The sequence below is a fragment of the Leuconostoc sp. JNUCC 76 genome (assembly GCF_053667755.1).
Window position 1 is genome coordinate 1,801,578 of sequence record NZ_CM132206.1, and the last position, 57,671, is coordinate 1,859,248.

Consider the following 57,671-nt stretch of genomic DNA (forward strand, 5'->3'; position numbering starts at 1 on the left):
GTCTCTCAACTCGGCTATGCATCATTGTCTTGGTAGGCCTTTACCCCACCAACTAACTAATGCACCGCGGATCCATCTCTAGGTGACGCCGAAGCGCCTTTTAACTTTATGTCATGCGACACTAAGTTTTATTCGGTATTAGCATCTGTTTCCAAATGTTATCCCCAGCCTTGAGGCAGGTTGTCCACGTGTTACTCACCCGTTCGCCACTCACTTGAAAGGTGCAAGCACCTTTCGCTGTGCGTTCGACTTGCATGTATTAGGCACGCCGCCAGCGTTCATCCTGAGCCAGGATCAAACTCTCAATTTGAAAATTTGAAGATTGCTCTTCGATTAAACTGACTATCTTTCGCTATATCTCTATAACGTAATCCGTTTATTGTTTGTTACGAATTGACTTCGCAAATTTGTTTTTGTTACTTTACGTAACAGCCACAGATTCGTTTGTTCAAAGTTTTGTTCAGTTTTCAATGTGCTACTCGTTGTCGCTGAGACAACTATATTATCTTACCACGCTCGTTTAGCTTTGTCAACTACTTCTTTTAAGAAGTTTTTCTCGACTTCACTACCTTCGCGCTGTTGCTTCGTATGAAACAACTCCTATAACTATACTCGCTTTATTAAAAAAGTCAACCCTTTTTTCAATTTTCTTCAAAACTGACAAACAATGTGGTTTTTAAGGTTTTTAAGAGCTCATGAATCTTATTGGCTGGCATAAATTTAAGTTTAAAATTTAATTCTTGTTCAATCTTCTCAGTATCTTTTACTTCAAAGGAATAAATCGATAATAAATCACCGTCAATTTCCACGCTAGTCAATTCACCAAGATGCCAATCATCAAAATTTACTGGCCCCAAATCTTTTAACCCGCGTAGTGCTGCTCCCAAAGATGTATCATTATTGTGTTTATGCATCTTTGTAGTGAAGAACTGGTAGCCATTTTCTTTTTTTTGTACCAAAAAATAAGGTAGATTATCCTTCACTGCAATTGCTGTAACTGCTATTAACGACATATTTACTCACTTTCCGAGACGCTCAAGTGTCTCTTCAATCCATTCATTTTGTTTATTAGCAATAGATGTAAAGCCGTATTCTAAATGATAGTTTGTCCAAAAACGTTTTTTTAAATTGTGGTTTTTGCCCATCATTTTTTTGTTAGTGTTTATCATTTCATCTTGACGCAGTGATAAACTTATTTTACCGTTATACTGTTCGATGTCCATAATTACGACATTGACTTCTTTGCCTACCTTTAATTCACCATTCAAATCACGGACAATGCCAGATTTACACTCAGAAATATGGATCAACCCTTGTGTATGATCATCTAAAGATACGAATGCCCCATAAGGTTGAATACCTGTTATATGTCCCTTTAGTTTTTGACCTATAGAATACTTCATTTTTTTGCCTCTATAATTCATTATATCATGGTCTCTTAGTTGTTCGTTCTTTTAAACAATAAAAAAAGCAGGTTATGCACCTGCTATCTCAATCGTATTGATAACTACGTCTTCACGTGGTTTATCCGCCATATCAACTTTTACTTGTGCTATTTCATCAACAGTATTTAATCCTTCAATCACTTGACCAAACACAGTGTGTTTGCCATCAAGCCATGGCGTACCACCTTTTTGTCGATAAAAATCAGCTACCTCTGCCGGCAAATCACGCAATGCCGAAACCATTTGTGATGGAAAATTAGATGCCTGTACAATAAAGAATTGCGACCCATTCGTATTAGGACCGGCGTTAGCCATCGAAAGAGCCCCATAAGTATTAAACAAACGATTGCTAAACTCATCTTCAAAGCTGCCACCCCAAATACTTTCACCACCCATGCCGGTTCCTTCAGGATCGCCACCTTGGATCATAAAGTCACTGATAACACGATGAAAAATGCCATTGTTGTAATATCCATTTTTTGCATGTGTAATGAAATTCTCGACAGTTTTTGGCGCAATGTCAGAAAACAATTTAATTCTAATATCACCCTTATTTGTTTTAAAAGTTGCAACAGGGCCACTATAATTAGCAGCATCTAATTGTGGATAATCTACCATGAATTTTCTCCTAAAATTATAAAAACGCCTGTTGGCGTTTATACTTCGTCTTCAAATTTGGGGTCAATAATGACAGCGCCATTTTCAATTTCTTCTAACGCTTGCCCAACAGACTTATTCGATTCAAACGTTTCTTGAGTTGCTGGTAAACCAGCATCCAATTCACGAGCACGTTTTGCGCCTAAAGCAATTAGCTTATAACGTGAGTCAACTTTTTCTAATAGCTTATCAACTGATGGATATAGTAACATGTCTTTCTCCTTATTGTATCTTATCAAATACACGTGTTACGCGTAAGCGTTCTGCTGTAATGATTGATTTGATTCGTTCAACTGCGTTTGAAACCACATCGTTTTCAACAGCATAATCGTAATTAATCATCATTTTAAGTTCATCACGCGCCGCTGCAACTCGTTTTTCAATCACATCAGCAGAGTCTGTACCACGGCCGACCAAACGGTCGCGTAGATTTGCTAAATCCGGAAGTGTCAAAAATATGTAAATACCTTCTGGCATTTTTGATTTAACTTGCAAGGCACCTTGTACGTCTATTTCCAAAAAAACATCACGTCCGCTTGCCAACGTTTCGTCTATAAAGCTCTTAGGCGTTCCGTAATAGTTGCTGACATATTTTGCATACTCTAACATGTCTCCATTATTAATTTTTTCTTCAAACTGTTCACGGGTTACAAAGAAATAATCTTCACCGTCTACTTCTCCAGCACGGGGCTGACGCGTTGTAGCGGAGATCGAATATTGAAAATCAATGCTTTCTTCTTCAAAAATTGCTTTACGTACAGTGCCTTTTCCGACACCTGAGGGTCCTGAAAGTACGATTAATAAACCACGCTGAGTCATAATATTCCTCTTTATAAACTAATAAGAACATTATACCAATTTACAGCCATAATATCAATGGTAACATAAACACAGCCACTGTAGTGAATATTTGTTCGCATAGACAAATATAGACTTTATAAACAAAATATGCCTATTTATCAACATAACTATCATAATAATATTCAAGAAACGTTTAAGAAACTTTCTATGATTTGCTTATTTGAACATTTGTTCGTATAATAAATTTATACAATAACGAGTGGAGAAGACTGGTATGCAAAATTATATTGTCCAACATCAATTTCAAGCACCATTACATCATTTACTTCAAAAACTTATTAGATACGTTGCTTCAAAAAAAGCGACCCCTTTAAAGCGCCAGTTAAACGCACAGGAAATCATTGTACGCTTAGAACTAGCGCTAAATACAACTAATCCTGTAACCGTTCAGATCAATGATTCGTTGTTAAATGAACGCATTACGCAGTTATCGGGATACATTTATCAAAATAATCATGGCCAACTTTTCATGCAATCCTATAAGACTCACAAATTCTCTAATATAACACCAGGAATGATTCGACATATTTCATTTAATTGACTGTCAACCGACCATATTTTTACGTAAAAAAGCACAATCATAGTTGTGCTTTAACTAAGTTTCTCTATTTCTTTCATATCTAACTTTTCAAGTAAAGAATTAATCGCAATTACATCAATATAACGATCAATATCAAGAGTCCCTGCTACAAGGTCACCTAACCCTGTGAGGGCTTTTTTACTACTCAAAAAAGTTAAATAAGATTTAACCTCACCACCAATGCCATCTAAATCACGCCACTGTGGTGTCCAATAATCTAACAGATATTTTTCAACAAATGCATTTAACAAATTTGCTCGCCATAATTTATGAGTTACATTAAACTCACGTGCTATTCCCTCGTGCAACGCATGAAGCATATTAATGACATTCTCACTGACCACATCTTTGACAGAAGCTTCTTGGAACTTTTGTAGGTTTTTATCAGCAAATTCAAGCTCTGCTTGCATTTCATCTGGTGACAACGATGGTTGCAATTTTTGCACATCATCAGTATCCTTCAATGGCTTCATTTTAGGTGATAGTCCGCGGAATGTTTCATTAATAATTTCAAGATTAAAATCATCATCATCTTCATTTTCCGACAAAAACTTAAATTGTAATTCGTCAATGGCGTTTGACGTTTTCATCATTTCCGCAACATCTTTACCTTGCCACTTGAAAAAATTAATCGCGATTACCGTACGTATAATCATACGCCAAAAATTAATATCAAACTTTGGTGCGTGGGCGATAAATCTCTTGTTAACACTGCTTTCTTTTACCAAGAATTGTTGCATATCATACAAGACGGGTACCAACAGTACAAAATAACGCCAATCACGATCATCGCTATTCACTAACGCTGCTTGCATAACCTCGTTTAAATTAACAGTGGCGCGTTCGTTGCTAGTAAATTTCGTAAAATTTTGTTGCACAATCGTAGCGATCACGTCATCCAAGAAAAAAGAAGCTACTTCAAATGTTTCTGTAGAATATTTGGTATTGTATGTCAAATAATATCGTGCACGTAAAAAGCCCGCAAAATCATTATAGTTAAATTCTGGCAATACACTTTTTGAAGTAAATTTCTGCTTTGATTTTATATGACGCATTTTTTTTATTTGCGCTGATTTTCCTTGTTTCATATCATAAAAGTGTCAAATTAGACCACTTATAATTCGTGATCTACACTCAACACATCCTCCTTTTTAAATACTCAAATCTAAATTGTATTTCCCACTACCAAACTCGCGTAACTTGAACTGAAATACTTGCTCGTTACGCTCTAAATTAGGCGTGACAACGGTTGCCTGCTGTTTGCCCTCTAATTCGGCAATTTCAATCGCACTATTAATAGCTGACATCACTGGGGCAAACTCTTTTGGATCTGCAGACACATAAAACATTTCTGCGTTCCCATATGTTGCTGACCTGCGCATCAAACTAACTGAGACCCTATATCTGTTTGCATCAAAAATAATATGATTAAAATTAAATCCGTGCGCATAGTGAAATAATGATGATAAAAATTCTTGAGAGTTAAATTTTTCTTTTGCCATGTGTTTTCCTTAAAATAGTTTCAATACAAGTATACTATAAAAAAACAATCAAATTGCACAATCAATATTCGTCGTATTAATCCCAATTTAATACTCATTCTTACGAAAGAAGAAGGCTTTCTCGTCGAAAGCCTTCTTCTTAAACAATAGTTAAATTACTTCAATTCTACAATCGTTGCACCGTCACCACCTGCATTTGCACTAGCAAAATGATACGACTTCACGCGACGATCTGATCTCAAAAACTCGGTAACACCTTGACGCAACGCACCTGTGCCTTTTCCATGTATAATTTCAACAGGACTAATGTTTGCTAATACCGCCGTATCTAAATATCGATCTAACTCGGTTAAAGCAGCTTCATAACGTACACCACGCAAATCCAATGATGATTTCACAGAAGCCCGCGCTGACCCATTGCTTGTTGTTTTTCGAATAACTTTTTGTTGCTTCTTCTTAGCTTTACCTTTTTGAGCCTTCACAGTTGCTTCAGTTTTAACAATATCGTCTTCATCAACAAGCATTTTTAAAATGCCCATCTCCACTTCCCATTGACCATTCTTGTGCTTTTTGACTAAAGTACCTTGCTGGTTGTAAGAACGAACGGTAATTTCATCCCCAGGGGCTAGTTCTTTTACCTTTTTGGCTTTTTGCAAAATTTTATTTTTTTCCAAAGCGTCATTCTGACGTAACTGATCTAGCTCTCCTTTTTTGGATTGCAGTTCTTGCTCAGTTAACTCACCACGCTGTCCTGCTCTTAAACGCTCTTTACGAATTTCACTAATCAATTGTTCTGCCTGCTTTTTGGTTGCGGCGACAATATGATTAGCTTCATTTTTAGCGTCTAAAATAACATGGGCGCGCTCTTTTTCTAACTTACTTTGTTCTTCGCTTAAAGCCTCTGACTTTTCTTCCGTCGCCTTTAGTTGTGACCTAAGTTCATCATTATTTTTTTTGACTTCATCTCGCTGTGCAACCAAATCAGCAATCATATTATTCAGGTCTTGATCCGATTCATCAGTCAAAGCCATCGCTGAACCAATGACATCTTCGCCAAAGCCTAAACGTTTCGCAATTGCTAAGGCATTAGATTGTCCTGGCACACCCATCAAAAATTGATAAGTTGGTTGTAACGTTTCCACATCAAACACCATTGAAGCGTTTTTAGTTTCTGGTCGATTATAACCGTATAACTTCAACTCAGGATAGTGTGTCGTAGCTATCGTATACGCCCCTAGACTAGCAACTTTGTCTAATATAGCAATTGCCAGTGCTGCTCCTTCTGCTGGGTCAGTTCCAGCGCCAAGTTCGTCGAAAATAACTAACGTTTTATCATCAATGTGGTCAAGCATTGACACAATGTTGGCCATGTGCGAACTGAAGGTAGATAAGTTTTGCTCAATTGACTGTTCATCACCAATATCTGCAAAAACTTCATCAAAAATACCTACCGTAGAAGGTTGCCTTGTCGTTATAAATAATCCAGATTGAGCCATTAATTGCAATAGCCCAAGCGTCTTAATCGTAATCGTTTTACCACCAGTATTAGGACCAGTAATAATGATAGTTTTGTAGCTATCCCCAAGGCTTATGTCATTAGCTACTGCAATTTTTTTATCCAGCAATGGATGCCAAGCTTGTCGCAAGTTAATGTGGTTCTCGACGCTGACAGTTGGTTGCATGGCATCTAAGCGGGCTGCTAACCGAGCTTTGGCATTAACAAAGTCAAAATGCCCTAAAATTTGAACGTTTTGTTGAATCTCTTTTGTATGCGGCTCTAATTCTGCTGATAGTTCCTGCAACACCCGCTGTTCTTCTGCATTTTCTTTCACGCGAAGCTCGCTTAGTTTGTTACTCAATTCAACAACAGCTTGTGGTTCGACATAAAGTGTCAATCCTGTTTGACTCTGATCATGAACAACACCACCAAATTGATTTCTATACTCTGCTTTTACTGGTAAAACATACCGATCACCTCGAATAGTAACAATCGGATCACTCAAATATTGTGCAGTTTTGCCTTTAGTAAATCCCTGCATCTTATTTTTAATGGCATTTTCGTGACCAACTATTTTGCCTCGAACTGATTTTAACTCATAGGATGCTTCATCATTAATACGACCAGTTGAGTCAATAGCAGTTTGAATTAATTTGGTAACCTCAGGCAAGGTTTCTAGTTGCTCAGCTTGTTCAACAAGCACTTCTAAAGATTCACCAATTGACTCATCTTTCATCTGTATGAAAAAATTAGAAATAGCACTTGTATTACGTAAAACATTTCCTATTTCAGCTAATTCAGTAGCACTTAAGCTCGCTTGAATATTTAGTCTTTTCAAATGCAGCGTGATATCAGCTAATTTAGCTAGCGGGATGCCGCCTTTCAAACGATCAATCATCGTCGCATCTGCTGTTTCTTGCAGCCAATAATTAATTGTATGCACATCAGTAATTGGCTGCAGCGTGTCTGCTTCTTGTCGTCCAATGGGCGTTGATAAAAAATCACTCAGTTGTGACTTGATTTTGTCATATTCTAATGTTTGTAGTACTTTTTGATTCATTTTATTTTCCCAAATATCTAGAACAAAAATGTTACTAGATTCTGTTCTATGTCAGATTTTATAGCCACCAATTATATATTTGATTAGCAAAAAATGGCATGTTGTCTAATATATCGTTTAATAGCGGTGTTTTTAAGAATTGGTCTTGAATCCAGACGTTAGGCATTACAGACAATAGTTCTAAGGCAAAAAATGCTATGACAGCGCCCATGATAGCATACAGCAGAGCACCGAGGACCGCGTCAAGCCACCCCAATAATGGAATGTGTCGAACAACACTAAAAGATTTTAATATCCAGTGACTCACAATGCCACCCAAGATGAATATTATTGTAAATACTAATCCTGATGCTAAAAATTGCGATCCGTCACCAACAACATTCTGTGGTATTGTCGTTCGCACAAATTGTCCCGAAACGAAATCGGTTAATAGTTGCCCAAACGGCTTAGAAAATTTAATAGCAATATACCAAACAATTACCCACAATATAAAACGCAGTACCGCATTGACTAATCCCATGCGATAACCCATTCTAATAGTGATTAAAATAAAAATTACTGCCAATCCTAATAAAATCATTTGTCAGTTTCCTTAAATATTTTGTTTGATGCGCGCGTGCGACTCTCTTGCTTAGCTGTTGCAATAATACTTGAAACGGCACTTTTTTTAGGCTTCAGCCTTTCTTTTTGCGATTGTAGCAAATTAATTTCTGCTTGCATTTCAGCTACTTTTTCACGTAATTCATCAATTTCTGCTTGTTTATACAACTGATCAGATATTGAATTGAATGTCAAAAGAATCGCCTGATCCAATTGTGACAACTTTGGAGCAACAACTTTAATTTGCTTAATTTGTTTATTAAGTAATTCCTCTGTTGATTTAAAATGAGGCAGACTCGCCTCCCCAGAAATAATATATGTTTTACCAGCAATAGTTGCCTTGTATTGTCTTCTTTGTTGTTTTGTCATACATTAATTATACAATAAATCCCATAATTGCGCGGGAAAACTACCAACCCCATAAACTTCATTGATAGACCCTCTATAGGAGGTAAAGGATATTGTATGATTTCTAAAATTATTTAATATCAGCACTCACAATGTAAAAATTATCGTCAATTTTTATACTGCGGTTAAGTTTAACAGTGATGATGTCACCAACTTTAAATATTCTATCAATATGATTATTTTTAACTAAAATACTAACTTTCTTACTCTTATTTTTTGGTAACTGTAATAAGATCGAATCCCCTTTAATAACTTTATCATCTATCTTAAATCGAAGAATTTTATCAGACACATCAGTTTTATGAAGAACCTGGCAAAATTTTCTTTCGTCTCTTTTATTAACCACTGTGTAATCTGCCCCAACAATGCTTTTCCACAACAAAAAAGATATTCCACCAAAAATGACTACTGTTATAAGGCCTATTAATAGTGATTTAGCTTTCAGCATACTTTATTCTCTCTCCCCTTTTAAATGTAATTCAATAATACCCATTACATTAAATAAAACCTTGTAATTATACAATATTAACATATTATCAACTATTTTTAAGAAGATTTTCACTAAGAGCCAATGAACATTACTGAAAACCAAACAATTCTTTTTTATCTAAACACACGGGTCCAAAAAACTGATATACTGCTAATATGCAAACAGTTATTCAAGTTAATAGAGAACAATTAGAGCAAATAGCAAATTATTATCACCAATTTCCTTCTAACAAGGTACCTGCTGGAGCCTTGTTTTCGGTCACCACTGGATCTGTCACTGTAACAGGCTATTATTCAGGGAAAATCATGTTTCAAGGCAAGTCAGTTAATACTGAGGTTGCTAAGTGGCAAACAAATTCATCACATAAATCTCAAACGACCGAAAAAACAGTTATTGATCTACCTGCTGGTTTTGCCAACTGGTCAGTTCTAGGTTCTGATGAGGTAGGCGCTGGTGCGTATTTTGGTCCACTAACAACAGCCGCTGTTTATGTGTCCGAAGAAAACTTAGAATGGGTGCGAGCACTAGGAATTGCAGACTCCAAAACCTTAACAGACGACAGAATGAAAAAAATTGCTCCCCAAATTATTGCTAAGTTGCCTCATCATGTTGTTAATTTAATGCCTGAAAAATATAATCAACTGCAACCGTTGCATAATGTGAACCAAATGAAAGCAATTTCTCATAACTTTGCCTTAGGTAAAGTATTGGATAAAATTTTTCCAACCATACCCCAAGCCATTTTAATTGATCAATTTGCACAACAAAGCACATACTTCAATTATCTCAAAAAAGCCAAGCAACAACGAGTAATTCATGAAAATGTATACTTCACTACTAAAGGCGAGCAATATCATTTGAGTGTCGCCGCTGCTTCCATCTTAGCTCGCGTAGTAGAATTAGACACCATGTCTAAATTAAGTACTGAAGCTGGTATCAAACTGCCCATTGGTGCAGGACGTGAAGTTGATACTGTTGCTGCGGAATTATTACGACGCGGTATTGATTTGAAACACTATGCTAAATTACATTTTGCCAATACTAAAAAAGCAGAACGCCTATTATAGACTTTCTGCTTTTTATTTATGCTTCTGGTTTTGTTGTTTCTGAAGTAATTTTGTCTGCAACCGATTTCGATTCATCTTTTTTTATACTTTCATCTTCGGCTAAATCAGCCAAAGCTTCTTCCAAATCAACATCATCTTGCGTTAATTCAATATCCTCACTAGCAAATTTATCTCGTAAATCAGTAAGTGCATCTTGTGTTTTTTCAATGTATGGTGAAACAAAATCTTTAGCTTTATCAACATATGGCGCTGCTTGATCTGTTAAATCCTTAATTTTTTCAGTTGCAGCGTCAATTTGGTCAGCATATTTTTCTTGACTATCCGTCTTCAAGGCAGCAGTTTTTTCTTTGGCCTTTTCTGTCACATCAGCCGCTAAATCCGCTGCATTGTAAGCAGCATCATAAGCTTTATCACGTAGTAATGCACCCGTTTTATGTGCTTTGGCGGACAACTCATCCTGCTTATCTTTAGGCAATGCTTTATAAGCAACGTATGCTGCCGTAGTTGCTAAAACACCTGCAATAAATACTTTTGTCTTTGACATAATTAGACCTCCGTCTTCTTTTTGTTTCTAAACCTACCCATAGCTGCTTTTGTAGCGTTTTTAGTCATAGCAGCCGCCACACCAGTTGCACCGGCCTTAACACCTGAAAACTTGTGAGTAACATTTTGTGCTGAATTATTTAGTTTTGACACAGTTACTGATAAATCAGCCACTGCCTGTACCGTTGGATCAAGGGTTTTAACTTTGCCATTGATATCATTTAGCAATACATTAGCGTTTCCCAAAATTTCATTACTTGAACGCGCAATCGTGTCGACATCCATTGTTATAACACTCAATGAACGTGTTAGACGTAATAAGAATATGCCAATAAAAATCACCAAAATTAAAAAGGCTACGGCAAATATAATTAATGCTAATTGTCCTGGTTCCATAAAATCCTCCGCTAAATATCATAGTTATGATTATACTTTGTCTAACTTTTTATGAAAAGTTTAAAATATTCTCACTTGCATTAATTATAACAAAAAAAGACGCTCTACGAACGACTTTTTAATGGTCTGTTATTTATCATGGTTCAATGTGCATAATCAATTGCACGCGTTTCTCGAATAACCGTAACTTTAATATGTCCGGGATATTCGAGTTTTTCTTCGACATCCGACTTAATGTCGTGCGCCAATACTTTAGCTTGCAAGTCTGTAACCTTTGTAGGCTCAACAATCACACGCACTTCTCGACCTGCTTGAATAGCATATGCTGTGTGAACCTCCTGATAATTATTTGCAATCGCTTCAAGATCCTTTAAACGTTGCACATAATTTTCTAGTGACTCGCTACGAGCCCCGGGACGAGCAGCGCTAATAGCATCAGCCGCAGCTACTAATTCAGCAATCGGCGAGGTTGCTGCAACATCGCCATGATGAGAAGCAATTGCATTGATTACAATTGGCTTCTCATTAAACTTCTCAGCTAACCTGACGCCTAATTCCACATGGGAACCTTCGACCTCAGCATCAACTGCTTTTCCAATATCGTGTATTAATCCAGCGCGTTTCGCAAGCGCGACATCCATTTTAAGCTCTGCTGCCATCATTCCCGCAAGTTTTGCGACCTCGATTGAATGCTGGAGCACATTTTGACCGTATGAAGTTCGATAGTTCATACGCCCTATCATCTTAATTAAGTCTGGGTGCATGCCTCGTAATCCTAGTTCAAAGACAGCTTGTTCACCCTTTTCACGAATCGTTTCATCCATTTGACGTCGTGATTTGTCAACCATTTCTTCAATACGAGACGGATTAATTCGACCATCCGCAACTAAGGCATCTAATGCCATTTTTGCGATTTCACGTCGGACAGGATCAAATCCACTCAAAACGACTGATTCTGGTGTATCATCAATGATTAAATCAATGCCAGTTAGTGATTCTAAAGTACGAATATTACGGCCTTCACGACCAATAATTCTTCCTTTCATATCTTCACTTGGCAAATTGACAACAGAGACGGTCACGTCAGCAACAGAATCAGCTGAGGAACGTTGAATAGCTTGCACAATAATATTACGAGCACGCTTCTCAGCTTCACTAGTTGCTTCTTCTTCCGATTCTTTAATCAAGGCTGCTCGTTGACGAGTCAAACTTGCTTTAGTTTCACTTAAAATTTGTTTCTTAGCATCATCAGGAGACAGTTGAGCAATTTCTTCCAACTTGTCTTGTTGTGTAGTCAACAACTTCTGTGCTAATACTTCTTTTTTATCTGCTTCATCAAGGCGTGTCTGTACTTGATTTTCTTTTTGAATCAATGATGCATCACGTTGATTCAAGGCCGCATCTTTTTTATCGAGGTTATTGATGCGGTCTTCTAGCCTTTGTTCTTGTTGCTGCAGATGCTGTTGACGATCATTATACGAATCATTAACTTGATTTCGATAAGTTTGTGCCAAATCTTTAGCATCAACTTCTGCTGCACGTTTCAAACTCTTAGCTTCATTATTTGCTTGTTCAAGAATGTTAGTTGCCATTTGCTCGGCAGAAATAACTTTATGCGCGTCTTGTGACTTGCGCACATAGTATCCAATACCAAGACCAATCACAATTGCGAAAAACACTGAAATGATTGTAACTACCATGTTAGTATATCCTTTCAGCTTGTGAATATTAGATTTCACATATATTAAGTATATATGTTAATTCATGACGGGTCAATAGAGTATTCCAGAGACCGGTGAGTTGTTTTACAAAAATAAAAAAGAGCGTTTTAGCTCCTAATTTTTAAATCGACGGCTTAGTTCTCGCTCTTGATCACGTTTTTTAATATCTTCTCGTTTATCATATTTTTTCTTTCCACGACCTATACCAATTAAAACTTTAGCAAAGCCATGTTTTAAATAAACCTTCAAAGGAACAATTGTTACACCTTGTTCCTGTGCTGCCTTCTCAAGAACTCGAATTTCTCGTTTGTGTAACAGTAGTTGTCTGGTCCGTAATGGGTCAACATTAAATTGATTTCCTTGCACATAAGAGGAAATATGCACGTTGGTTAGCAAAGCACTACCATTGTGTATCGTTACAAATCCATCACCTATGGTAATTTGACCCGCCCGAACTGACTTAATTTCCGTTCCCGTTAACGAGATGCCAGCTTCAAAAGTTTCCGCAATGGCATAATTAAATCGTGCTTTACGATTTTGAGCGAGATAATTTTCAGTATTTTGTTTCTTTTTTGCCATGACAAACCACCTTAAAAGTTACGTTTGCTATCTCGTTTATGCCCCTGTTTACTATCTAAGGGTGCTCTCTTTGGACGTGGTCCTTCTGATTTACCACGGCGCTCATTTTTACGCCGCTCATCACGATTGCGACCTTTACCAAACTTACCATGTGCCTTTGAGGCTACACGAATATCTGTTGTTGGCGCATCTTCTGGATTAACCAATACAAAATCAACTACGCGCTCATCTTTATTAACGCGCAAAACCTTGACTCGTACTTTTTGACCAATTTGGAAAATACGATGCTTCGAACGGCCAATTAATGCAGCATGAGACTCATCATACTCATAATGATCATCAGTCAAGTTCGAAATATGAACCAATCCTTCAACTGTATTCTCAAGACTGATGAACAAGCCAAACTTTAACGCCGAATTGACTACCCCATCAAATTCGAGGTTAACTTTATCCATCATGTATTCAGCCTTCTTCAAAGCATCAACATCACGTTCAGTATCAATGGCTCGACGTTCACGTGAACTTGTATCTTCACCAATTTTACCAAGATGACTAGCATACTTTTCTTGTGCTTGAACACCATGACCATGTTTCTCATACCATTTAATCAATCGATGGACTGTCAAATCGGGGTAACGTCGAATTGGTGAAGTAAAGTGAGTATAATATTCCGCACCCAAACCAAAGTGTCCAACTGGATCCGGTGAATATTTCGCTTGTTTCATCGCGCGCAACATCATCGTAGAAATCATTTGTTCAGCAGGATCACCAGCAACATCTTCCATTAACTTTTGTAACATGATTGGTGTTACTTTACTTGGATCACCAACAACTGGGTGCCCTAAAGCTTTTGAAAATTCAAAAAACGACTTAGCACGATCAGCATCGGGTGTCTCGTGAATACGGTACAAGAACGGTACTTTAAGTTTATCAAAATGCTCAGCAACTGTTTCATTGGCCGCTAGCATGAAGGATTCAATCATTCGTTCTGCGGTACCACGTTCTCGCAACTTAATATCAGTGGCTTTACCATCTTCATCGACAATAATTTGTGCCTCAGGTGCATCAAATTCTATTGCGCCACGTTTTTTACGCATATCATACAGAATTTCATGTAGCTCACCCATCACTTTAAACATGGGGACTAATTTTGCGTACTCATCTTGGACGAAAACATCACCCTCCAAAATTTTATTGACCGCATCGTAAGTCATACGAGCATGAGATTTCATAACTGAAGTATGAAGTCTATTATTCACTACATTTCCTTGTGGATCAATTTCCATCTCTGCAGACATCGCCAAACGCACAACGTTTGGATTTAACGAAGCAATACCGTTAGATATATTTCTAGGCAGCATTGGAATAACACGATCAGTCAGATAGACAGATGTACCGCGATTATAAGCCTCAGCATCAATACTAGAACCTTCCGTCACATAGTGTGAAACATCTGCAATGTGCACACCAAGGTGGTAGTTACCATTGTCTAACTTCCAAGCAACTACAGCATCGTCAATATCTTTCGTGTCAGCACCATCAATTGTAACTAATGTTTGCTCTGTGATGTCCTCTCGGCCAGCCCATTCAGATTCGGAAACTTCACTTGGGATTTCGAGTGCATCATCTAACACCTCTTGCGGGAATTCATTTGGGACTTTCTTACTGTAAACGATTTGTAAGATGTCCATTCCTGGTTCATCTTTATATCCAAGTGTTTCGGTTACCGTGGCAATTATTTCTCGTGGATGGATTTTATCAGGAAAACGAGTAACTTCCGCTACGACTACCTGACCATCATTAGGTGTTAATCCGTCACCGCTAACTAACACTTTAAAATTCATTGTTTTCTTATCACTAAGGTGTAATTCACCGATCATATTGCGAGCTTCTGAACCTAATGAAAAGGTACCTACTATACGCTCGTAAGCATGTTCAAGAATTTCTTCTACTTTACCTTCTGGTCCGCGATCTGGTGTTGGTGACGGCTTTAATGTTGAAACACGTACCGTATCGCCCTGCATTGCTTGTAGGGTGTTTTCTGGGTTAATAAAAAAGTCAGGTAACTCGTCATCGTATTTAACAAACCCAAAGCCCTTATCATTAGCACGATACTCGCCAATTGTATAGCCAGCATTTTTATTATATTGATAACCATTTTTGATGTCGATAACATCCCCGTCACGTACACTAGCATTTAAAGCATTGACAACCTGTTTGTATTCTTTGCTATCTGTCATTCTTAAGCCGTCAGCTAAGTTTTGTGCGGTAAATATTTGCTCACGGTTGGCTTTCAAGAAGCCAGTAAGCTGTGATTTTAATTGTTCTAGTTCCATATGTTTTCCTTGTTAGTTTAATTTAATATCATACAGTATGTATGGTATTTACTATAAATTGGTATAAAAAAAACCAGTTTACGAAAAAAGCGTAAACTGATTATTTTAATGTGCTGAAATGTACATTAAGGCAAATCCAATGATAAACCATAATGTACCAAGCACTGCTGTTGCACGACGCATAACAGCTTCAAATCCACGCGATTTACGCTCTGCGAACAAATCTCCTGCGCCACCTGATAATGCTGATAATGCATCTTGTTGTTTACTTGGTTGCATCATAACTGTCATAATAAGCAAAAAGCCTACAACAATTAGAGCAATAGTAAGTAGTTTTTCCACAGTTATATCCTCTATTAAATCGTTAACATTTATTATAGCAAATTTTACGCTAAATCGCTAATTTTGGCAAAATGTTATTAGTTTCCCAATGCCAAACTAAACATCAGAATACCACCAGCAATAGCTACATTCAAACTTTCAGCCTGTCCTTGAATAGGAATATATAAGTTGGCTGTTGTTTTCTCTGCCAACTCAGCTGACATGCCTTGTCCCTCATTACCAACAACTAAACCAAATTGTGTACTTGGTTCAACATCGCGATATGATTTTGCTTTTTCATTTAATTGTGAACCATAAACTGGAAGATTATTAGCTGTCAAGGCAGCAACCCATTCGCTTAAGTCTCCGTTCAAGACTTCTAAATGGAATTGAGACCCTTGCATAGCACGTACAACTTTGGGAGCAAATGCATCAGCTGTGCCAGCACCTAAAACAACACCCTTAAAACCTGCTGCGTCTGCTGTTCGCACTAATGTACCAACATTTCCAGGGTCTTGAATTTTGTCTAACAACAACCACGCGCCATCGTGAACATAGCTGGGATCAAATGTCTTTTCAGGTAAACTAATTTCTGCAAAAATACCTTGTGGGGTATTCGTACCAGCAATATGTTTGGCAACTTCTTCACTGATTTCAAAAGCCGGAACACCATGAGGCACATTTGGGAGATAGTCAGCCATTTGCTTTTCTGTAGCCATTATTGCATGGAATTTTGCACCAGCCTTGACCGCCTCTTCAACTAAATGCAAGCCATCTAGCAAATAAGTATGATTCTCTTGACGACCTTTCTTTGTTGCAAGTTTTGCCCATGCTTTCACACGTGCATTTTGATTTGAAATAATTCTTTCCATGTGTATTTCTTTCTGTTCTTTCTAAGAACTGACAAAAGTACGTCAAAAAATGACGTACTTACTTTTATCGTTGCTGTTTCCCAGCATTGCGATTCTTCTTATTGTGATTTTCTACAGATTTTGTTACTTTAGCAGCAGATTCAGATGATACTGCCTTAGCATTTGGCATCGGCATATCTTCAGCCATTAAATCGTCAGCCGTCTTTTTAATTTCAAATTCTGCTGCAACTCGTCTCTCTAGCCCTGGACGTTGTATATGTTGAATCAGTGATTGTATCAAAGCGAATATACCGCCAATAACGAAGTATAGGCCAATAGCGCCACTTGCAATCATAGCAAAAACAAAAATCATTACTGGACTAACAAACATCATTGCAGCTGATGTCTTACGTTGTTCTTCAGGCATATGTTGCATCATTAACCAAGCCTGAATTAGATAAATAATACCGGCAACGATGGCAAAAATTAATTGCGGTTTCCCAAGGTCAAATCCTAAGAAAGATGCCCCCTGCAAAGCTGGTGCATGCAAAATGGCAGAATATAATCCTGAGAAAATAGGCAATTGCATTGCCATTGTCAAAAATGAAATGCCACCAATAACACTGACATCATTTTCTCGATATAATGACATCATCGACATACTAGCTTTTTGTTGTTCTTCTGTCGTAGCTGCCTTACGAGATAAAGTTTGTAATTTATCAATTTCCGGCTTCAACTTTTGCATTTTAATTTGATTGATAGTTGTATTAACTTGTTGATTCAAGAAAAATGGTAACAGAATCAAGCGGAAAATTGCAGTTATAACGATAATTGCCCACCCAATACCGTTAACACCGCCGATAAAATGAGCGATATTCGTCATTAATTCAGCCAATGGCTGACCAATCCAACGATACATTCTACTGTGTTGATTATAACCACCAGTAAGCAAAATAATATCAAAAATAACAAACGCAAACGTCAGAACGCGTTTTAATTGTTTCATAATCAGGGTTTCTCCTTGAAAATCATGTTAAAAAAGTTGCGCACAATTACAAGATACTATTATAGCAAGAATCACCCACGAATAGCAAAGTCATTTATCTCAAACAATGGAATATTTGTTGTGATAACTTTGTCAACACGACTATAAAAACCAGGCCCTTTCTCGAGCACTGACAAAAAAACTGTTAAATCACTGTGTGAACCCTGAGCTTGTATTTTAACAGAACCGTCTGTTTGGTTACTTACCCAGCCAACAATATTGTGTTGCTGTGCAGTTCGTTGTGTAAACCACCGAAAACCAACACCTTGTACTAAACCAAAAACATCAACTTCAATTGCTTTCATTTTTTTCCTCAACATACAAAGGCAAATACACTGTGAAAATTGACCCTGATCCTTCTGCACTTTCTAATGCAATTGTACCACCATAAGCCTCTACCAAACGTTGCGCAATACTTAGCCCCAGCCCAGTTCCACCTTTAGCTCGTGATCTCGCCTTATCAACGCGATAAAAGCGATCAAAGACACGTTTTGCATCTTCCGGTGTCAATCCTTCACCAAAGTCTTGCACACCAATTTCAACACGATTTGCTGTCTGTGACAAGGCAAAATGAATTTCATGACGATCTAGAGAATACTTTACAGCATTATCGGCTAGAATAATCAAAATTTGTTCCATATGATCTTGACGAATCTTGACCCTTGCCTTTGTTGATAAATCATCATCTAGGGTAAAAGAAAAGTCAGGATGTATCATTTTAAAGTTGTCATAAACACGATTCATTGTACCGCCAACATCAGTAATTTCTTTCACATTGTCAACCGGAATTTGCTCCGCACGTGTTAAATTGAGCATTTCGTTAATCAATGTTTCCATTCGTTGTACTTCTGCCAGCGAGGATTTGATTGAATCTTCCAAAACTTCTGGATCATCTTTACCCCAACGATTCAGAAGTTCCATGTGGCCTTTAACGATTGTTACCGGCGTACGGAGTTCATGAGACACATCTGAAACAAATTGCTGCTGCGCACTGATTAATGCTTGTAAACGGTCAATTGTGCGATTTAAAATACGTGTTAAATCAGAAAATTCATCATTTGCACCAACTTCACTGGCACGTACTTCTGTCATCGGATCATCTTCAAAAGCCTCAATGGTGGTTTCAATTAATCGGACTGGCCTTAAAATTACTTTAGTTAAGATAAGTGCAAATATAAATATTGCCAAACCGCCAAAAGCAATAATAACCCACAACCAAAAAATAACTTCATTCGGCAGCACACCATAGTGATGTTTGATCAACCCAGAAAGCAATAAAGCAAATACTATAAATATAACAAAAAAGCCGGACGCCATTCCAAGTGCTAACTGCCAGCGCAGTGAGAATCGGCGTACAGCTTTTTTAGTTGTTTCTTTTTCATTATTGTCCATAATTAATCAGATTTAGCTGCGCATCACGTAGCCAGTACCACGTACTGTTTGGATATATGATGCTTTACTTTCAGGATCATCAATCTTATTACGCAAATAACGAATATACACATCAACAACATTCGTTTCTACTTCAGAATCAAAGCCCCAAACTTCTTTCAATAATTGCTCACGAGATTGAACCACATTAATATTTTCTACTAATGTTAATAGCAAGTCGTATTCACGCTTTGTCAAATTAATAATTTGATCATCGCGACGTGCAATACGATTTTCCTTTTCAATACGAAGGTCTTTGAAGTTAATAATTGAACGATGCTTATCGTTTGTTTCTGTCTCAATTGCAATACGGCGCAAAAGTGAACGAATACGAGCCAATAATTCTTCAATTGCAAATGGCTTTACCAAGTAATCATCAGCGCCATAATCCAATCCCGAAACACGATCAATCACTGAATCACGAGCAGTCATCATGATGATTGGTGTTTTTTTAACTTCACGCAATCGACGTGCAACTTCCAAACCATTTAGTTCAGGCAACATCAAATCGAGCAAAATAACATCATAATCATTTTCTAATGCTAAATCTAGCCCAGAACGACCATCATTCACCGTTTCAGCTTCATATCCTTCATGTTTAAGCTCAAGACCAACAAACTTTGCCAAGTTTTCTTCATCTTCAACAATCAATACTTTACTCATTTTTTGTCCTCAATGTTTTAAATCGGCAGAAGCCGAGTCTATTTGTATTACTTCCCTTTATTTTAGAGCATTTGTTTAACTCTTGCAAGTGTTTTCTCATTCTTTGAAAAAATCGTCTAATTTTGACAATCGAGGGTCAATTTTGGGTTCATCTTCTATCATTTTCTCATTTTCATAAGCTTCTTGACTGATAACATGCCAATCTTTTCCGGATGGTAACTTATCACCGGTCTCTTCCTCAGGCGTTAAAATCTGTAAAGGCAAAGTTGCTATAATATTATCCAAAATAGCATCATCTACATTTAAGGAATCATTCTCAAGTACAAAAACAGCCTCGGTTTCTTCAAAATCCTTGAGACGATTCTCATCCTCAATGTATAATTCAGAAAATGCTAAATTAATTGGCACAACCACAGGGTCTAATGACCGTGAAGACGGCACTGTGATATTTCCTAGAACATTCACGTCTAGAGTGATATCATCATTATCTAAATAGCTAATGCTTACCGTAACTTCAAGTGGCGATAACGCTAAAATGGCTTCTGCAAAACGACTTTTAGCTTGTTCCTCCAAATTTAAAGTTTCTTCGATAATTAACGGACTTTGACGATATTTTAATAATTGATTTTTTGCATATTTCATACTATTTCTCCCAATATAATGGCATTCGTGTCATATCTTGTGTTGGCGCACCTTCGTTTGCCAGTAATTGCCACACTTTACCAGCTTTATAATCTAAGCGCAGATTACTTTTAGCCAAACTTGAATCAACTTTACTGATAAGGGGCAATGTTACTTGTTTTTTAATTTCATTTAAGTATTGCTGTCCCGTTGAAGTAAATCCTAGAATACGCAAGTATGGGTCCTGCATAGCTGTTTGCATCTGGTCTACCTTAATATTAAGCAAAGTATATAATAATGTACGCTGTATTCGAGTAAACGTATAACGCTTAGATTTGGTTGATTTAATAAAGCTTTGATAGCTTTGTGGACCAGAATCATTTAGAGCTGTTTTAGCAAAACGATGCTCCAACCCCTCGGCCATTTGATAAATTTGGCCTAGTTGACCAACTGTATCTGTTGTTAACCGATACTTCAGCATTGACCAAAATTTACTTTCGAAATCAATTGTATTAGCAGCGGTAGCTAATGCTACTTTGGTCGCTTCAGGCACCACATTTTTGATTTTTTCAGTTTTTCCTTTATGTAAAGCCAAACGAATAGATGATGCTGAGGCTATCGATTGTTCGTCTGTAAAGTTGGCATCATGATAATTTGCTTCTGCGCGTTGAATAGGTATAATGCCAATGTTAGCCTGTTGGTTTAGAATAGCACTAGCATAACCAAGCGCTAGAATATCATTAGGCTCTTCCAGTTTAAAGCTAGTTTCAGCCTCTAATTGTTTAGCATACGCACTAGCAAAAGTTTGCGTATGATTCTTAAATTCTTGGCCTTCTGCAATAGTTGGTGCTTGTTTAGCTATGGATAGAAAATCAACCTCTGGATGCTCACTGCCAAATACAATATTATCGACACCAAGAGCGGATAATAATTGAATCGCCCCATCAGCAAAAATATGACTTGGTTGCACTGCAAAAAAAGTGGGTAACTCAATGACTAAATCCACACCATTTTCCAAAGCCATTTGTGTTCTATGCCATTTGTCAAATAAGGCTGGTTCACCACGTTGCACAAAGTTACCAGACATAACAGCTACAACTACATCCGCGCCAGTTAATTTCTTGGCTTGTTGAATATGATAAATATGCCCATTATGAAATGGATTATATTCCGTTATTATTCCGACTGCTTGCATTATTTCACCGCCCTGAAAAACCAACGTTCTGTGCTTTCATCAATATTATTTTGTCCAAAGTTTGCAAAAACTTCAATATCATGAAAACCAGCATTTCTTAAGGTTTCTTGATAAGTCTTCAAATCATAGGTTTGCTCATGATGAATTTCGCGCATAATTTTAAAAGCGTCAATTGCTTCATCATACACAAAAAACTTTAAATCATGGTCAACACTATTCTCTTGCTCACCAGGATAACTAGTCCACATAAAAATGTTTTCATCGTCGTCATCATTATTGTAGTAATAATTATCGTACAATACATTCACTTGATAGGGTGTTATCACATCAAATAAAAACTGTCCACCCACCACTAAATGATCATACACTTGTTGAATAGCTAATTTAAAATCAGATAAATTTGGTAAATAATTTAAGGCGTCTGCAAAACTAACAATGATAGGGTATTCCTTTTTCCAATCAGAAAAATCACGCATGTCAGCCTGCAACAAAGCTAAGTCAACGTTTGCATCATTAGCATGCTTTTGTGCCAATGACAGCATCTCTGGTGACAAGTCTAGCACATCAACAGTGTAGCCAAGCTGTGCTAATAAAACTGCTAACCGTCCAGCACCTCCACCTAAATCCATAATAGGTGTAGCTTTACTATTTTTTGCCACGAAATCAACCCACTCTTGATACAATTCTGAATCAAACAGTTGGTCATATTTTTCCGCAAATGTGGAGTAATTGTTGTTTATTTCATTATTCATAATTTTAATTTTAACATGGTGTCGGTCTGAACGGTTATATTATTGTTCTTACAAACTAAAAAATCGAGACAGTAGCCTCGATTTTGCTTAATTTTCTGTTAATAAATTTTCAAGATTAACATAGGGGGCATCATTCCACAAACGTTCTAGGTTGTAAAAATCGCGACCTTCTGTCGAAAATATGTGCACGATAACATCCCCTAAGTCCATAAGAACCCATTCACCTTCTTGGAAGCCTTCCATAAAGCGAACTGATCCACCCGCTTCTTGTATTTTATCTTTAACTTCTGTAGCAATAGCTTGCACCTGTCGTGTAGACGCAGCGTCTGCAATCACGAAGTAATCTGCCATTAAGCTCACTTCGCGCATATCAAGTGCAACAATATTATTTGCTTTCTTGTTATCAACCGCTTGCACGGCCGTGTTTAAAGTTTCTTGTGTATCTAATGCTGTTATTGTCATATTTTATTTTTCTTTCTTGACCCAATAATTGTATGTTTCGAGTGATTTTGGATAAATAGGTGTTTCTTTGTGGATTAAGCGTGCTAAAGTATGAACAATTTGATATTTAACACCCTGGGCTAAACTTTGGTCAGTAATTGTACGGGCTTCCTCTACCCCTTTGAAATCACGACCTAATTCTAAATAATCTGCCATAAATATAACTTGTGACAACTTATTCATACTAGCGCCTGCACCTGTTGTGTGCTCACTGACAGCAGTTAATATATCTTCATCAACAATACCTAGCTCGTTACGAATCATCTCCGCTCCAACAATACCATGCCAGACATAATTTCCCCAATTGATTAAATCTGGATCCATATGCTGAGCTTTAATAACCTTTATAAAATCATTATCTGATCGCTCTTTGGCATAATCGTGCACCAAAGCAGCAACTTCTGCCTTGTCAACATCAACATCATTGGCCTTGGCCAATTTCACTGCATAGTCTCGTACACGCAAAACATGCTGATAACGATAATCAGATAATTTTTCGGAAACTTTTGTTTCTAAATCAGTAATTGTACCATTAAAATACTTAGTCATATAAGCCTCTATACAAATCGTACTCACGAATAAACAGTGCTTCACGTTCTGGCACCAAATAATTAATACTCTGATTCATACGGATTCGCGTCCGTACTTCTGAGGCGCTGACGCTAATGCTTGGAACATCAAACCATAGCACTGGATAATCGGACGTTGTCTCTTGCCCTGAATGGACACCTGCAGCAAACGTAACAATTTGACTTAACTCATCAATGTGATCCCAAGTGGGTAACTTTCTAACTGTATTTGCACCCATGATAAAATAATATTCATTTTCTGGATGCGTATCCACAAGCTCTTTCATTGATTGGTAAGTATGGGATTCACCGCCATTACGGATTTCTAATAATTCAAGTTCAAAAAAAGGATTATCCAAAATCGCCATGTGAACCAATTGCATTCGATAAGACGGTTCAATTGCGCTAGCATGAGTAGCATCAACCGGCTGTGCATTAGGCATCCAATAAACTTTTTCAAGTCCAAGCTGTTTCCCAACACATTCTGCTAAAACCAACTGCCCAATGTGCGGTGGATTAAAGGTACCACCAAAAATTCCAATACGATGTTTGGCCTCACTTGGTTCTAGTTCTAATTGATGTTTTAGTGCTGTTGTTGATGTTCCAATCATAGCCATCTCCTCAGATTTTTGCTAGATCTAATGAAATCTTCTTATATTTGTCTTCTTTTGCTGGTAAATACAAGACAATCGTACGACCAATTGTCTGTGCAACCGTAATATCTGAATGTGCTTCAATAAAATCAGCAACTTCTTTTGCTGTTTCGTCAGCACTTTGCTGCAAACTAATTTTGACTAGCTCTCTTTTAGCCAATGCCAGAACAATTTCATCAACCCAATTCTGAGTCAATCCATTTTTCCCAACTGAAAAAATTGGCGATAACGTGTTTGCTTGTGAACGTAAATAACGTTTTTGTTTTCCTGTTAATTGCATTAAATCATTACCTTTCGAATGAGGACGCTGACGCCCTTTGGTGCCCAACCAGCTACTTTTATACCTGCCGGTACACTAATCCAACCTAAACCTGAAAAGACAATGTCACTGTCTTCAGTAATGCTGAATTCGTGTTTGATTAGATTTTGTGACTGACTTGGTGCTGGTACTAGTAGCCCACCTGCATGCCGTTCATAAAACTCATCCGCACCAATAAGCTTTGTGCGGTGTAAATTCAAGTTATTTTCAAAATAAGCCGTTATAGCACTACGCGCACCACTGATAAAATCAAAACGTGCCAGACCGCCAATAAAAATTGTTTGTTCTGGATTTAATTGATACGTTCGTGGCTTAATTTCATTTTTTGGTAGTGCAAACTTTAAGTCCTTATCAGTTAGCACATGAGCCATCTGATCGCGCTTAATAATTCCTGGCGTGTCAATTAGTTGCTGACCATCTTCCAATGGAATTTCAATTCGATCAAGTGTGGTTCCTGGAAATCTAGATGTAGTAATCAAATTTTGAATGCCTGTACGAGACTTGATAATTTGATTGATTAATGTTGATTTACCAACATTGGTAACCCCAACGACAAAGACATCACGTCCGTCACGCAAATTATCGATGGTATCTAATAAGTCGTCTAAATTTTTGGGACGTGTTGCAGATGTCAAGAAGACGTCGACAGGTTGAATACCCTGTGCTTTCAATTCAGCGCGTAGCCAATTTTTCAAACGATTCTTATTTAATAGCTTAGGTAATAAATCAACCTTGTTAGCTACTACTAAAATTGGATTATCCTTTCCAACAAAGCGAGGTAATCCAGAAATTGCTGAACCAGTTACATCAAACACATCAATAACATAAACAATCAATGCCTTCGTATCTGAGATTTGATGGAGCAAGTTAGCAAAATCATCATCAGTAAGTTCTACTGGCTGAATTTCGTTATAGTGACGTAAACGAAAACAACGTTGACAAAATAATTCTTCACTACTAATAGATTTTTTGAGGGCACTCATTGGCAAATAGCCAACCTTGTTTTTGTCTTCAACTTGCATCAAAGCTCCGCAACCAATACAGCGCAATCCTTCATTTAATTGTTCTTGAACGTATTCGTCAGTAATTTCAGTTGTCACGTAATGTTTTCTCCCATTTTAGGTGTGGATGTGCTTGAAACACAATTTTTTTTACATACTTTTCAATTCTACGGTTTAACCATGTTTGCCACATATCTGATTCAATGAGGCGTTGTACAAGTACGCTACGTACTCCCGCACCGTGTGCTGCCCAAATATCAGTCAACATTTGGTCTCCCACCATAATGACCTCTTCGCGCTTCAGATGGTGCGTACGTAACACATGTAAAATGCCGCGTGGCATTGGCTTTAACGACCAAGAAACAAACTTGACATTCAAAGGTTTAACTGCTTTTTCGACGCGTTTCGTAGTGTTATTAGAAACCACAATTAATTCAATACCACCATCCCGTAAATCTTGTAACCACTGCTTTAATTCAGGTGTTCCATCTGGGTTGTTCCACGCTAACAATGTATTATCTAAATCCGCGAGTACGGTTTTAATACCACGCGCCTTCAAATCTTCGACAGTTAAATCGTAAATTCGTTCAACCATATATGTTGGTGTAAAGTGTTCTAAGCGCATTATATCCCATCGTCCGTTTATTTTATTCTTTTCCATTATAACAAAAAAACACGTATACCGTGTTACGTGTTTGACTAATACCAATTATTAACTTGCCAATGAGCAATAGCATTAGCAACAGTTCCATAGCGAGCAGAGATATACTTCTGCATTGCTTCTAACTGAACTGCATAATTACCATGATAATCTTTTCCTGGAACATATTGCGCGTAGTAATTTTCAGACAACTGACCAATACCATAGTATGCACCGTTTTGAGCATTGACGTTTCCGCCGCTTTCATGTTGGATTAACCATTGTATGTCTGATGATGCAACCGGTGTTTCTGTTACGGCTGTAACTTGTGTTGGTTGATTACTTTCTGCAACGACCTGCGTTGGTTGCGTCTCATTCACTGTAGCAGCTACTTTTGATGCTTCGGCTGTCGTTGTTGCAGAAGATACACTAGTTACTTGCGCTGTATCTGCAGCCTTTTCTTGTGCTTCACTTGGTTGTGAATTCGCTTTAACTTCACTGTTCTCACTAGGAGTTACTACTTTTTTAGGTACTGCTTCAACTTTAGTAAGTTTAACATCCGTAAATGATGAAATGGCAGAACTAACTGCTTTGACATTCACGGTTTGATTCATACTGGCGGCTTCAGCAGGCTGGTTTTCTGTTTCAAGTTGCGTTCCCAAAACAACTAAAGATAAACCAGTTAATAGGGCACTTATTATTATTATTCTCTTCATCATGTAATCCATTGTGCCGTCAAAATATTACATGAATATTACAAATGATGATAAAAACGTGGTCTAAAAATACTTAATATACAAAACTTTGATAAACGTTTAACTAGATGTGTAATATTTAGTAATTTGGCAACCAGTTAGTTATCACAACCAGTGCAACCATTATTAAATACATTGACCAAGCCCATACAATGTGACCCAAAAATTCAGAGAAATGTTCTGAAAACGGTTGTTTTAAAGCGGATGGAATTGTTTTCATAGCTGGTAAAATAATAATATGGAAAATGATCCAAATCACAATACCGTACACGCTACCTTGTCCAAACGTAACAATAGGGAAATATTGATCAAGCAAAACTAACAATACACCAAAGGCAATCGAAAAAGAAAAGTGCATGATTAGTGCTACATAGTGCACTTTTTGATCAGTAGCATAATAAAAATAGGCATGCGTCCATTTTCGTGGTATACCCATTTGTTGCAGCAACCGCTGTGGCGGATTAGTTTCATCACGTTCTTGTGTTCTTGGTGGCAAGATCGCTTCCCAGCCGATTTTAACCATTCCAGAAATAACCCCTGCAATCGTTCCGATTACAATGACAGCCAACAAAAATTTCAACATAAATTTCTCCCTTACGAACTAAAATAATTCACTTTTTATACTACACGTTATTTTTATATTACAAAAGAGCAACGCTCATAAGAAGGTCGCTCTTTTGTTCAAACTATTAAGCATTAATCACTGTGAAACGCTTTTTTTCCGCACTTGGTTTAATAATTTCTGACACGATCGCTTTGGCCATCGTACCACTGTTTGTAACAGATTCGTTATCCTCACTAAAAAGCAGATAGTCTGTTCCTAACTTATATTGGGTTGTTTCGCCGGCTTGGAAAGTAATACCAGGTGATACACCTGTCCAATTGACATTATCAATATTTCGTAAAAAGTCTAGTTCTTTTTTCTGATTATCTGGTATTGATACCCAAGAGGCAGCATCTGGTAATTTTTTTAAATCCTCTAATAGTAGATGTTTATCATCCCCAGTTATCAAGCTACCTGCGCCTAAAATAAAGATTAAACGTGGAACAGTTGTTTCTCGAAGCAGTCCAATAAGATGGGCTGCCAAGTCAATATGTCGATATGCCATCGCAGGAACTGTAGCAAATGCATTAATAATTACATCAAACTGTAACAATTCTTCTTTAGTCAATGCAAACGCATCTTTTTCAAAGACTTTTGCATCCTGACCAAGTGTTTTATGCGCTTTGGCGGTAGATCTTACAATTGCGGTAACATCAAATCCTTGATCGACAGCCTCTTGATATACTGCAGAACCGGCCATACCTGTTGCGCCAATAACGCCAATTTTAATTGCCATGTTTGCCTTCTTTCTTAATACTAATCATTTAAAGATTTTAAAGCGTACATCATCCGTCATGTATTCTTTAGTACCTGCTGGTGCTTCAATTGATCCAAATGGCATCTGACTACGTAAGTTCCATGATTTAGGTATATCAAATGCTGAATGTACGTCGTCATCTATCAAAGGATTATAGTGTTGTAGGCTAGCACCAATTTCATTTGCTGCCAAGGCTTGCCAAACATTAATCTGGGCCATACCATTTGCTTGATCAGCCCAAATTGGAAAGTTTTCCGCATATAAAGAAAGCTGTTCTTGATATTGCTGAACAATATCATCATCCGTGAAGAACAGGATTGTCCCAACGCCAGCTTTGAAACTATCAACTTTTTGACGAGTTACTTTGTAACTTTCTTCATCAGGAACTTCTGACTTTAATCTTTCAGCAACTATTTCCCATAATTTGTCAGATGATTCACCAAATAAAATAGCGGCTCTGACCGTTTGGTTGTTAAAAGAACTTGGTGATTCTTTAATTGCTAACTGAATTAATTCGCTAATCTCCTCATTATTATCAGATACATTCTTGCCTAATGCATAAATCGATCGCCTTTTCTTAATTGTTTCAATATAATCTTGATTAGCCACGTGTGACACCTCTTTCATTTTGTAGTATACTTTTACTTATAGACTGTAACAATATTTGTTACAGGTAAATCATACTATGGATAATGAAAATTTGTCAAGAAAAAAATATCGAAAAGATACTAGAAAGTGAACATACCCATGAAATACTCTACTAAGTTAAGCGATGCTATACATATTCTAACTTATATCGTCATTAATCAAGGTACCGACCTATCAAGCACGCAAATTGCTAAGAGTGTCAACTCTAACCCTGTGGTTATTCGACGAATTATGTCACAGCTCAAAAATGACGGTTGTTTATTATCAAGTAATGGCCGTGCAGATCCAAAATTATCTCGTCCAGCCGACACAATTAGTTTATTAGATATTTATCGCGCTGTGGAAGAAGACACCTCATTTCTCAAAATTGACACCAAAACAAATCAGAATTGTAATATTGGCAGTCACATTCAGACAACTTTGGATAAATACTATAATCAAGTGCAAGAAGCTGCCGAAAAAGAAATGAATAAAATTAAATTAGCCGATATCATCAAGGAAATTCAAACAGACAATTAAATCAAAAAGCCAAAGATCAATATGACCTTTGACTTTTCACTATATATACAGAAAGCTTATGCTGACACAGCATTCCCATTATTATCAAATTGGTAAACTTTTCCTTGAGCACTTATTAAAGCACTATCTTTTGTTTGAACACCCGTGACTTCATCAAAATGTTGTAAACTGTCGTCAACTGCTTTAAAACCTTTGATAAGTTGGTAATTAGCATCTGTTAAATACCAATTACCTTGATACTCGAAATAATCATTTTTTACAGCGACACCTTGTGTTGCATTGAAATAATAACTAAAGTTAGTATCTGGATCCACAACGATAGCATTTTTCACTTGTTCACCGTTTTGATCGAAGTATCTTAGTACACCATTTTCCAATACAAATCCTGTTTTCGCACGACCGTTATCATCTAACAACATATATTTACCATCTGCTAATTGATAATACTGATTTGTGATCAAATTTCCTGTGTTATCAAAAGCATAGGTAATGCCGTTAATCTTCTGAACACCAGTTACTAGGCGACCATCAGCGACACTTGTATAGAAGGTATCACCATTAGCATCAATGAATTCACCTTTACTTTGATGACCATCATTATAGAAATATTGTTTTTTACCATTAATTGTTTGGAAACCAGTAACAGCATGTCCACTACCGTCAAAATAGAACCATTGATTCTTACTGTTTTGCACATAACGTAGGATAGCTAAGTTACCACTACCTGGTTCAAAGTAATACTTATAACCATCAGTGCCAACCACAAACTTATCCTTAACCTGCACACCATTTTGATCAAAATACTGTTGATGTCCATCAATCGTTGTAAACCCTGATTTAAGCATTACACCAGCATCATCAAAGTAATACGCATTGCCATTTTGATCAGTTATATATTGGTCAAAGACTTGATGACCTTTCTTATCAAAATAAACAATTGTGCCATCCTCGTTTTGTAAGAAGCTATTAACCAGTTCGATACCATTAGGTAAAAAGAAGTAAGTATGATTATTAATATTTTGCAAACCTGTTACTAGATGACCTGTTTTATCAAAATAGTAATAGTTATCATCGTCATCTTGAATAAATGCATTTTGGGCACGATAACCACTTAATGTATAATAAATAATTCCCTTATCATCGTGTGTAAAGCCAGTTTCTGACAAATCATTAGTTAACTGTTTTGGTAAGTAGTCACCATCCTCAGTGTTTGAAACGACCTTAAAGTACTTATTAGAACCCATATCTTTCAATACGTATCCAGCACCTTTACCTTGGATGTTAGAACCATTGAAGTACTTAGCGGCCCACTCAGTAATTTTTACACTGCCATCAATTGGCACACCAGTTGAAATTTGATTCGTTTCAAATAGGGATGGATACAGTGCCTGTAAATCTTCTAAGAAAGCACCACCATACATTGTTTGGTAAGTACCACCACCGCGACTTTGAACAACATATAAGGCATTGTCAATATCAGAATCTGTATTGTCATCCCCATAAGCGTTTGTCCTTGTTACAGTAGCTAATTCTTGCTCTGGCAAATTATAAATTTGATCTGGCACCCAATCAGCAATTGCTTGAATACCGCTAGCATGTAAAGCTTTAATAGCATCGCGCAACTGATCAGCAGTTCCATACTTTGTCGGTGTGCCATAACCTAAGTCATAACGATCCGTGAATGCATACCCGTTTTGAATGATTGAATCTAAGAAACTTGTATCTGTACTTGAACGATATTGTGGTGCTAACTGGAAACTTGTCACACCCCATTGCTTAAATTGATCCGCATTCTGAGCGATGACTACGTTTGTATATTCACTGCTTTCCGTAGCAAATGCCTGGAAGTTTGAGAAACCTTCGTAGATGACCTGAGAATCAAGAGCAGCGTTTGAATGGAATACTTTATCACTCGTGTTCGTTGTTGTGTCAGAAGCTGTTCGTGCATCTTGATCCTGTTGCGCCCCAACCGGAACCCAAACAGCCAAATATCCAGAAACTTGCGGATTTTGTACACCATAAATTGAGTCACTAGTAAAAATCAAATCACCATTATCATCTGTGTATTCTACCGGTGCATTGTCATCAGTATCATAATAAGATAATCCATCGGCAGTTGTTGCTAGTAAAGGACGATACGCTTGATTTTTATGAGCTGCACCCATATGCAAGGTAACTGTATCACCTTCATCTAACTGTAACGATGCATTGTTGCTTACAATAACACCAATACCCTCAGTTCTTGTTTCTGCCGTGCCAGTATCAGTGGCCGTCATCGCATCTTTACCATAACGAACGCTAGTTAGGACATCATTATTATCAACTGACATTGATTGTCCACCAGCAACATACTGTATTCTTGCTTGTAATAAAGTGTTAATCGCATCATAATATGGTGACTTCGTTGCCATATATTGACCATCGTCTGTGTACAAATCACCATAGTACACACGTGGCACTGTGTCTTTATTCGTTAATAACATCGCATAAGCACTAGCCATATTGTATTGCGTATATTTTTTATCTGCTAGTTTTTCATCTTCATTATAAACTTTAAAGGCTGCTGCCAATTGTTCTGTCGTTGGTGCTAGACTATTTTCAACATCTGGATACAAATCTGAAACAATTTGTGCAATAACTGTTTGCACTTCACTATCGTGGGCACGTACAAAACTATAGTTAGGAATTGCTTCGTTTTCTGTACTGTCATTAGATCGATCAACCATATAATAATCCACAAAACGTTGCATTGTACCACGTATGTCAGATGATTTTGTCAATGACCAAATCAACTGAGTGTGCATATAATCATCCATTGTTAATTGATCACTGCCTTGATCCGTTACATACAGCGGATCATTATGACTCCAATCTTCCAAAATTGAAAGATGTTGATTGGCAGTAGCATCATTTTGATCAACACCGTAAGCTAGTTTGAAATAATCGGCAGCAATTTGTAACAAATCAGCATCGACATTATCCACCGCATCAACACGAATTCCGTCGAAATTAGCATCGGCATCATTCGCTGTAATCGTACCAAAATTCATTAAATAATATAACCAGTTTAATTGTTCTGCTTGTACTACGGGATTTGAGTTGTCGACATCATTTGCTAGTAATAATTCGAATCCGCCTTTTGAGTTATCTAAATCATAGGCTTGTTCACCGGTTTGGTTTGTAGGTGTGCGGTTGAGTAATCTAAAGTTCGAGTTAGCATCGGGTGTCAGCGGACTGTTAACATAAGTTAATGCGCCATTTTGTAAATGATCATTACTCATATCTTCACTAGTCTCATTCCACTGTGGTTGCGTAACAATGAAAGCCGCCATTGCATCCTTTAGCCATTCTGTACTTTGTTGCGCACTAATCTTCATTTCAATTGATTTTTGAACATAGTTACTGGCTTCATTTAATAAGCTTTGGCTATCCTCAGTTTCAAAACTGTCCGCATTACTAATGAATCCTAAATCGGCCATGTAGTTTAAATAATTGACCTGTGTTTTCTTATCTGGCCACCACACTGATAATATTGGCCTAAAATCAGTATCTGTAGAAGGTTCCCAGTCTGTTCCGTTACGTAAAATATCTGTTGGACGATACCATGAACTAGCTGTTAAATAGCCATCAATATTCTCAAAGTCCTCGGCATCCGTACCGTGGGCTGCATTATGTTCGCTATAATCCGTGTTTTGTGTCGTCAAACCTTCTTTTATTTCAGAAGTTGTGTTAGAAACTTCTTGTCCCGTGTTCTGATCAAATGTCATTATTTGACCATCAATCACACCAGAGAAACCTTTTTTTAGTTGACCAAGATTATCAAAATAATAATTTTTACCCTCAATATTCTTAATACCAGTAGCAGCGTGTCCTTTATCATCAAAGTAATACGTTGTACCATTTTCAGATTGATAATATTGATTAAAAATCTGTTGTCCTTCATTGTTAAAAGCAACTATCTTCCCATCAATACTTTGCAGCCCAATTAACTCATCACCTGAATCCTTATCAAAATAATATGTTTGATTATCAATTGTGACGTACTGTCCTTTGACTTGTTTACCATCCTCATCAAAATATTGAATATTGTTGTCTATTGTTGATAAACCTTTAGCATTTCTGCCATCATCAAAGTAGTAATACCAACTACCGTCTTTTTCAACGTACTTGCCGCTAACTTGCTGTACTTCTTCTGTAGTCTTTTCAGCAGAACCACTATTAGTTGAAACGGCTACTGATCCGGAATTTTCGTTAGTATCATTGGTTGGAGCGACTTCATTTTGTTTGTTATCGACTTTGTCATTATCAAGCGTATGATCATCTGCCTGTTTTTCTGTCACATTGGTATCAGCAGATTGTGTTTTGTCGTTTGCAGCTGTTGTTGTTACATCGTCACTGGTAGCTGCAGGCTGTACTTTGTCATTTTCTTCTGTAACTGTAGTAGTATCCGTTGCATTATTTGAAGTAGATTGAACGTTATTAGCGCTCACCTCAGGCACACTGCTGTCTCCCAAAACACTTGGTGTTGCTAAAGCAAATGACGCGGTCAGTGCAAAAGTACAAACCCCACCAACTACCCAAATTTTCCCAACTTTATAAAGTTTTTTCCGCATTACTTTTTCTGTAAATGGCATAAGTTTTCTCCTTATATATTCTCTTCTATTACATTGAAAAATTATAACTTAATTTATTTGTAAAAACAGTAAAAATTTCAACACATAATCGACATATTTAAAAAAAACATTGTAAAAACAAGCAATTAGAGAATTATATTAATATTACAAACATTAATTTTTTATAAAAAAAAACATTATTAACTTATCTGGTGATAAGTTAACAATGTTAATTATTATTAATCATTCATTGATTATATTGATTATAAAGTAATAAAAAAATAAAACAAAAACTCATAAGATAAATGATATATAAAAAATATTTAATAAAAATAGTATTTTATATATCCATCATGTGTTCAATAATAAATATAAAGCAATTAAAATCAAACATTATTATTATTTATCACATTATATTTTAATTTTTTATATAATTTATACATTATAAGCAACATACCTAATATAAGGGATTCCACTACTGATGCAAAATCTCGGTGCACATTTGTCTTAGGAAGCTGTAACCCATTATCTTTGAATTGATTCATTTTCTGTTTTTCAAGATTGTTTTGAGAAACTAAAGCATCGGTATCGGTAGTTTGGTTTATGCAGGAAACATCACTAGAGTTATCTTTTGCCACTAAATTATTCAGCTGCGAAGTTTTTCCCTCATTATGGTTTTGCTCACTTTTGTGGGAGTCTATTCTCTCTTCAATGTTAGCGGATAAATTATTTCCATTTGATTGGCCAACTGGAAACGTGCTGTGATCAACTTGATAATAATCCTCCATTTTTTGATTAGGTACGTTATCTGAAAGCCGCTCTTCTTGAACCTGACTGCTATTTTTAATAGAAGAGTACTCTTCTTTAACTATCATTTCCTCCATAGCATCACCGCTTATTTTGAAAGTGCTTAGGGTATTACCTTTAAAGTTCTCCGTACTGTCTCGCACGTTTTTATTATCAATACTGTCTGTAACATCTTTGCTCTCAATACTATTTGAGACCTCTTGATTATCTACTAAAATGTTCTTGCCATCGATTCCGTTTATTCCATCTTTGCCGTCTAAACCATTTTGTCCGTCTTTACCATTTACGCCATCTTTACCGTCTAAACCATTCTTGCCATCAATGCCATTTACACCATCTTTGCCGTCTAAACCATTTTTGCCATCAAGGCCATTTACGCCATCTCTGCCGTCGACACCATCTTTGCCATCAATGCCATTTACGCTATCTTTGCCGTCAACTCCATTTTTGCCATCGACACCATTTTTGCCATCAATGCCATTTACGCCATCTTTGCCGTCAACTCCATTTTTGCCATCAATGCCATTTACGCCATCTTTGCCGTCAATGCCATTTACGCCATCTTTGCCGTCAATGCCATTTACGCCATCTTTGCCGTCAACTCCATTTTTGCCATCAAGGCCATTCACGCCATCTTTGCCGTCAACTCCATTTTTGCCATCAAGGCCACTTACACCATCTTTACCGTCTAAACCATTTTTGCCATCAAGGCCATTCACGCCATCTTTGCCGTCAACTCCATTTTTGCCATCAATGCCACTTACACCATCTTTACCGTCTAAACCATTTTTGCCATCAAGGCCATTTACGCCATTTTTGCCGTCAACTCCATTTTTGCCATCAAGGCCATTCACGCCATCTTTGCCGTCGACTCCATTTTTCCCATCAAGGCCACTTACACCATCTTTACCATCTAAACCATTTTTGCCATCAATTCCATTTACGCCATCTTTGCCGTCGACTCCATTTTTCCCATCAAGGCCACTTACACCATCTTTGCCGTCTAAACCATTTTTACCATCAATGCCATTTACACCATCTTTGCCGTCTAAACCATTTTTACCATCAATGCCATTTACACCATCTTTGCCGTCTAAACCATTTTTACCATCAATGCCATTTACGCCATCTTTGCCGTCTAAACCATTTTTACCATCAATGCCATTTACGCCATTTTTGCCGTCAATGCCATTCACACCATCTTTACCGTCTAAACCATTTTTGCCATCAATGCCATCTTTGCCGTCGACACCATTCTTGCCATCTGAACCGTTCTTGCCATCAACAGTATAAGTATAAATCACCCAAACATTCTGTTTTGGATTAGAAATACTTTTTTGCTCAACAAATACACCGCCATTACCATCGGCAGTATAAGTATAGTGTAATAATCCGTCATTAGAATCGGTAATGCCTGCTACTTCTTGATTAAGTGTTTCTGGAATCTCATATGTTGCTATATCTCCGTCTGAATTGTTACTAATGAAATTACCGACCTCATCGTAATAAGATTGACCACTAGTTCCTTTAATAATCTGTGTTGGCTGTAATTCTTTACCATTTATCCTCTTAAGAACATAGTGAACTGTGACTTCGGATTGATTTTTTACACTTGATGCCATCAAAGTTGGGCTTGCCGCTGCACCATACCCCTTCTGCCCATTTTCAGGTGTTGGTATATCATTTAATACTTCATTTCCCTGATAAACTTCGTCGTTTGAATCAGTAATTTCTGCTACTAACGGTTGAATATTATTGTTTTTTTCGTACGTTATAGTGTTTAAATGATAAGCAACAGTAACTGGATCCATCTTTTCCGGCTTTTTCAAAAATGCTAGTTCATCAGAATTCATATTATGATTCTCATGCCACCAACGCGCATTTTTATTCATCGGAACCGCACCAATATATAATGTTGGTTTATCTGTTGTGAAATCTGTAAAAGATACACCCTCTTCGATAGCATAGTGTTGCGGGTTGGTATCCTCATCCCAATTTGGAGATTGAAAATCAGCACTTGTATTTACATAAGCAAGCCCATTAGGGGCATTGTCTACAATGCCCTCAGCGCTGATATAATCTAAGCCAATTGTTGATTGCTCATTAATAATAGCTGTTTTGGCATCATTCGTTTGAACATACTCTTTGCGATTACCATTCCAGTTATCCCACTCTGGGCCTGCGAAATTTGTCGAACTTAAGGATCCAGACAAAAAATATACTTTAGGTTCCTCATTTGAACCAGGAACCTTAGAAATCGGTACAACTTCATGACTATCACTATAAGTAAACCAGAAAGTTGTTTGCCAATTTAGATTCGTTGCCCATACGTTATCAACCGCATTGCTACTGATAGCTAAATGCGGAATGCCAGACTCCTTATAATTGTTGCTGTCATTCCAATTACCATTTTGTAATTGGAAATCATGGAAAATTTCGTGAAAGTCGACACTTCGCTTATTACCATCAGCATCCTCGATACTTCCAGAACTGGACCACGTTTTTTCGATTGTTGCATTCAATACCTGTGGTCCTGTATACTCCCATACTTTTGTACTATCACTGAGGTTTGAATGTGAACCAATGCCCGTGTATACTTCACTGGGTTCTATATTCGATGTTGGGTTGCTCTCATCTGCGGGTTTTGAAGTATCGAAATTCAAAGCCTGTTTAGCAGCTGATGTTGCAATCTGTGTTTTGCCATCCTTATTTTGCTGTTTTCCCTTATGTAAAGCTGATTCGTATTCTTCAATATGTTGATTAAATTGTTGATTATTTTGCTGTTGTGTCTTTTCAGCATTCTGTAGTTCAGAAATTTGCTGTGCATAGTCACTTGCAATATCGTTTTTGACCTTAGCAATATCCTCCGTATTCTCAGAATCGCTCACTATATTACTTCGGGTAGGTTCCTGTGTAACAGTAACCCCCACACTTTCAGCCGATTCAACAGCACTGACGATTTCCGTATCATCTACCGCCAGAGATGTCTGATTGTCTGGTACAAGAGCGACATCTTTATCATTTTGAACCAAACTGCTTTGCTCTGTAGAATTTCCATCATCAGCACTGACAACTGTTATAGCTGCATTAAACAACGTAACAGCAACAGTTGCCGTTATCCATAATTTTCCTGACTTATATAATTTATACCGATCTTTTCTATTTCCCATATGCTCCCCCGAGTAATTATTGTAAGTGTTCATTATATCATTTTGATAAACGTTAAACAATAATTGTATAACTTTGTCAAACGCTTAAATAAAAAAAATATCCTTGATTTCTTTATCAAGTCCTTTAGCAATTTTTTTAGCCGTTGGTGGCGATGGATGCTTCTTATTATTTAAATATTCTGTCATTAATGAATAATTGACACCTATTCTTTTGGAAAAAATCGCAATGCTTTCCCCGCGTATTGCGATTTCCTTTCTAATTGAAGTAGCATCTCGAAATTGTAGTGTTAGTGACATTTATCTTCCCCATTTTTTATCATAGTGTCATTATATAGGCGTTGTATCACATTGTCAAACGTTTTATATTCTGTTTTGCAACTCATTGTGTTTATGTTTGTTTTTCATTTGTATATAATAAAAGTAAACAATTAACAGGAGGGTTTGCATATATGGTAACAAAAGAACAGTTCGGCCAAAAAATTAAACATATTAGAGAAAAAAAGCATTATACTGTTCGTCAAGCTGCCCTACAAGGTAATTTTTCATCTGCTTATTTATCCCAGATTGAAAATGGCAATAAAAACATTCCCAAAGTTGAAACACTTTATCGAATTGCTAAAGGATTGAGAATATCAAAAGATGAAATATTACATATTGCCGGAATTACTTCCCATACTTCACCTAAACACCCGAACAGTGTAGATCTTGGCAAACAATTTGCCGATGATGATTTACTCTTGTCTTTTGAAGGAAAACCTTTATCCCCAGAATATCGCGAAGCAATTTTGTCCATACTCCGCACCTTGCCAGATGCTGATGAAAAAACAAAAAAGGATTAATTTTTAGTGTACATAGATAATAGAATTTCAAACTATCTTGAACAAATCGTACAAAAAAATGGTTTGACATTAATACATATTGATGGCACAGAACTTGACCCAGATGTGGCCAATGGTCGCAAAAGAGCTATCATCATCAACAACAATTACAAAACAAATTTCAGCTACTATTTTAGAATTTCGCATGAAATATCTCATTTAATTTATACAAGAAGCAATGATACTTACGCGTTTTCTCCGCTTTCAAAATTATCCGATGAAACGGAAGCTAATCTACATGCTATTCAAATTTTAGTAGATTTTTATTTCTCAGAAATTCCCTTAAAACAAGAACGTTGGGATCGGCGGTTTCACTTTATTGAAGCCTTTGGTCTTGGTCAAATAACGCATCTTGTTGAAAAAATATTAGCATAAAAAAAGTGCCACCAATTAATTGATGACACTTTTTTGTGTTATTAACTAAATTAGGTTAGCTTTTAATCAGCTCTCCAGAATTTGCGTCATAATATTTTTGGCTACCGTCAGCTTGTGTTACTGCGGCTCCCTTAACTTGATGACCATTGGCATCAAAATATAGTTGTTGTCCATTTATATTCTGTGCACCAGTTACAGCAACACCATTAGCACCAAAGTATGCCCATGATCCATCTGATATACGTTCAAAGCGATTCGTCACCATTTCACCAGAATCTGCATCGTAGTAATGCATCTTCCCATCAGTAGCCGTGTATTCACGACCCTTAACTTGGTTACCATTGCTTTCAAAGAACAAATGTTGACCATTAATGACTTGTGCTCCGGTTACGAAGTTACCTTTTTTATTAAAGTATGCCCATGATCCATTTGATAACTTTTCAAAACGATTAGTGATCATTTCACCAGAGTTAGCATCATAGTAATAAACTTTTCCCTTTTTATCAGTCGCTTCCTTACCTTTAATCTGTTTTCCGTCAGCATCAAAGAACAATTTTTGCCCACTAATTGTCTGTGCACCAGTTACAGCGATACCGTCAGCACCAAAGTATGACCATGTACCATCTGTATTTTCACCAAAGCGGTTCGTCACCATATCACCAGAATCAGTATCAAAATAGCGTAGCTTTCCATTTGCATCTTTCACGGAAGTCCCTTTGACCTGAATACCGTTCTTATCAAAGTATTGGATATGCTTCTGCCCATCAACAGTTACTGTTGTTAAGCCAGCATTAGCCATAACACCATTTTTGTCAAAGTAACGCCAAGTCTTATTAGCTAACATATAGTACCCATCAATTGCTTGTTTGCCATATTGATTGAAATAATACACATTTCCTTTACTATCTTCTAAGATAGCATCTTGTAATTCAATACCATTGGGCAAGAAATAATAAGTATTGTCATTAACCGTTTGGAAACCGTATGTCATATAACCATTCTTGTCAAAGTAATACCAATTAGATTTGTCATCTTGAATAAATGTATCTTTTGCCTGGTATCCACTTGTAGAATAATATGTCATCCCACCATCAGTTGAAACAAATCCAGTGTTTGATTCTTCATTCGTCAATTGTTTTGGTAAAAATACACTGCTATTGCTTGATGTGCTTACCTTGAAGTACTCATTTGTGGCCCAGTCCTTAAGGACATAGTAAGCCCCACGACCTTGAATGTTAGTACCGTTAAAGTACTTAGCGGACCATTCTTTTATCTTTTCACTAGGATCCATTGGTACACCTGTTGAAATTTGTTTCTTTTCGAATAGAGCCGGGTACAATTTCTTGATTTCATCAAGGAACTCTCCACCATATAGTGCCTGATATTCTCCGCCACCAACGGTTTGTGAAGCATACAATGTTTTATTAATTACAGAATCTTGATTATAGATTCCCGAGTTGTTAACACGTTGTACCGCAACCACTTCTTTACCTGTCAAATTATAAATCTGATCTGGTACCCAATCTGCCATTGCTTTGATACCTGTCGCATGCAAAGCTTTAATAGCTGTACGGAGTTGATCTACAGTACCATACTTTGTTGGTGTATTGAATCCAAGGTCATAACGATCAGTAAATGCATAACCATTTTGAATAATTGAATCTAAGAAACTATTATCCGTACTTGAACGATATTGTGGTGGAAACTCGAAGTTTGTAATTCCCCAACTCTTGTATAAATCAGTATTGTTTGCAATTTGTACATTAGCATATTCAGCTTCTGTGGTTGGTGTAGATTGGAAGTTAGAGAAACTTTCATAAATAACTTGAGAATCAAGCGCAGCATTTGAATGCAATGTTTGCCCATCAGTAGTTGTAGCTGTACTACTTTCAGTTCGCGCATCTTGAGTATCTGAAGCACCAACCGGTACCCAGACCGCCAAGTATCCAGAAACTTGTGGATTTGCTGTACCCACAATATCTGAACTATTGAAAATAAGTTGCCCATTACTATTTGTATATCTTATTAAGTTTTGTGAAACATCACTATCAGATACATAAGTAGCTATGCCATCTTTAGTTGTTAACAAAGCAGGACGATATGCTTGGTTCTTATGTGCTATACCCATATCAACAACTACTTGATCTGTATTGCTTAACTTCAAATCTGGGTTATTACTTTCAATTACTGCGATACCTTGCGTACGCGTTTCATTTGTCCCTGCATCGGTAGCAGTCATCGCACCATTACCATAACGGACTGATGTCAAAATGCCTCGATAACTATCAGCAGCCATACTACTATCACCTTGCATATATTTCATAGACATTGCTTGTCCGCCAGAAACATACTTGATACGAGACTTCAGCAAAGTATCAATTGCATCGTAATAAAGTGACTTTGTTGCCATGTATTGACCATCATCTGTATACATATCACCATAGTACACACGTGGCACTGTATCTTTATTCGTTAGTATTGTGGCGTAAGTACTTGGAATGTTATATTGTGTGAATTCTTTATCCGTTTTCAATTGATCAGCATTATAAATTTTAAATGCTTCTGTTAATTGGTCTATCGTTGGTGATAAGCCATCAGAATCCGGATCAATTCGTTGTTTAATAATTTCAGCAATAACTGTTTGTACTTCACTATCATGTGCACGAACAAAAGAATAATTTGGTTGTGCAGTATTCTCTGTCGAATCGTTTGTACGATTAACTAAACTATTTGTCAAGAATGGCTCTAAACCACTTCTTTTATTACCGTATTGATCCACTGGTGGCATAGTGAGTGAGTATTTTAATGACAAACGCAATTTATTATCCATTGATAATTGATTATTGCCGTTGTCTTTCACATATTCAGCATCATTGTCACTCCAGTCTTCAAGAATGGAAACATGTTGATTCGAAATTGTATCACTCTTATCGACACCATATGCTGCCTTGAAATAATCAGCTGCAATTTGCAATAAGTCAGCATCAACGTTATCAACAGCATCTACTCGAATACTATCAAAGTTAGCATCTGCATCATTATTAGTAATTGATCCAAAATTTAACAAATAATACATCCAATTTAATTGTTCTGCTTGAACAACTGGGTTTGAATTATCCACATCATTGGCCAAGAGGAAGTCATAACCACCTTGAGTTGGATCTGTCGTATACAAAGGCGTGCCTGTTTGATTTGTTGGTGTGCGATTAAGTAATCGATAATCAGAATTTGCATCTGGTGTTTTATCACTATTGACATACAACAATGCACCACCTTGCAAATGATCAGTTCCTTTTGATTCACTAGCAATATTCCAATTTGATTGGCTATCAACAAATTTTGAAATGTCATCCTTGAGCCATTGTGTTTGGCCTTCTTGACTAATTTTTTCTTCAATCTTCACTTGAATGTTTTGTGCTGCTTTATTCAAGGCTTCTTGACTGTCATCTGAAGTATAAACAGTTTCCGTTTCAGTGGTATCTAAATACTTCATCGCATTCAAATAATTTACTTGTGTTGCCTTATCTGGCCACCAAGTCATTAACAATGGTCGTAAATCATCATCCTTTGATGATTCCCAGTTTTGGCCATTGACAAGTATGTCCTTTGGCCTGTACCAACTGTCGGCTGTTAGGTACCCGTCAACATTTGTATAACTATCAGAAGATGTACCAACTGAGGCATTATGCTCCGTATAATTATTATTCTCACTAGTCAATCCTTCTAAAAATTGATAGTCATTTGTATCAGCTAATGCGCCAGTCTCTTTATCAAAATAAAGTACCTTACCATCAATTACGGTAGCAAAGTTCTTTTTAACTTGACCATCATCATCGTAATAATATGTTTTGCCATCAATCGTTTTCAGGTTCTTTGAACTGGCTTCTAATGCTGCAGTAGTATCGGTCGTCTTCGAATTGTTATCAATCGTTTGACTTTTTTGTGCCGATGAACTCACATTTTTATCGCTTGTCGCATCTGAATTATTATTATCAGATGTGCCGACTGTTGTGGCAACCTTATCGTTCGTTGATGTATTGGCTGTCGTGGCTGCCTTATCATTCGTTGATGTGTCGGCTGTTGTGGCTGCCTTATCGTTCGTTGATGTGTCGGCTGTTGTGGCTGCCTTATCATTCGTTGATGTATTGGCTGTCGTGGCTGCCTTATCATTCGTTGATGTGTCGGCTGTTGTGGCTGCCTTATCATTCGTTGATGTGTCGGCTGTTGTGGCTGCCTTATCATTCGTTGATGTGTCGGCTGTCGTGGCTGCCTTATCATTCGTTGATGTATTGGCTGTTGTGGCTGCCTTATCATTCGTTGATGTATTGGCTGTCGTGGCTGCCTTATCATTCGTTGATGTATTGGCTGTCGTGGCTGCCTTATCGTTCGTTGTAATTGATTTGTCAGTCGTAGTCGCATCTGAATTCGATTGATCGACTGCCGTGGCTACTACTACCCCATTGTTTTGTGAAACATCAGCTTGTGCTTGTTGAATAAAACTGGTAACACCAATTAATGAAACACTCCCTGCAATGACTAACATTTTTCCAGATTTATACATCTTTTTCCGGAAAACGCTTGTTACATTTCTATTTCTCATTTACTTCTTCCCTTCATTCTTTCCCTTCCTGACACAAATGACTATTCTCTGAGTAAAACGGTTATTTGTGTTTGTGAGATCATAAACATTTGTGACTAAGAATGTTTTGTCAGCAATTGTTTTTACAAACGTTAATCATTAAAACTAACTATTTTAATATATAATGAAACAAATATTTAAAATAAATTATGCAGAATTGAATAATTAGAAATCATTAAGGTTATTCTAATATATAATAAGTCACTGTTTTTAAATAAAATATAAAAAGTTAAATAATTATAGGTTACTAAGAATATGAATAATAAAAAAGGATCTGTTATCAAAGAAATTAGGAAGATACGAGGAATATCTCAACAACGGTTGGGTGTTTTAATTGGCTCACAATCAATGGTATCTAGAATAGAGAATAATAAGACAGAACCAACTGATCGCACAGTACTTTTGTTGTGTAACGCCCTAAACATTTCATTTGAAGAATATTTTTCGGCTGTTTTTGGAAAAAAAAAAACAACTTAAAAACCCTGACAACTGTTTTAAATCAATATTATCAAGGCAATGATCGTCAAAAATTGAATCAATTAACACAAGTATTACAAAATGATACAATCAAGAATCCTAACGACCCATTCATGCGTCATTATTATTTAATGTCGCTATCTACTTTGTATCACTTAGATTTCCTGGTTGCATCAATCGACGATCAGAATGAATTGATTGATTACTTTTTTAATATTAGTTACTGGCAGTTTTATGACTTATGTTTATTGGCGAATGTAGTTAACATGATACATGTTGAAAGAAGCACACCTTACATATCTGACATACTGAAACAGTACGCTACGAATAATATGCCAATGGCATCCGTTGAAACTGTGAGCAAACTATTGATTAATGCTTTGGAAACAAGTATTATACAAAAAAAAGATGACTTCACTAGATACCTATTAGATAAAATTAAAAAATATAAATTTAACACCGATGACTTTAAGTTTCAAACGTGGCTACTATTTTGGACTGGGGTGTTTGAGAATAATAATAACAAAATTAGGCACGCCTATAGTATTGCTACGTACCTACATCAAAATATTACTTTAGAAAATTTTGATAAGTTTTTAAAAATTACTCAAACACCAAGTCCTTTTTTTGAAGACACAAAAAAAGACACGCCTAAAAGTTAAACTCTTAGATGTATCTTTTATTAACTAATTATTATAAATCTTGTTGGAAATCCATTGGTGTATAAAGTTTCAATAGTTTGCTAAACACAAATTGTGCAATGAATCCTGCAATGATAGGAATAACCAACCATGCCAGAACTGCAATCGCTGGATTAATGAAGTGATTCATAACTGTTGAAGGTACAGTAGAATCTTTGACCATTGATTGGATTGGTGATACCAATCCAATATAACCAAATCCAGCTGTTGTTGGTGTACCCTGGATATTAAACAACGCAACTGGAATACCAGAAATCGCGGCAGCTAACAAGAATGATAGCATCGTCACCGGCTTTGCAAATACTGATGGCATCATACCTTTCATGGCACCTAATGCAATAGCAACTGTTACACCTGGCTTATTGACTTTCCATGAATTAATCAATAACACAATGGTTGTAGCAACAACACCCATGGCAGCCGCACCAGATCCAATTCCTGATAGACTAATTGCCAAAGCAATTCCAACAGTTGAAACTGGTGTAATAATAATAATAGCAAAAGCCATTGCAATTAACATTGCCATAGGTACAGGGGCTAATTTAGTAAATGTTTCAACTAATTGACCAATCCAAGTAGTAACATCCCCGACATAGGGCGCAATCATTTTACCGATCAAACCAACGCCACCACCGACAAGAATAGGACTTAAAATAATAGCAACTGATCCAAATCCTTTTAGGTAACGAGCAACAAGCCAAGTAATGAAAACCGCAATAGCGGAAACGATCATTGCATTGATCACATCACCAGCACCAGATGCTATATAAACATTAGCAGGTGCTACGGAGTTGAGGCCAGTCACTGGATTAAGCCACCCCTTAGGTGCAACAGCCCACTTGATTGATCCAGAAGCTACGGCTGTTGCTATCGCAACAACACCAACATCTAAGCTCTTCATTTTGAACTGTAAAGCAACCGCCATACCAATCAAAAATGGAATCAATGATGTGAATAACGTTAAAATAGCACTCAAGTTAGCACCAAATGCCGTAGTACCCAGACCTGAATACTGAATGATGTACTTCATAACAGCTGATGGCAAAACTCCAATTAAAATACCTTGCGCTGAACCTGACAAAACCTTAAAAAAGAAATCCTTCAAGCGTAAATCAGTTTGACCACTAAACTCAACGGGGGCATTTTCTTTCGCTTTACGTGCATATTCTTCATTACGCAAATCTTGCGATTCTTTGGCAGACCACTTCTCGCCTTCTGCTTTGATAGACATACTATCATTTCCTCTTTTCAATTCATATTTGTGACACACCCCTCACTGCGCCACACTCTCTCCCAAACTTACGATATTATAATCAAAATTGTTTGATTATTTTTTCACAAACCCCTCGGATAAAAAATTCCCAAACATTGAATCTGGGAATTCCATTATATTAATATTCAACAGCAATAGTTGGCTTCTCACCCTTGGCAAAAGCAACTGCTGCATCAAATGATTGGTGAACCATTTCTAGAACAGCTTTAGTTGTGTAGAAAGCCGTATGTGGCGTAACCAATACATTTTCGCGTGCAATCAAGTCAGCAATCTTAGCATCTGGGAATTCTTTACCAGACCAATCTTCATTGAACAAGCCAACTTCATTTTCATAAACGTCCATACCGAAGTCTGAAATTTTACCAGAATTCAAACCATCAATAATAGCATCAATGTCCATCAAATTACCACGCGCAGCATTCATGATAACCACGCCATCCTTCATCTTAGCAATAGATTCTGCATTGATTAGATGATGGTTTTCAGGAACACCCGGAACATACAATGAAATTGCATCAGCTTGTGCATATAATTCGTCTAATGTGTCAACGTACAAACCTTCTGCTTGTAACTCAGCATTTGGGTACTTGTCATAAGCAATAACCTTTGCCCCAAAGCCTTTCAAAATGTTAATAGCAACACGTCCAATATGACCTGTACCAATAACACCAACTGTTTGCATACGCATTTCACGTCCAATTGTTGGTGCCCAACGCAAGTCGTGCTTAGCAATTTTGGCATCCAATGCTTTCGTGCGACGTAGCAAACGAGATAATTGAATCATTGAATGTTCTGCAATAGCGTTTGGTGAATAAACAGGAACATTTGAAATGTTAAAGTTAAATTCACGTGCTGCATCAAAATCAATGTTATCTGTACCAACGTTACGCAATGACAAGTTAGTAACACCAACGTTAGCTAAAGCTGTCAATGTTTCACGTGTATAGTCCAATTGTTGATAAACAACAGCTGAATCTGATCCCTCAGCTAAATTAGCTGTTTCAGGTGTCAATAACTCTTGTGTGTAGTCCACTTCAATCTCTGGGTTAGCCGCTTTCCATTCTTCAAGTGATGGCTTTTCATCATCACGAATGCCGTAAGCAAAAATCTTCATAAGATCCTCCAAAATTTTATTTCATCTATAATTGTACCCTATTTCACGAGCTAACGCACGTGATTAATCCCATATAATGTACAGATTTCAGAAAAAATTTACCCCTTACAAATGACAGTCGTTAAACAAATGTAACCCATTCCATTTTCTTTACCTTAATCACTAATTAAAGCACTTTCCACCAGCTATAATAATATGCCTACTAATAAAGTAACAAGCATTCCCATAAAAACGACAACTAAATTTTTAATGGCCAAAATGAATGTGTCCTTTTTGACAGGATGATTCACGAATGCACGTGCATTTTTGATAATAATCGGCAGTAAAATTAATAAAGTATAAGAAGTTGTTGGCAACCAGCCAACTAGTGTCACGAGTATAATTTCAACAAAAGCTAAAATAGCCCAAAAGACGTATATTTTTTTCGCATTTTTAATGCCTATGTAGTGAACTAACGTATGTCGATCATTTGCTTGATCTTCATCATAATCAGCAATGTTATTAGCAAACATAATCTCTGCAATAAAAATGGTCAACGGTAAACTGACAATAAACCATTGAAACAGTACATTACCTGTCGGCACCATGCGTGTGTTTACATATACTTGAGCCACAAAAATAAAATAGCCCATTGTTATTCCAGATACAATTTCACCAAATGGTGTATTTGTAATCGGTTTTGGTCCGGCAGAATAAAAATAACCAATTAAAAAACTAACAATTCCAATAATCCAAGTTATATAATCTGTTCGCAAAGCGACAGTAACTCCTGCAAGCACTGCAATCAATGCCAGAACTTCTGCAACACGCAATACTTGTTTATCAGTAATTGTTTCAGCATCATCAGACTCCCTCAAAAACGAGTTCTCTTTTTGTCGTTTATTATCCTCGTAACGATTGAAAGTATTAACGGCTAAATGTACCGCAACCGTTGCAATAATTAACAATAATGTATTCAACCAATTAACACGAGCATACTGCCACTGGCTATATGCTAAACCAACTAATAGTGGTGCAATACTCGGTACAACAACCCGAATCTCCACCAAATCTAAAAACTGCTTATATGTCATCATTTTATAAATCCTCTGACATTTATTGTATCAGAAAACAAAAAACGACACTGCATCGTGTCGTTACAATAAATGTTAAATTTTGAATTAGTGCATACTATCACTTACTCTCATATGGCGTTAAGCGAATTTTACCGTCGATATACTCGCCAACAAATATGTCATTAATACTTTCATAACCTTGATTCTGTACAGTATCAGTTAACCATGACTCATCACGATCAATGACCTCCAATACATCTGTATTGATTTGTCCATCAAAAATAATAGGATATTTCATATTCTCCTCACCGGCTAATATTACTGTCAGTTGTCCATTTATTTCAAGCACAGCTCTTTTAACTTGAGACAAATCATAAACACTTTGTGATCGCAATTTAAACATTAAATCATTCGCTGATAAGCCAGAAGACAGGACGTTTTTGATGTTCACTTTTCCTTGTTCAATAACAACCTTAGGCTGTCCATCAATTAATAGTTTGACGTAACGATTATGTTCTTTTAAAAACTTGAATGTCATCACTAACATTGTCCAAATAATCAATACAATTGTAAATTGAAAAACTGTGATGGTGTCTGAGTATATAACTGCGCCAATAATACCACCCAAAACATAATTTTGAACCTGATCTAACGCGTTTGTTGGTGCTAAATTACCCTTGCCCATGACATTAATCTGAATTATTAAAGCTACCAACCCAATTGCTAGCTTAGTTAATATGGGTAGATAAATACTCATTTGACCACCTTCACTTTCGAGTTAATTAGGTATGCACGTGTCAGGCTATAAGATTGTTGATCAGCGCTGATCGTGAGTCGATAATATTTTTTTTCCATTTTGACCAACATACCATCACTCACTGTTGTCGAATTAAAATATAATTTATCTTTGGAAACGCCTTGCGTTTTGGCAAACTTAGATACAAAAGCAGCCATTTGCGTTTTTTGATCATCTTGAGATTTAGCTTGTTGATAGTCTGTATATCGTGCCCCAGCTAGAAATAAAAAAAGCAACAACGCTATAATACTCAATTCGCGATAACGAGTTTGCAAACGATTTCTAACTGAAGCAACTGCTCCTACTGCCATCAATACAAAAACAACAACCATCAGATATTTACCAATAGTATCGTTTATATTAGTTTGTTTTACTAAATAATCAACAGAATAAAAGTTCATCTTAAAAATTACCTCGCTAATTATCATACCATATCTGAAAAATACATTGCGATATGATTGACCTTGCTTGAACCTATGCATAAAAAGCGCTATATTATTTGTATTATACTTACTTAAAAAAAGGAGCTTTTATCTTGGAAACAGAAATTACAGAACAACAAATTAAATTGTTGCGCGAACAGACATCAACTCATCAAAATGATGTCATTCGTCGCGCTGTTGTTAAAAATGGCATTTACAATGCAAGTTTCAATCAATCGGTTGTAAACGCTAATATGCCAATATTTTCCATTGACTTAGACACAGGTAAAGTGGCAAACCAAAAGCAGTCCGGCCGTTGCTGGATGTTTGCCGCATTGAATACTATGAGACATGATATTAAAGACAGATTTCATATTAGTGATGAGTTTCAACTTTCACAAAGTTATACACTATTCTGGGATAAATTTGAAAAAGCGAATTATTTTTATGAAAACATCCTAAAAACGGCAACTGAATCATTGGATTCACGTCGCGTCTCTTTTTTGCTAACCACACCGCAACAAGATGGCGGCCAATGGGATATGATGGTCTCAATCATTTCAAAATACGGCGTCGTTCCACAGGCAGTCTATCCTGAGTCAAATTCTTCTTCTGCCACTAAAGAGCTTAATAGTACGCTGAATACGCTTTTACGCCACGATGCAACTGTTCTCCGTGACCTAGTAGCTAATCAGGCCACAGAAAAAAATATCGCGGACATGCGTAATAGTATGCTTGCCAACGTTTATCGTGTCTTGTCTCTAACTTTAGGCGAACCACCGGTTAAGTTTGATTTTGAATATCGTGATGAATTAAATAAATTCCATGTTGAACACCAGATTTCACCCCAAAACTATTACAAAAAGTTTGTTGGTTGGGATTTGGATGAATATGTATCTATTATTAATGCACCAACTGTAGATAAACCCTATAATGCTACCTATAATGTTGAAATGTTGGGCAATGTCATTGGTGGTCGTGACGTAAAACATCTCAATGTGGATGTTAACAAAATGAAAGATCTGGCTATTGAACAGCTTAAAGATGGCCAGAGCGTCTGGTTTGGTGTAGATATGGGCCCTCAAGTTGACCGTGACAGTGGTCTAATGGCTAATAATATTTTCTCGACAGATGAATTGTTCAGCGTTAATTCAAGCATGACCAAAGCACAACGATTAGACTATGGTCAAAGTTTGATGACTCATGCCATGGTATTGACTGGTGTTGATCTTGACGAAACAGGAAAGCCCAAAAAGTGGAAAGTTGAAAACTCTTGGGGTGAAAAAGTTGGTAAAAAAGGCTACTTCACAATGTCAGATGAATGGATGAGTGAATATGCTTATCAAATTGTCGTTGAAAAAAAGTATCTGGATTCAAAACTAGTTGATATTTACGAAAACACCACGCCCACACTTCTGGCCCCATGGGATCCTATGGGTGCACTAGCTTAATTATGATAAATGGAGATTTACTTAACATATGACTTTAAAGGAACGATTACTTAAGCTAAAAAGCGAACCTACTCCTTTTATTCCTAATGAACTACTATTTAAAATGATTGATAATATCGGTAATCTAGATTCCGAGTTACGAGATGAATTAATTTATAGCACCTTTGCACAGTATGTTATCAACAATAAACTATCACTTACTCAAGAACAACAAGTGACAGATTTTTTAATTATGCACAGTTTATTATTGAAAAACATTGATAACAAAGATGATAAACAAAGCATCTTTACTCGTAGTTTCACGGCATTGTTTCTAGCAGTTTTATCATATAAGCATAATAGAGTATCTTTTTTATCTTCACAACAGCAACGTCAAATTATCAAACAAAGCACGATTTATATTGAGAATGAGCACGACCTTCGTGGTTTAACGGTTCATGGGTGGGCACATGGCATTGCACATGTTGCTGATTTGATTGATGAAATAATTGATTTCAATTGTTTTACATATGATGATGCCATTAGAATAATGAATATTGTCAAAAATATTTTACAATATCCTTTTGCATTTACTGCCGATGAGCCTGGTAGATTAGTTATGCCAATTTTACATTTATTTCGAAAAAAAATAGTAACTGAACATGAAATTTGTAATTGGCTTGTTCAACTTAATCATCTCAATAAAAATGAATTTAACGCTTATAGTAATGTCTCCCTTTTCTTAATTAAGTTGCAGGCAAATATGTTAATTGCTCAACCCCAATCAAATAAAATAGCATCTTTAGTCAACAAAACTATTAAACAAAATTACCAACAGTTCAAGTATATTTAAGCAAATACTAAAAAACAACAGTCAGACAATTATCTAACTGTTGTTTTTATTTTGAACTGTTATCATTCCCACCTGTTTTAATTAAAATAGCTGCAATAATACCGCCGACAATTAACAAAACAGCATCTAAATGCATAATACTAATAAATCCTCGATTAAATGACAAACGAATAGCTGTCTGTAAGTCGTGTGCAAAAGATGTTGCTAATATTCGTTTGCTTGTCACAATTGCATGACCAGAAAATGGTCCAGCCTCAACCAATACACGGTGTAATGTAGTAATCATAGCTGTTGGTGCACCAGTAACTTTTGGTAAATATTGTGACAGTCCTGCTTGATAACCATCAGCTAAACGTAATCCTTGAAATACCACACCAAAACTCACACCAACCTGCATAAACGTAGATATCATTCCAGAAGCCATTCCCATTTGACGAGGTTCTACAGATGACATAGCTGCTGTTGTCATTGGTGGATTTATCGAACCACCACCAATACCAATAATAATAAAGGCTGGCCAGAAATCAGCAAACGTTGCCGTTTTCGTCGTTAATGCACTCAAGGTAAACAAGCCGATGCCTATAAAGAAAGCTGAAAATGCCAGCATATAACCATGTCGCAAACGGTTTGTTAACATACCAGCGATGGGTCCTAAAATAAGCGAAAATCCTGATATGGTTGCTTGCCGTAGCCCTGTTTGCCAAGCTGTATAGCCGACATAGTTTTGCATAAAGGTAGATAGGTAAGCAAAAAATCCATACAAACCAGCGCCTAAGAAAAATGCGATAATGACTGCTCCTGTAAAGGAAGATGATTTGAACATACTCAAATCCATCATGGGGTTTTTAGTAGTCCATTGACGCCAGATGAACAATGCAAACAAGACAACGGCCATACCTAAATAGCCAGCGACTTGAAGCTCACCCCAACTCCAATTAGCGTGCATTTCCTTTTGAACCAAGCCAAGAACCAAAGAAAAAATGGTTCCAGCTGATAATATCATACCCAAAAAATCTACTCGACCACTGGCACGATGGGTTTGTTTGTTAGGAATGAAGAACCATGCTAAAATTATTGTTATGATACCAACTGGCAAATTAATTGTGAAAATAGATTGCCATGAAAAGGCATCCACCAACCAGCCACCTAAGAGCGGACCCGAAGCAGTTGAAAGACCAATAATTGAACTTAAAATACCTAAGGCAATGCCACGCTCTTTGCCATCAAAACTTGTGCCAATTAAAGCAAACGATAATGACATGAGAGCGGATCCACCGACAGCTTGAACTGCACGGAAAATATGTAACATACTGATTGTTGTTGACACAGCATCTAACCCTGAACCAATCGTAAAAATGACCAATCCAATCATAAACATCAATTTTCGACCGTATAAGTCCCCTAGTTTTGCCCAAATTAACAACAATACTGAGAAAACAATCGTATAAGAAGAAATGACCCATTGTAAATCAGAATATGATGCATTCAAACTGGTTTGAATACTAGGTAAAGCGACGTTGACAACTGTGGTGTCAATTAACGCCATAAACACTCCGAGTGAAATAGCAATTAACGCTAACCAACGCTTAGAGTTTGTTTTTTCGTGTACTAAATTTTGCATTATTCTAATTCACTTTCAATTTTGTCGACATAATCTAAATAGGTGTTGGCTAAATCAATTTGTAACTGATTCAACCTACGCGCAGATGGTAAAAAAGTGGCCCCTGCGTGACGTACTTCTAATTCCGCCAAATGTTTCTTATAACCATCACGCTGAGATAATTTTTCCGAACGAAAATCATCAATAATTTGTTGTGCTAATTGCGCATCAACCAATTCCAAGCCAGATAATTTGAACAAATAAACATCATCTAGGTGCGCATTTTGCTGAACTGGTTCTCTCATCAATTCATCAAAACGAGCTCTACCAGCAGGTGTAATATGTATTTTTTTCTTGCCTCGCCAATCAATATCATCTGTCATCACAATCGTCCCAGCAGTTTTCATCTTTTCCAATAAGGGATACAAAACACCAAAACTAACTTTTCGATGGGCACCCAAAATATTTTCCAAGACAAAACGCAACTTATATGCCGAACGATCCGTGAATAATAATTGACCTAAAATATAAAGTTCATACATAAAACACCCTCCGTGTATCTAATAGATATATTCATTTAATTATGTTATATCTATTAGATATAATTGTCAAGCGTTATTTTGCAAACAAAAAAAGCAACCCTTAATTGGGTCGCTTTTAGATGTATGATTACATCATGCCCGGCATACCACCTTGTGGCATAGCAGCTGGTGCGTCATCTTTTGGCTCTTCAGCAACAACAGCTTCTGTTGTCAACAATAAGGCTGAAACAGAGGCAGCATTTTGCAATGCTGAACGTGTTACTTTAGTAGGATCCACAATACCAGCGGCAATCATGTCTACCCACTCATCAGTAGCAGCGTTGTAACCAAATCCTTCTTTTTGTTCCTTCAACTTGTTAACAATCACTGATCCTTCTAAGCCAGCATTTTCAGCGATTTGACGAACAGGTGATTCCAATGCTTTAATAACAGTATTGATACCAGTTTGAACGTCGCCTTCTTCTGACAATGCTGAAACAGCAGCAATAACATTTACCAATGCTGTACCACCACCGGCAACGAAACCTTCTTCAACAGCAGCACGCGTTGCATTCAAAGCATCTTCAATGCGGTACTTACGTTCTTTCAATTCAGTTTCTGTGGCTGCACCAACGTTAATAACAGCAACACCACCAGCCAACTTTGCAAGACGTTCTTGCAACTTTTCACGATCAAAATCAGAAGTTGTTTCAGCAATTTGTTGCTTGATTGTGTCAACACGAGATGCGACAGCACCCTTATCACCTGAACCTTCAACAATTGTTGTGTTGTCCTTAGTAATATTAACCTTTGAAGCCTGACCTAGTTGTTCAATCGTAACATCCTTCAAATTCAATCCGAGATCTTCAGTGATTACTGTACCACCGGTTAAGATAGCGATATCTTCCAATTGTGCCTTACGACGATCACCAAATCCTGGTGCCTTAACCGCAACAACGTTGAATGTACCGCGCATCTTGTTCAAAACTAATGTTGGCAAGGCTTCACCGGTGATATCATCAGCAATGATCAACAAAGCACGTCCTTGTTCAACAACACTTTGCAATACTGGCAAAATATCTTGAATGTTACCAATCTTCTTATCAGTAATCAAGATGTATGGATTATCTAGATTAGCTTCCATTTTGTCATTGTCGGTCACCATGTATTGTGACATGTAACCACGATCGAATTGCATACCTTCAACAACGTCAAGTGTTGTTTCGATACCCTTTGATTCTTCAATAGTGATCACACCGTCATTACCAACTTTATTCATCGCTTCAGCAATCAATTCACCAACTTCTTCATTGGCGGCTGAAATTGATGCAATTTGAGCAATTTCATCTTTAGTATTAACTGTGTGTGACATTTCATGCAACTTTGCAACGGCTGCAGCAGTGGCTTTTTCAATTCCTGTTCGAATACCAACAGGGTTAGCACCGGCAGTCACATTCTTCAAGCCCTCACCAACAATTGCTTGAGTCAAAACAGTGGCGGTTGTTGTACCATCACCTGCGATATCATTTGTCTTTGAAGCAACTTCAGCGACAAGCTTAGCACCCATATTTTCAAAATGATCTTCTAATTCAATTGCCTTGGCAATCGTTACACCATCATTTGTAATCGTTGGTGCACCATATGATTGTTCCAAAACCACGTTACGACCCTTTGGTCCAATTGTTGTTTTAACTGTATCAGCTAATTTATCAACACCCGCCTTCATCTTTGCGCGTGCATCTTCTGAAAACTTTAATTCTTTAGCCATGATTTAAATATCTCCTTTGATTTGATAATTATTCGACGACTGCAACAATGTCTTTTTCGTGCAAAGCTAAATAGTCTTGCCCCTCAAATGACACTTCTTGTCCTGCATACTTATCAAACAAGACTTCATCACCGACTTTAACTGTCAAATCACGGACTGTGCCATCATTTAAGACATAACCCGTACCCGCAGCTACAACTTTACCAGTAACAGGCTTGTCCTTAGCATTACTTGCCAAAACAATCCCACCGACAGTTTCTTCTGCAGCTTCCGTTACTTCAATAATCACACGATCACCTAATGGCTTCAACATGGATTCATACCTCCGAGATTTTCTTTTTAGCACTCTTTTATAATGAGTGCTAATTACAACTTTAAGTATATCACTATCGTACTAAATGTCAATAAAAAAGACATGATATAGACACCATGTCTTTAAAAAAATGTACCACCATGGGCTTCAGAAATATCATAAGCAATTGTGAAAGCTTCAGGATCAACTTGATGAATACCACGCAAAAAATGATTATATTCATGATTATCAAGCACGACCATAAGCATTTCCCGACCATCACCCATATAACCACCCCGAACATCCATAATAGTAAAACCTTTATCACCATCAATTAAATATTTTTTTAAATCATCAATACGATGATTTGTTGTGATATAAACCATTTTACGACGATCTAATCCTGTCTCAATGTAATTCATAACCACAGCGGTGATAACTAACGAAAAGAGTGCCAAAATTAATGCTTCTAATCCCTCAGTAGCCAAGTTACCCAAAGAAACAACAGTATCAATTGCTAACAAGGACAATGCAGGTGAAATACGAAAATATTTTTTAAAAATCATTGGAGGGACTGCAGTACCTCCACTTGAAGCATCAATACGATATAGTAATGCCACGCCAACAGCAAAAATACTGCCCCCCACCAAAACTGCAAATGTTCGGTCATGTAGTACTTGAAAACTTGGTGTTATTTTTAGTAATACAGGTAACACAATACTGCCAAATGCAATTCGAGCCGTCGTACCGCGATCTAAAAAAACACCCGCCAAAACAATCATAATCAAATTAACAACCAAAACAGTTGCTGCACGATCAAATCCAACCAATTCATTCATCAAAATAGCAAATCCCGTAGCACCACCGGCAGCAACTTTTGCGGGTGCATAGAAAAAATTGATACTAATTGCCACGATTTCCAGTGCCATTACAATAACAATATAGCGTAGTGCTTGATAATTCTTAAGTATTTTCATTTAGTATCCTCATTGTTTGTGGCATTTGAAAATTTATTTATGTTTAAAACGTGCCCGGACTGTGTCCCATAAAGTAGGCATACGTAGTATTTTTTCATTTCCAAGGTGCTCGCGCATTACTTTAAGTACGCTACCTGACTCCTTAGCAGAAAAATACAGTTCTACCTTATCCGTTTTAATTTTAAATCGACGACTTACTCGTTCTCCTGAAACGTGTACATATACGGCCATCACATTTTGCCATGGAATTTGAATATAATCTTCAACGTTATTATCATTGAAAAACTCAAATGCCCTATCACCTACTAAAATCTTACCATAT

At 36.9% G+C, this 57,671-nt stretch carries 59 protein-coding genes and 1 rRNA gene (2 of these 60 cut by a window edge); 9 read left to right on the forward strand and 51 right to left on the reverse strand.

The window, feature by feature from the left end:
- The 6 genes from JNUCC76_RS09090 to gmk form a co-directional block, all read right to left on the reverse strand.
- Positions 1 to 310 (reverse strand): 16S ribosomal RNA (locus JNUCC76_RS09090) (it extends 1,241 nt beyond the left edge of the window).
- A 331-nt stretch (positions 311 to 641) separates the two neighbouring features.
- A complete protein-coding gene (locus JNUCC76_RS09095; protein ID WP_454154221.1) occupies positions 642 to 1,013 on the reverse strand; it encodes a hypothetical protein in 372 nt (123 codons plus the stop codon).
- A gap of 6 nt (positions 1,014 to 1,019) precedes the next feature.
- On the reverse strand, positions 1,020 to 1,403 hold the full coding sequence (locus tag JNUCC76_RS09100) for a CvfD/Ygs/GSP13 family RNA-binding post-transcriptional regulator (protein ID WP_454154222.1): 384 nt from the start codon (positions 1,401 to 1,403) through the stop codon (positions 1,020 to 1,022).
- A gap of 72 nt (positions 1,404 to 1,475) precedes the next feature.
- Entirely contained in the window at positions 1,476 to 2,063 is a 588-nt protein-coding gene (locus JNUCC76_RS09105) for a peptidylprolyl isomerase (protein ID WP_454154224.1), read from the reverse strand.
- 38 nt (positions 2,064 to 2,101) lie between these two features.
- Complete coding sequence (gene rpoZ / locus JNUCC76_RS09110) at positions 2,102 to 2,314, reverse strand: DNA-directed RNA polymerase subunit omega (RefSeq protein WP_011680323.1); 213 nt, start codon at positions 2,312 to 2,314, stop codon at positions 2,102 to 2,104.
- A gap of 10 nt (positions 2,315 to 2,324) precedes the next feature.
- Positions 2,325 to 2,921 (reverse strand): guanylate kinase, encoded by a 597-nt coding sequence (gene gmk, locus JNUCC76_RS09115; protein ID WP_011680324.1) that lies wholly within the window; start codon positions 2,919 to 2,921, stop codon positions 2,325 to 2,327.
- 256 nt (positions 2,922 to 3,177) lie between these two features.
- On the opposite strand from gmk, the gene JNUCC76_RS09120 reads away from it, so the two are divergent.
- Positions 3,178 to 3,504, forward strand: a complete 327-nt coding sequence (locus tag JNUCC76_RS09120) for a hypothetical protein (RefSeq protein ID WP_454154226.1) — start codon at positions 3,178 to 3,180, stop codon at positions 3,502 to 3,504.
- 50 nt (positions 3,505 to 3,554) lie between these two features.
- Here JNUCC76_RS09120 and JNUCC76_RS09125 read toward each other — a convergent pair whose 3' ends face one another.
- From JNUCC76_RS09125 to JNUCC76_RS09150, 6 genes are all read right to left on the reverse strand, one after another.
- Positions 3,555 to 4,631 carry a metaphase chromosome protein 1 gene (locus JNUCC76_RS09125; protein ID WP_454154228.1) on the reverse strand — a complete coding sequence of 359 codons (1,077 nt, stop codon included), beginning with the start codon at positions 4,629 to 4,631 and terminating at the stop codon, positions 3,555 to 3,557.
- A gap of 63 nt (positions 4,632 to 4,694) precedes the next feature.
- Complete coding sequence (locus JNUCC76_RS09130) at positions 4,695 to 5,045, reverse strand: hypothetical protein (RefSeq protein WP_010279689.1); 351 nt, start codon at positions 5,043 to 5,045, stop codon at positions 4,695 to 4,697.
- Between the two features lie 155 nt (positions 5,046 to 5,200).
- The gene (locus JNUCC76_RS09135; protein WP_454154231.1) at positions 5,201 to 7,603 is read right to left on the reverse strand and encodes an endonuclease MutS2; all 2,403 of its coding nucleotides are present in this window, start codon (positions 7,601 to 7,603) and stop codon (positions 5,201 to 5,203) included.
- A gap of 58 nt (positions 7,604 to 7,661) precedes the next feature.
- The gene (locus JNUCC76_RS09140; RefSeq protein ID WP_454154233.1) at positions 7,662 to 8,183 is read right to left on the reverse strand and encodes a CvpA family protein; all 522 of its coding nucleotides are present in this window, start codon (positions 8,181 to 8,183) and stop codon (positions 7,662 to 7,664) included.
- Positions 8,180 to 8,572, reverse strand: coding sequence for a cell division protein ZapA (locus tag JNUCC76_RS09145; protein ID WP_454154235.1), 393 nt, complete (start codon positions 8,570 to 8,572; stop codon positions 8,180 to 8,182). The genes JNUCC76_RS09140 and JNUCC76_RS09145 overlap by 4 nt, the downstream gene beginning before the upstream one ends.
- 109 nt (positions 8,573 to 8,681) lie before the next feature.
- Positions 8,682 to 9,059 carry a hypothetical protein gene (locus JNUCC76_RS09150; protein WP_454154236.1) on the reverse strand — a complete coding sequence of 126 codons (378 nt, stop codon included), beginning with the start codon at positions 9,057 to 9,059 and terminating at the stop codon, positions 8,682 to 8,684.
- Between the two features lie 197 nt (positions 9,060 to 9,256).
- Here JNUCC76_RS09150 and rnhC point away from each other — a divergent pair, with 197 nt between their 5' ends.
- Positions 9,257 to 10,168: a ribonuclease HIII gene (rnhC, locus tag JNUCC76_RS09155; RefSeq protein ID WP_454154238.1), complete on the forward strand. Its 912-nt coding sequence runs from the start codon at positions 9,257 to 9,259 to the stop codon at positions 10,166 to 10,168.
- A gap of 16 nt (positions 10,169 to 10,184) precedes the next feature.
- Here the strand turns inward: rnhC and JNUCC76_RS09160 are convergent, their stop codons facing one another.
- From JNUCC76_RS09160 to JNUCC76_RS09275, 24 genes are all read right to left on the reverse strand, one after another.
- Positions 10,185 to 10,712 (reverse strand): hypothetical protein, encoded by a 528-nt coding sequence (locus tag JNUCC76_RS09160; protein ID WP_454154239.1) that lies wholly within the window; start codon positions 10,710 to 10,712, stop codon positions 10,185 to 10,187.
- A 2-nt stretch (positions 10,713 to 10,714) separates the two neighbouring features.
- Positions 10,715 to 11,107 (reverse strand): DUF948 domain-containing protein, encoded by a 393-nt coding sequence (locus tag JNUCC76_RS09165; RefSeq protein WP_454154241.1) that lies wholly within the window; start codon positions 11,105 to 11,107, stop codon positions 10,715 to 10,717.
- A 143-nt stretch (positions 11,108 to 11,250) separates the two neighbouring features.
- On the reverse strand, positions 11,251 to 12,807 hold the full coding sequence (gene rny, locus JNUCC76_RS09170) for a ribonuclease Y (RefSeq protein WP_454154243.1): 1,557 nt from the start codon (positions 12,805 to 12,807) through the stop codon (positions 11,251 to 11,253).
- 135 nt (positions 12,808 to 12,942) lie between these two features.
- Positions 12,943 to 13,407 carry an SsrA-binding protein SmpB gene (gene smpB / locus JNUCC76_RS09175; protein ID WP_454154245.1) on the reverse strand — a complete coding sequence of 155 codons (465 nt, stop codon included), beginning with the start codon at positions 13,405 to 13,407 and terminating at the stop codon, positions 12,943 to 12,945.
- Positions 13,408 to 13,418: 11 nt separating this feature from the next.
- Entirely contained in the window at positions 13,419 to 15,743 is a 2,325-nt protein-coding gene (rnr, locus tag JNUCC76_RS09180; RefSeq protein WP_454154247.1) for a ribonuclease R, read from the reverse strand.
- A gap of 105 nt (positions 15,744 to 15,848) precedes the next feature.
- Positions 15,849 to 16,085: a preprotein translocase subunit SecG gene (gene secG / locus JNUCC76_RS09185; protein ID WP_454154249.1), complete on the reverse strand. Its 237-nt coding sequence runs from the start codon at positions 16,083 to 16,085 to the stop codon at positions 15,849 to 15,851.
- 77 nt (positions 16,086 to 16,162) lie between these two features.
- Positions 16,163 to 16,936, reverse strand: a complete 774-nt coding sequence (locus JNUCC76_RS09190; protein WP_454154250.1) for a TrmH family RNA methyltransferase — start codon at positions 16,934 to 16,936, stop codon at positions 16,163 to 16,165.
- Between the two features lie 64 nt (positions 16,937 to 17,000).
- Positions 17,001 to 17,921, reverse strand: coding sequence for a membrane protein insertase YidC (gene yidC, locus JNUCC76_RS09195; RefSeq protein WP_454154252.1), 921 nt, complete (start codon positions 17,919 to 17,921; stop codon positions 17,001 to 17,003).
- A gap of 71 nt (positions 17,922 to 17,992) precedes the next feature.
- Entirely contained in the window at positions 17,993 to 18,265 is a 273-nt protein-coding gene (locus JNUCC76_RS09200) for an acylphosphatase (RefSeq protein ID WP_454154254.1), read from the reverse strand.
- On the reverse strand, positions 18,252 to 19,352 hold the full coding sequence (locus JNUCC76_RS09205) for a sensor histidine kinase (protein ID WP_072614159.1): 1,101 nt from the start codon (positions 19,350 to 19,352) through the stop codon (positions 18,252 to 18,254). The genes JNUCC76_RS09200 and JNUCC76_RS09205 overlap by 14 nt, the downstream gene beginning before the upstream one ends.
- A gap of 12 nt (positions 19,353 to 19,364) precedes the next feature.
- Positions 19,365 to 20,054 carry a response regulator transcription factor gene (locus JNUCC76_RS09210; protein WP_011680336.1) on the reverse strand — a complete coding sequence of 230 codons (690 nt, stop codon included), beginning with the start codon at positions 20,052 to 20,054 and terminating at the stop codon, positions 19,365 to 19,367.
- 96 nt (positions 20,055 to 20,150) lie between these two features.
- Positions 20,151 to 20,696: a YceD family protein gene (locus JNUCC76_RS09215; RefSeq protein ID WP_454154257.1), complete on the reverse strand. Its 546-nt coding sequence runs from the start codon at positions 20,694 to 20,696 to the stop codon at positions 20,151 to 20,153.
- A 1-nt stretch (position 20,697) separates the two neighbouring features.
- The gene (locus JNUCC76_RS09220) at positions 20,698 to 21,870 is read right to left on the reverse strand and encodes a nucleotidyltransferase (RefSeq protein ID WP_454154259.1); all 1,173 of its coding nucleotides are present in this window, start codon (positions 21,868 to 21,870) and stop codon (positions 20,698 to 20,700) included.
- Entirely contained in the window at positions 21,870 to 22,622 is a 753-nt protein-coding gene (locus JNUCC76_RS09225; protein WP_454154261.1) for a class I SAM-dependent DNA methyltransferase, read from the reverse strand. The genes JNUCC76_RS09220 and JNUCC76_RS09225 overlap by 1 nt, the downstream gene beginning before the upstream one ends.
- 87 nt (positions 22,623 to 22,709) lie before the next feature.
- A complete protein-coding gene (rsfS, locus tag JNUCC76_RS09230; protein WP_454154263.1) occupies positions 22,710 to 23,084 on the reverse strand; it encodes a ribosome silencing factor in 375 nt (124 codons plus the stop codon).
- 3 nt (positions 23,085 to 23,087) lie between these two features.
- Entirely contained in the window at positions 23,088 to 23,672 is a 585-nt protein-coding gene (yqeK, locus tag JNUCC76_RS09235) for a bis(5'-nucleosyl)-tetraphosphatase (symmetrical) YqeK (protein ID WP_454154265.1), read from the reverse strand.
- Positions 23,665 to 24,303 (reverse strand): nicotinate-nucleotide adenylyltransferase, encoded by a 639-nt coding sequence (locus JNUCC76_RS09240; protein WP_454154267.1) that lies wholly within the window; start codon positions 24,301 to 24,303, stop codon positions 23,665 to 23,667. The genes yqeK and JNUCC76_RS09240 overlap by 8 nt, the downstream gene beginning before the upstream one ends.
- Positions 24,304 to 24,313: 10 nt before the next feature.
- Positions 24,314 to 24,625, reverse strand: a complete 312-nt coding sequence (gene yhbY / locus JNUCC76_RS09245) for a ribosome assembly RNA-binding protein YhbY (protein WP_454154269.1) — start codon at positions 24,623 to 24,625, stop codon at positions 24,314 to 24,316.
- The gene (gene yqeH / locus JNUCC76_RS09250; RefSeq protein WP_454154271.1) at positions 24,625 to 25,764 is read right to left on the reverse strand and encodes a ribosome biogenesis GTPase YqeH; all 1,140 of its coding nucleotides are present in this window, start codon (positions 25,762 to 25,764) and stop codon (positions 24,625 to 24,627) included. Before yqeH ends, yhbY begins: the two co-directional genes overlap by 1 nt.
- Complete coding sequence (locus tag JNUCC76_RS09255; protein ID WP_072614167.1) at positions 25,754 to 26,290, reverse strand: YqeG family HAD IIIA-type phosphatase; 537 nt, start codon at positions 26,288 to 26,290, stop codon at positions 25,754 to 25,756. The genes yqeH and JNUCC76_RS09255 overlap by 11 nt, the downstream gene beginning before the upstream one ends.
- Before the next feature lie 74 nt (positions 26,291 to 26,364).
- On the reverse strand, positions 26,365 to 27,033 hold the full coding sequence (locus tag JNUCC76_RS09260; RefSeq protein WP_454154273.1) for an aggregation-promoting factor C-terminal-like domain-containing protein: 669 nt from the start codon (positions 27,031 to 27,033) through the stop codon (positions 26,365 to 26,367).
- A gap of 106 nt (positions 27,034 to 27,139) precedes the next feature.
- Complete coding sequence (locus tag JNUCC76_RS09265) at positions 27,140 to 27,643, reverse strand: DUF1440 domain-containing protein (protein ID WP_454154275.1); 504 nt, start codon at positions 27,641 to 27,643, stop codon at positions 27,140 to 27,142.
- A 106-nt stretch (positions 27,644 to 27,749) separates the two neighbouring features.
- On the reverse strand, positions 27,750 to 28,400 hold the full coding sequence (locus tag JNUCC76_RS09270; protein ID WP_454154277.1) for an NAD(P)-dependent oxidoreductase: 651 nt from the start codon (positions 28,398 to 28,400) through the stop codon (positions 27,750 to 27,752).
- 24 nt (positions 28,401 to 28,424) lie between these two features.
- Positions 28,425 to 29,030, reverse strand: coding sequence for a nitroreductase family protein (locus tag JNUCC76_RS09275; protein WP_454154279.1), 606 nt, complete (start codon positions 29,028 to 29,030; stop codon positions 28,425 to 28,427).
- Between the two features lie 138 nt (positions 29,031 to 29,168).
- Here JNUCC76_RS09275 and JNUCC76_RS09280 point away from each other — a divergent pair, with 138 nt between their 5' ends.
- Positions 29,169 to 29,588 (forward strand): Rrf2 family transcriptional regulator, encoded by a 420-nt coding sequence (locus JNUCC76_RS09280; protein ID WP_454154281.1) that lies wholly within the window; start codon positions 29,169 to 29,171, stop codon positions 29,586 to 29,588.
- 56 nt (positions 29,589 to 29,644) lie between these two features.
- Here JNUCC76_RS09280 and JNUCC76_RS09285 read toward each other — a convergent pair whose 3' ends face one another.
- From JNUCC76_RS09285 to JNUCC76_RS09295, 3 genes are all read right to left on the reverse strand, one after another.
- Positions 29,645 to 34,222, reverse strand: a complete 4,578-nt coding sequence (locus JNUCC76_RS09285) for a glycoside hydrolase family 70 protein (RefSeq protein WP_454154283.1) — start codon at positions 34,220 to 34,222, stop codon at positions 29,645 to 29,647.
- Positions 34,223 to 34,587: 365 nt separating this feature from the next.
- Positions 34,588 to 38,178, reverse strand: coding sequence for a KxYKxGKxW signal peptide domain-containing protein (locus tag JNUCC76_RS09290; protein WP_454154285.1), 3,591 nt, complete (start codon positions 38,176 to 38,178; stop codon positions 34,588 to 34,590).
- 84 nt (positions 38,179 to 38,262) lie between these two features.
- Positions 38,263 to 38,475, reverse strand: a complete 213-nt coding sequence (locus JNUCC76_RS09295; RefSeq protein ID WP_454154286.1) for a helix-turn-helix domain-containing protein — start codon at positions 38,473 to 38,475, stop codon at positions 38,263 to 38,265.
- A 152-nt stretch (positions 38,476 to 38,627) separates the two neighbouring features.
- Here JNUCC76_RS09295 and JNUCC76_RS09300 point away from each other — a divergent pair, with 152 nt between their 5' ends.
- Positions 38,628 to 39,017 carry a helix-turn-helix domain-containing protein gene (locus JNUCC76_RS09300; RefSeq protein ID WP_072614176.1) on the forward strand — a complete coding sequence of 130 codons (390 nt, stop codon included), beginning with the start codon at positions 38,628 to 38,630 and terminating at the stop codon, positions 39,015 to 39,017.
- 6 nt (positions 39,018 to 39,023) lie between these two features.
- Entirely contained in the window at positions 39,024 to 39,431 is a 408-nt protein-coding gene (locus JNUCC76_RS09305; RefSeq protein ID WP_454154288.1) for an ImmA/IrrE family metallo-endopeptidase, read from the forward strand.
- 55 nt (positions 39,432 to 39,486) lie between these two features.
- Here the strand turns inward: JNUCC76_RS09305 and JNUCC76_RS09310 are convergent, their stop codons facing one another.
- Positions 39,487 to 44,031: a glycoside hydrolase family 70 protein gene (locus JNUCC76_RS09310; RefSeq protein WP_454154290.1), complete on the reverse strand. Its 4,545-nt coding sequence runs from the start codon at positions 44,029 to 44,031 to the stop codon at positions 39,487 to 39,489.
- Between the two features lie 294 nt (positions 44,032 to 44,325).
- Between JNUCC76_RS09310 and JNUCC76_RS09315 the strand changes: the two genes are divergently transcribed.
- Positions 44,326 to 44,547: a helix-turn-helix domain-containing protein gene (locus JNUCC76_RS09315; protein WP_454154292.1), complete on the forward strand. Its 222-nt coding sequence runs from the start codon at positions 44,326 to 44,328 to the stop codon at positions 44,545 to 44,547.
- A gap of 53 nt (positions 44,548 to 44,600) precedes the next feature.
- A complete protein-coding gene (locus JNUCC76_RS09320; RefSeq protein ID WP_454154294.1) occupies positions 44,601 to 45,209 on the forward strand; it encodes an Rgg family transcriptional regulator in 609 nt (202 codons plus the stop codon).
- A 31-nt stretch (positions 45,210 to 45,240) separates the two neighbouring features.
- On the opposite strand, the gene JNUCC76_RS09325 is transcribed toward JNUCC76_RS09320, so the two are convergent.
- The 5 genes from JNUCC76_RS09325 to JNUCC76_RS09345 form a co-directional block, all read right to left on the reverse strand.
- Positions 45,241 to 46,479: a PTS sugar transporter subunit IIC gene (locus JNUCC76_RS09325; RefSeq protein ID WP_454154296.1), complete on the reverse strand. Its 1,239-nt coding sequence runs from the start codon at positions 46,477 to 46,479 to the stop codon at positions 45,241 to 45,243.
- Between the two features lie 160 nt (positions 46,480 to 46,639).
- Entirely contained in the window at positions 46,640 to 47,635 is a 996-nt protein-coding gene (locus tag JNUCC76_RS09330; RefSeq protein WP_454154298.1) for a D-2-hydroxyacid dehydrogenase, read from the reverse strand.
- A gap of 185 nt (positions 47,636 to 47,820) precedes the next feature.
- Complete coding sequence (locus tag JNUCC76_RS09335) at positions 47,821 to 48,708, reverse strand: prenyltransferase (RefSeq protein WP_454156559.1); 888 nt, start codon at positions 48,706 to 48,708, stop codon at positions 47,821 to 47,823.
- Positions 48,709 to 48,808: 100 nt separating this feature from the next.
- Complete coding sequence (locus tag JNUCC76_RS09340; protein WP_454154300.1) at positions 48,809 to 49,447, reverse strand: DUF421 domain-containing protein; 639 nt, start codon at positions 49,445 to 49,447, stop codon at positions 48,809 to 48,811.
- A complete protein-coding gene (locus tag JNUCC76_RS09345) occupies positions 49,444 to 49,887 on the reverse strand; it encodes a DUF3290 domain-containing protein (RefSeq protein WP_454154302.1) in 444 nt (147 codons plus the stop codon). The genes JNUCC76_RS09340 and JNUCC76_RS09345 overlap by 4 nt, the downstream gene beginning before the upstream one ends.
- 134 nt (positions 49,888 to 50,021) lie before the next feature.
- On the opposite strand from JNUCC76_RS09345, the gene JNUCC76_RS09350 reads away from it, so the two are divergent.
- Both JNUCC76_RS09350 and JNUCC76_RS09355 read left to right on the forward strand, forming a co-directional pair.
- A complete protein-coding gene (locus JNUCC76_RS09350) occupies positions 50,022 to 51,359 on the forward strand; it encodes a C1 family peptidase (RefSeq protein WP_454154304.1) in 1,338 nt (445 codons plus the stop codon).
- A gap of 28 nt (positions 51,360 to 51,387) precedes the next feature.
- Positions 51,388 to 52,191 carry a DUF2785 domain-containing protein gene (locus tag JNUCC76_RS09355; RefSeq protein WP_454154306.1) on the forward strand — a complete coding sequence of 268 codons (804 nt, stop codon included), beginning with the start codon at positions 51,388 to 51,390 and terminating at the stop codon, positions 52,189 to 52,191.
- Positions 52,192 to 52,237: 46 nt separating this feature from the next.
- Here the strand turns inward: JNUCC76_RS09355 and JNUCC76_RS09360 are convergent, their stop codons facing one another.
- From JNUCC76_RS09360 to JNUCC76_RS09385, 6 genes are all read right to left on the reverse strand, one after another.
- Positions 52,238 to 53,812 (reverse strand): DHA2 family efflux MFS transporter permease subunit, encoded by a 1,575-nt coding sequence (locus JNUCC76_RS09360; protein WP_454154308.1) that lies wholly within the window; start codon positions 53,810 to 53,812, stop codon positions 52,238 to 52,240.
- Positions 53,812 to 54,333: a PadR family transcriptional regulator gene (locus JNUCC76_RS09365; RefSeq protein ID WP_454154310.1), complete on the reverse strand. Its 522-nt coding sequence runs from the start codon at positions 54,331 to 54,333 to the stop codon at positions 53,812 to 53,814. The genes JNUCC76_RS09360 and JNUCC76_RS09365 overlap by 1 nt, the downstream gene beginning before the upstream one ends.
- Before the next feature lie 127 nt (positions 54,334 to 54,460).
- On the reverse strand, positions 54,461 to 56,080 hold the full coding sequence (groL, locus tag JNUCC76_RS09370; protein WP_454154312.1) for a chaperonin GroEL: 1,620 nt from the start codon (positions 56,078 to 56,080) through the stop codon (positions 54,461 to 54,463).
- A 28-nt stretch (positions 56,081 to 56,108) separates the two neighbouring features.
- Positions 56,109 to 56,393, reverse strand: coding sequence for a co-chaperone GroES (groES, locus tag JNUCC76_RS09375; protein WP_002815782.1), 285 nt, complete (start codon positions 56,391 to 56,393; stop codon positions 56,109 to 56,111).
- A 122-nt stretch (positions 56,394 to 56,515) separates the two neighbouring features.
- Complete coding sequence (locus JNUCC76_RS09380) at positions 56,516 to 57,349, reverse strand: YitT family protein (protein WP_454154314.1); 834 nt, start codon at positions 57,347 to 57,349, stop codon at positions 56,516 to 56,518.
- A 33-nt stretch (positions 57,350 to 57,382) separates the two neighbouring features.
- Positions 57,383 to 57,671, reverse strand: the 3' portion of a protein-coding gene (locus JNUCC76_RS09385) for a DUF956 family protein (RefSeq protein ID WP_454154316.1). Its footprint extends 71 nt past the window's final position; 289 of the gene's 360 nt are visible here — the last part of the coding sequence; the start codon falls outside the window, past its right edge; its stop codon occupies positions 57,383 to 57,385.

Coding starts and splice junctions, on each gene's coding strand:
- JNUCC76_RS09095 (WP_454154221.1), bottom strand. CDS start 1,013: ATGTCGTTAATAGCAGTTACAGCAATTGCAGTGAAGGATAATCTACCT.
- JNUCC76_RS09100 (WP_454154222.1), bottom strand. CDS start 1,403: ATGAAGTATTCTATAGGTCAAAAACTAAAGGGACATATAACAGGTATT.
- JNUCC76_RS09105 (WP_454154224.1), bottom strand. CDS start 2,063: ATGGTAGATTATCCACAATTAGATGCTGCTAATTATAGTGGCCCTGTT.
- rpoZ (WP_011680323.1), bottom strand. CDS start 2,314: ATGTTACTATATCCATCAGTTGATAAGCTATTAGAAAAAGTTGACTCA.
- gmk (WP_011680324.1), bottom strand. CDS start 2,921: ATGACTCAGCGTGGTTTATTAATCGTACTTTCAGGACCCTCAGGTGTC.
- JNUCC76_RS09120 (WP_454154226.1), top strand. CDS start 3,178: ATGCAAAATTATATTGTCCAACATCAATTTCAAGCACCATTACATCAT.
- JNUCC76_RS09125 (WP_454154228.1), bottom strand. CDS start 4,631: ATGAAACAAGGAAAATCAGCGCAAATAAAAAAAATGCGTCATATAAAA.
- JNUCC76_RS09130 (WP_010279689.1), bottom strand. CDS start 5,045: ATGGCAAAAGAAAAATTTAACTCTCAAGAATTTTTATCATCATTATTT.
- JNUCC76_RS09135 (WP_454154231.1), bottom strand. CDS start 7,603: ATGAATCAAAAAGTACTACAAACATTAGAATATGACAAAATCAAGTCA.
- JNUCC76_RS09140 (WP_454154233.1), bottom strand. CDS start 8,183: ATGATTTTATTAGGATTGGCAGTAATTTTTATTTTAATCACTATTAGA.
- JNUCC76_RS09145 (WP_454154235.1), bottom strand. CDS start 8,572: ATGACAAAACAACAAAGAAGACAATACAAGGCAACTATTGCTGGTAAA.
- JNUCC76_RS09150 (WP_454154236.1), bottom strand. CDS start 9,059: ATGCTGAAAGCTAAATCACTATTAATAGGCCTTATAACAGTAGTCATT.
- rnhC (WP_454154238.1), top strand. CDS start 9,257: ATGCAAACAGTTATTCAAGTTAATAGAGAACAATTAGAGCAAATAGCA.
- JNUCC76_RS09160 (WP_454154239.1), bottom strand. CDS start 10,712: ATGTCAAAGACAAAAGTATTTATTGCAGGTGTTTTAGCAACTACGGCA.
- JNUCC76_RS09165 (WP_454154241.1), bottom strand. CDS start 11,107: ATGGAACCAGGACAATTAGCATTAATTATATTTGCCGTAGCCTTTTTA.
- rny (WP_454154243.1), bottom strand. CDS start 12,807: ATGGTAGTTACAATCATTTCAGTGTTTTTCGCAATTGTGATTGGTCTT.
- smpB (WP_454154245.1), bottom strand. CDS start 13,407: ATGGCAAAAAAGAAACAAAATACTGAAAATTATCTCGCTCAAAATCGT.
- rnr (WP_454154247.1), bottom strand. CDS start 15,743: ATGGAACTAGAACAATTAAAATCACAGCTTACTGGCTTCTTGAAAGCC.
- JNUCC76_RS09190 (WP_454154250.1), bottom strand. CDS start 16,936: ATGGAAAGAATTATTTCAAATCAAAATGCACGTGTGAAAGCATGGGCA.
- yidC (WP_454154252.1), bottom strand. CDS start 17,921: ATGAAACAATTAAAACGCGTTCTGACGTTTGCGTTTGTTATTTTTGAT.
- JNUCC76_RS09200 (WP_454154254.1), bottom strand. CDS start 18,265: ATGAAAGCAATTGAAGTTGATGTTTTTGGTTTAGTACAAGGTGTTGGT.
- JNUCC76_RS09205 (WP_072614159.1), bottom strand. CDS start 19,352: ATGGACAATAATGAAAAAGAAACAACTAAAAAAGCTGTACGCCGATTC.
- JNUCC76_RS09210 (WP_011680336.1), bottom strand. CDS start 20,054: ATGAGTAAAGTATTGATTGTTGAAGATGAAGAAAACTTGGCAAAGTTT.
- JNUCC76_RS09215 (WP_454154257.1), bottom strand. CDS start 20,696: ATGAAATATGCAAAAAATCAATTATTAAAATATCGTCAAAGTCCGTTA.
- JNUCC76_RS09220 (WP_454154259.1), bottom strand. CDS start 21,870: ATGCAAGCAGTCGGAATAATAACGGAATATAATCCATTTCATAATGGG.
- JNUCC76_RS09225 (WP_454154261.1), bottom strand. CDS start 22,622: ATGAATAATGAAATAAACAACAATTACTCCACATTTGCGGAAAAATAT.
- rsfS (WP_454154263.1), bottom strand. CDS start 23,084: ATGACAATAACAGCATTAGATACACAAGAAACTTTAAACACGGCCGTG.
- yqeK (WP_454154265.1), bottom strand. CDS start 23,672: ATGACTAAGTATTTTAATGGTACAATTACTGATTTAGAAACAAAAGTT.
- JNUCC76_RS09240 (WP_454154267.1), bottom strand. CDS start 24,303: ATGATTGGAACATCAACAACAGCACTAAAACATCAATTAGAACTAGAA.
- yhbY (WP_454154269.1), bottom strand. CDS start 24,625: ATGCAATTAACAGGAAAACAAAAACGTTATTTACGTTCACAAGCAAAC.
- JNUCC76_RS09255 (WP_072614167.1), bottom strand. CDS start 26,290: ATGCGCTTAGAACACTTTACACCAACATATATGGTTGAACGAATTTAC.
- JNUCC76_RS09260 (WP_454154273.1), bottom strand. CDS start 27,033: ATGGATTACATGATGAAGAGAATAATAATAATAAGTGCCCTATTAACT.
- JNUCC76_RS09265 (WP_454154275.1), bottom strand. CDS start 27,643: ATGTTGAAATTTTTGTTGGCTGTCATTGTAATCGGAACGATTGCAGGG.
- JNUCC76_RS09270 (WP_454154277.1), bottom strand. CDS start 28,400: ATGGCAATTAAAATTGGCGTTATTGGCGCAACAGGTATGGCCGGTTCT.
- JNUCC76_RS09280 (WP_454154281.1), top strand. CDS start 29,169: ATGAAATACTCTACTAAGTTAAGCGATGCTATACATATTCTAACTTAT.
- JNUCC76_RS09285 (WP_454154283.1), bottom strand. CDS start 34,222: ATGCCATTTACAGAAAAAGTAATGCGGAAAAAACTTTATAAAGTTGGG.
- JNUCC76_RS09290 (WP_454154285.1), bottom strand. CDS start 38,178: ATGGGAAATAGAAAAGATCGGTATAAATTATATAAGTCAGGAAAATTA.
- JNUCC76_RS09295 (WP_454154286.1), bottom strand. CDS start 38,475: ATGTCACTAACACTACAATTTCGAGATGCTACTTCAATTAGAAAGGAA.
- JNUCC76_RS09300 (WP_072614176.1), top strand. CDS start 38,628: ATGGTAACAAAAGAACAGTTCGGCCAAAAAATTAAACATATTAGAGAA.
- JNUCC76_RS09310 (WP_454154290.1), bottom strand. CDS start 44,031: ATGAGAAATAGAAATGTAACAAGCGTTTTCCGGAAAAAGATGTATAAA.
- JNUCC76_RS09315 (WP_454154292.1), top strand. CDS start 44,326: ATGAATAATAAAAAAGGATCTGTTATCAAAGAAATTAGGAAGATACGA.
- JNUCC76_RS09325 (WP_454154296.1), bottom strand. CDS start 46,479: ATGTCTATCAAAGCAGAAGGCGAGAAGTGGTCTGCCAAAGAATCGCAA.
- JNUCC76_RS09330 (WP_454154298.1), bottom strand. CDS start 47,635: ATGAAGATTTTTGCTTACGGCATTCGTGATGATGAAAAGCCATCACTT.
- JNUCC76_RS09335 (WP_454156559.1), bottom strand. CDS start 48,708: ATGACATATAAGCAGTTTTTAGATTTGGTGGAGATTCGGGTTGTTGTA.
- JNUCC76_RS09340 (WP_454154300.1), bottom strand. CDS start 49,447: ATGAGTATTTATCTACCCATATTAACTAAGCTAGCAATTGGGTTGGTA.
- JNUCC76_RS09345 (WP_454154302.1), bottom strand. CDS start 49,887: ATGAACTTTTATTCTGTTGATTATTTAGTAAAACAAACTAATATAAAC.
- JNUCC76_RS09355 (WP_454154306.1), top strand. CDS start 51,388: ATGACTTTAAAGGAACGATTACTTAAGCTAAAAAGCGAACCTACTCCT.
- JNUCC76_RS09360 (WP_454154308.1), bottom strand. CDS start 53,812: ATGCAAAATTTAGTACACGAAAAAACAAACTCTAAGCGTTGGTTAGCG.
- JNUCC76_RS09365 (WP_454154310.1), bottom strand. CDS start 54,333: ATGTATGAACTTTATATTTTAGGTCAATTATTATTCACGGATCGTTCG.
- groL (WP_454154312.1), bottom strand. CDS start 56,080: ATGGCTAAAGAATTAAAGTTTTCAGAAGATGCACGCGCAAAGATGAAG.
- groES (WP_002815782.1), bottom strand. CDS start 56,393: ATGTTGAAGCCATTAGGTGATCGTGTGATTATTGAAGTAACGGAAGCT.
- JNUCC76_RS09380 (WP_454154314.1), bottom strand. CDS start 57,349: ATGAAAATACTTAAGAATTATCAAGCACTACGCTATATTGTTATTGTA.